The organism is Clostridium chauvoei (assembly GCF_002327185.1).
In the GTDB taxonomy this organism is placed as follows: domain Bacteria; phylum Bacillota; class Clostridia; order Clostridiales; family Clostridiaceae; genus Clostridium; species Clostridium chauvoei.
Genome location: NZ_CP018624.1, coordinates 2,825,904 through 2,872,664 on the forward strand (window position 1 = coordinate 2,825,904; position 46,761 = coordinate 2,872,664).

General features: G+C 28.6%; 50 protein-coding genes, 11 tRNA genes and 1 pseudogene (1 of these 62 cut by a window edge). 15 read left to right on the forward strand and 47 right to left on the reverse strand.

What is annotated here, in order from left to right; genetic code table 11:
- The 4 genes and pseudogenes from BTM21_RS13240 to BTM21_RS13255 all read left to right on the forward strand — a co-directional run.
- Positions 1-1,487, forward strand: the 3' portion of a protein-coding gene (locus BTM21_RS13240) for a hypothetical protein (RefSeq protein ID WP_131431675.1). It extends 1,090 nt beyond the left edge of the window; the window shows 1,487 of its 2,577 coding nt (coding positions 1,091-2,577); its start codon lies beyond the left edge, outside the window; its stop codon occupies positions 1,485-1,487.
- A gap of 567 nt (positions 1,488-2,054) precedes the next feature.
- Positions 2,055-2,543: pseudogene (locus BTM21_RS13245) on the forward strand (MarR family transcriptional regulator).
- A gap of 157 nt (positions 2,544-2,700) precedes the next feature.
- Positions 2,701-3,951, forward strand: coding sequence for an MFS transporter (locus BTM21_RS13250; protein ID WP_021876838.1), 1,251 nt, complete (start codon positions 2,701-2,703; stop codon positions 3,949-3,951).
- Between the two features lie 352 nt (positions 3,952-4,303).
- A complete protein-coding gene (locus BTM21_RS13255) occupies positions 4,304-4,996 on the forward strand; it encodes a YjjG family noncanonical pyrimidine nucleotidase (protein WP_021876839.1) in 693 nt (230 codons plus the stop codon).
- 585 nt (positions 4,997-5,581) lie between these two features.
- Here BTM21_RS13255 and rlmH read toward each other — a convergent pair.
- The 6 genes from rlmH to BTM21_RS13290 form a co-directional block, all read right to left on the reverse strand.
- Positions 5,582-6,061, reverse strand: a complete 480-nt coding sequence (gene rlmH, locus BTM21_RS13265) for a 23S rRNA (pseudouridine(1915)-N(3))-methyltransferase RlmH (RefSeq protein WP_021876840.1) — start codon at positions 6,059-6,061, stop codon at positions 5,582-5,584.
- Positions 6,062-6,106: 45 nt separating this feature from the next.
- On the reverse strand, positions 6,107-6,751 hold the full coding sequence (locus tag BTM21_RS13270; protein ID WP_079481732.1) for an Hsp20 family protein: 645 nt from the start codon (positions 6,749-6,751) through the stop codon (positions 6,107-6,109).
- A 109-nt stretch (positions 6,752-6,860) separates the two neighbouring features.
- Positions 6,861-7,502 (reverse strand): lactate utilization protein, encoded by a 642-nt coding sequence (locus tag BTM21_RS13275; protein WP_021876842.1) that lies wholly within the window; start codon positions 7,500-7,502, stop codon positions 6,861-6,863.
- Between the two features lie 83 nt (positions 7,503-7,585).
- A complete protein-coding gene (locus BTM21_RS13280) occupies positions 7,586-8,083 on the reverse strand; it encodes an SEC-C metal-binding domain-containing protein (protein WP_021876843.1) in 498 nt (165 codons plus the stop codon).
- 118 nt (positions 8,084-8,201) lie between these two features.
- A complete protein-coding gene (locus BTM21_RS13285; RefSeq protein ID WP_021876844.1) occupies positions 8,202-8,993 on the reverse strand; it encodes an MBL fold metallo-hydrolase in 792 nt (263 codons plus the stop codon).
- A gap of 24 nt (positions 8,994-9,017) precedes the next feature.
- Complete coding sequence (locus BTM21_RS13290) at positions 9,018-10,277, reverse strand: UDP-N-acetylglucosamine 1-carboxyvinyltransferase (protein ID WP_079481733.1); 1,260 nt, start codon at positions 10,275-10,277, stop codon at positions 9,018-9,020.
- Between the two features lie 359 nt (positions 10,278-10,636).
- Here BTM21_RS13290 and BTM21_RS13295 point away from each other — a divergent pair, with 359 nt between their 5' ends.
- The 4 genes from BTM21_RS13295 (at position 10,637) to BTM21_RS13310 (ending at position 13,552) form a co-directional block, all read left to right on the forward strand.
- The gene (locus BTM21_RS13295; RefSeq protein WP_021876846.1) at positions 10,637-11,173 is read left to right on the forward strand and encodes a hypothetical protein; all 537 of its coding nucleotides are present in this window, start codon (positions 10,637-10,639) and stop codon (positions 11,171-11,173) included.
- Positions 11,174-11,322: 149 nt separating this feature from the next.
- Positions 11,323-11,778, forward strand: a complete 456-nt coding sequence (locus BTM21_RS13300; RefSeq protein ID WP_021876847.1) for a dUTP diphosphatase — start codon at positions 11,323-11,325, stop codon at positions 11,776-11,778.
- Between the two features lie 80 nt (positions 11,779-11,858).
- The gene (locus BTM21_RS13305) at positions 11,859-12,290 is read left to right on the forward strand and encodes a DMT family transporter (RefSeq protein ID WP_021876848.1); all 432 of its coding nucleotides are present in this window, start codon (positions 11,859-11,861) and stop codon (positions 12,288-12,290) included.
- 65 nt (positions 12,291-12,355) lie between these two features.
- Complete coding sequence (locus BTM21_RS13310) at positions 12,356-13,552, forward strand: S8 family serine peptidase (protein ID WP_079481735.1); 1,197 nt, start codon at positions 12,356-12,358, stop codon at positions 13,550-13,552.
- Positions 13,553-13,584: 32 nt separating this feature from the next.
- Here the strand turns inward: BTM21_RS13310 and BTM21_RS14105 are convergent, their stop codons facing one another.
- Positions 13,585-14,781, reverse strand: coding sequence for a peptidoglycan DD-metalloendopeptidase family protein (locus BTM21_RS14105; RefSeq protein WP_161493116.1), 1,197 nt, complete (start codon positions 14,779-14,781; stop codon positions 13,585-13,587).
- Between the two features lie 167 nt (positions 14,782-14,948).
- Here BTM21_RS14105 and BTM21_RS13320 point away from each other — a divergent pair, with 167 nt between their 5' ends.
- Both BTM21_RS13320 and BTM21_RS13325 read left to right on the forward strand, forming a co-directional pair.
- Positions 14,949-15,944: a DnaD domain protein gene (locus tag BTM21_RS13320; protein ID WP_021876851.1), complete on the forward strand. Its 996-nt coding sequence runs from the start codon at positions 14,949-14,951 to the stop codon at positions 15,942-15,944.
- A complete protein-coding gene (locus BTM21_RS13325; protein ID WP_079481737.1) occupies positions 15,937-16,911 on the forward strand; it encodes an ATP-binding protein in 975 nt (324 codons plus the stop codon). Before BTM21_RS13320 ends, BTM21_RS13325 begins: the two co-directional genes overlap by 8 nt.
- Before the next feature lie 74 nt (positions 16,912-16,985).
- Here the strand turns inward: BTM21_RS13325 and BTM21_RS13330 are convergent.
- From BTM21_RS13330 to BTM21_RS13385, 12 genes are all read right to left on the reverse strand, one after another.
- Positions 16,986-17,060: transfer RNA gene (locus tag BTM21_RS13330), tRNA-Thr, on the reverse strand.
- Positions 17,061-17,065: 5 nt separating this feature from the next.
- A tRNA-Asp gene (locus BTM21_RS13335) sits at positions 17,066-17,142 on the reverse strand.
- A gap of 8 nt (positions 17,143-17,150) precedes the next feature.
- Positions 17,151-17,226 (reverse strand) — tRNA-Val (locus tag BTM21_RS13340).
- Between the two features lie 8 nt (positions 17,227-17,234).
- Positions 17,235-17,309: transfer RNA gene (locus tag BTM21_RS13345), tRNA-Glu, on the reverse strand.
- 50 nt (positions 17,310-17,359) lie between these two features.
- Positions 17,360-17,436 (reverse strand) — tRNA-Asp (locus BTM21_RS13350).
- A gap of 9 nt (positions 17,437-17,445) precedes the next feature.
- Positions 17,446-17,521: transfer RNA gene (locus BTM21_RS13355), tRNA-Val, on the reverse strand.
- A gap of 9 nt (positions 17,522-17,530) precedes the next feature.
- Positions 17,531-17,605: transfer RNA gene (locus BTM21_RS13360), tRNA-Glu, on the reverse strand.
- A 5-nt stretch (positions 17,606-17,610) separates the two neighbouring features.
- Positions 17,611-17,685, reverse strand: a tRNA-Thr gene (locus BTM21_RS13365).
- 48 nt (positions 17,686-17,733) lie between these two features.
- A tRNA-Asp gene (locus BTM21_RS13370) sits at positions 17,734-17,810 on the reverse strand.
- A gap of 9 nt (positions 17,811-17,819) precedes the next feature.
- Positions 17,820-17,895: transfer RNA gene (locus BTM21_RS13375), tRNA-Val, on the reverse strand.
- An 8-nt stretch (positions 17,896-17,903) separates the two neighbouring features.
- A tRNA-Glu gene (locus tag BTM21_RS13380) sits at positions 17,904-17,978 on the reverse strand.
- A gap of 140 nt (positions 17,979-18,118) precedes the next feature.
- Positions 18,119-18,700, reverse strand: a complete 582-nt coding sequence (locus BTM21_RS13385) for a hypothetical protein (RefSeq protein WP_021876853.1) — start codon at positions 18,698-18,700, stop codon at positions 18,119-18,121.
- Positions 18,701-18,793: 93 nt separating this feature from the next.
- On the opposite strand from BTM21_RS13385, the gene BTM21_RS13390 reads away from it, so the two are divergent.
- Positions 18,794-20,041 (forward strand): BaiN/RdsA family NAD(P)/FAD-dependent oxidoreductase, encoded by a 1,248-nt coding sequence (locus BTM21_RS13390; protein ID WP_021876854.1) that lies wholly within the window; start codon positions 18,794-18,796, stop codon positions 20,039-20,041.
- Between the two features lie 42 nt (positions 20,042-20,083).
- On the opposite strand, the gene BTM21_RS13395 is transcribed toward BTM21_RS13390, so the two are convergent.
- From BTM21_RS13395 to proC, 5 genes are all read right to left on the reverse strand, one after another.
- On the reverse strand, positions 20,084-20,833 hold the full coding sequence (locus BTM21_RS13395; protein WP_021876855.1) for an acyl-[acyl-carrier-protein] thioesterase: 750 nt from the start codon (positions 20,831-20,833) through the stop codon (positions 20,084-20,086).
- Positions 20,834-20,917: 84 nt separating this feature from the next.
- On the reverse strand, positions 20,918-21,100 hold the full coding sequence (locus BTM21_RS13400) for a DUF1858 domain-containing protein (RefSeq protein WP_021876856.1): 183 nt from the start codon (positions 21,098-21,100) through the stop codon (positions 20,918-20,920).
- Between the two features lie 151 nt (positions 21,101-21,251).
- Positions 21,252-21,446, reverse strand: a complete 195-nt coding sequence (locus BTM21_RS13405; RefSeq protein WP_021876857.1) for a hypothetical protein — start codon at positions 21,444-21,446, stop codon at positions 21,252-21,254.
- Positions 21,447-21,562: 116 nt separating this feature from the next.
- Positions 21,563-22,852 (reverse strand): adenylosuccinate synthase, encoded by a 1,290-nt coding sequence (locus BTM21_RS13410; RefSeq protein ID WP_021876858.1) that lies wholly within the window; start codon positions 22,850-22,852, stop codon positions 21,563-21,565.
- Between the two features lie 380 nt (positions 22,853-23,232).
- Complete coding sequence (proC, locus tag BTM21_RS13415; RefSeq protein WP_021876859.1) at positions 23,233-24,033, reverse strand: pyrroline-5-carboxylate reductase; 801 nt, start codon at positions 24,031-24,033, stop codon at positions 23,233-23,235.
- Between the two features lie 134 nt (positions 24,034-24,167).
- Between proC and BTM21_RS13420 the strand changes: the two genes are divergently transcribed.
- Positions 24,168-24,512: a hypothetical protein gene (locus BTM21_RS13420; RefSeq protein WP_021876860.1), complete on the forward strand. Its 345-nt coding sequence runs from the start codon at positions 24,168-24,170 to the stop codon at positions 24,510-24,512.
- 29 nt (positions 24,513-24,541) lie between these two features.
- Here the strand turns inward: BTM21_RS13420 and BTM21_RS13425 are convergent, their stop codons facing one another.
- The 11 genes from BTM21_RS13425 to BTM21_RS13475 all read right to left on the reverse strand — a co-directional run bounded on the left by BTM21_RS13425 (position 24,542) and on the right by BTM21_RS13475 (position 33,325).
- On the reverse strand, positions 24,542-25,879 hold the full coding sequence (locus tag BTM21_RS13425) for a replicative DNA helicase (RefSeq protein WP_079481738.1): 1,338 nt from the start codon (positions 25,877-25,879) through the stop codon (positions 24,542-24,544).
- Between the two features lie 112 nt (positions 25,880-25,991).
- Positions 25,992-27,893, reverse strand: a complete 1,902-nt coding sequence (gene lonC, locus BTM21_RS13430; RefSeq protein ID WP_021876862.1) for a Lon family ATP-dependent protease — start codon at positions 27,891-27,893, stop codon at positions 25,992-25,994.
- Between the two features lie 12 nt (positions 27,894-27,905).
- Positions 27,906-28,352 (reverse strand): 50S ribosomal protein L9, encoded by a 447-nt coding sequence (gene rplI, locus BTM21_RS13435; protein WP_021876863.1) that lies wholly within the window; start codon positions 28,350-28,352, stop codon positions 27,906-27,908.
- 1 nt (position 28,353) lies between these two features.
- Positions 28,354-30,300 (reverse strand): DHH family phosphoesterase, encoded by a 1,947-nt coding sequence (locus BTM21_RS13440; protein ID WP_021876864.1) that lies wholly within the window; start codon positions 30,298-30,300, stop codon positions 28,354-28,356.
- Positions 30,301-30,321: 21 nt separating this feature from the next.
- On the reverse strand, positions 30,322-30,639 hold the full coding sequence (locus tag BTM21_RS13445; protein ID WP_021876865.1) for a MazG-like family protein: 318 nt from the start codon (positions 30,637-30,639) through the stop codon (positions 30,322-30,324).
- Between the two features lie 173 nt (positions 30,640-30,812).
- A complete protein-coding gene (gene rpsR / locus BTM21_RS13450) occupies positions 30,813-31,055 on the reverse strand; it encodes a 30S ribosomal protein S18 (protein ID WP_079481739.1) in 243 nt (80 codons plus the stop codon).
- 30 nt (positions 31,056-31,085) lie between these two features.
- Positions 31,086-31,547: a single-stranded DNA-binding protein gene (locus BTM21_RS13455; RefSeq protein ID WP_021876867.1), complete on the reverse strand. Its 462-nt coding sequence runs from the start codon at positions 31,545-31,547 to the stop codon at positions 31,086-31,088.
- 13 nt (positions 31,548-31,560) lie between these two features.
- The gene (gene rpsF, locus BTM21_RS13460; protein ID WP_079481741.1) at positions 31,561-31,848 is read right to left on the reverse strand and encodes a 30S ribosomal protein S6; all 288 of its coding nucleotides are present in this window, start codon (positions 31,846-31,848) and stop codon (positions 31,561-31,563) included.
- Between the two features lie 108 nt (positions 31,849-31,956).
- Positions 31,957-32,142, reverse strand: coding sequence for a DUF951 domain-containing protein (locus tag BTM21_RS13465; protein ID WP_021876869.1), 186 nt, complete (start codon positions 32,140-32,142; stop codon positions 31,957-31,959).
- Positions 32,143-32,184: 42 nt separating this feature from the next.
- Positions 32,185-33,069: a mechanosensitive ion channel family protein gene (locus BTM21_RS13470; RefSeq protein WP_079481742.1), complete on the reverse strand. Its 885-nt coding sequence runs from the start codon at positions 33,067-33,069 to the stop codon at positions 32,185-32,187.
- 16 nt (positions 33,070-33,085) lie between these two features.
- Complete coding sequence (locus tag BTM21_RS13475) at positions 33,086-33,325, reverse strand: putative Se/S carrier protein (RefSeq protein ID WP_079481744.1); 240 nt, start codon at positions 33,323-33,325, stop codon at positions 33,086-33,088.
- Positions 33,326-33,497: 172 nt separating this feature from the next.
- Here BTM21_RS13475 and BTM21_RS13480 point away from each other — a divergent pair, with 172 nt between their 5' ends.
- From BTM21_RS13480 to yyaC, 3 genes are all read left to right on the forward strand, one after another.
- Complete coding sequence (locus tag BTM21_RS13480; protein WP_079481745.1) at positions 33,498-34,655, forward strand: aminotransferase class V-fold PLP-dependent enzyme; 1,158 nt, start codon at positions 33,498-33,500, stop codon at positions 34,653-34,655.
- A 5-nt stretch (positions 34,656-34,660) separates the two neighbouring features.
- Positions 34,661-35,755: a sporulation integral membrane protein YtvI gene (ytvI, locus tag BTM21_RS13485; RefSeq protein ID WP_161493117.1), complete on the forward strand. Its 1,095-nt coding sequence runs from the start codon at positions 34,661-34,663 to the stop codon at positions 35,753-35,755.
- A gap of 68 nt (positions 35,756-35,823) precedes the next feature.
- A complete protein-coding gene (yyaC, locus tag BTM21_RS13490) occupies positions 35,824-36,420 on the forward strand; it encodes a spore protease YyaC (protein WP_021876874.1) in 597 nt (198 codons plus the stop codon).
- 39 nt (positions 36,421-36,459) lie between these two features.
- On the opposite strand, the gene BTM21_RS13495 is transcribed toward yyaC, so the two are convergent.
- The 12 genes from BTM21_RS13495 to rpmH form a co-directional block, all read right to left on the reverse strand.
- Positions 36,460-36,957, reverse strand: a complete 498-nt coding sequence (locus tag BTM21_RS13495; protein WP_021876875.1) for a DUF4446 family protein — start codon at positions 36,955-36,957, stop codon at positions 36,460-36,462.
- Positions 36,958-37,044: 87 nt separating this feature from the next.
- Complete coding sequence (locus BTM21_RS13500; protein WP_021876876.1) at positions 37,045-37,896, reverse strand: ParB/RepB/Spo0J family partition protein; 852 nt, start codon at positions 37,894-37,896, stop codon at positions 37,045-37,047.
- Between the two features lie 12 nt (positions 37,897-37,908).
- Positions 37,909-38,670 (reverse strand): ParA family protein, encoded by a 762-nt coding sequence (locus tag BTM21_RS13505; RefSeq protein ID WP_021876877.1) that lies wholly within the window; start codon positions 38,668-38,670, stop codon positions 37,909-37,911.
- A 209-nt stretch (positions 38,671-38,879) separates the two neighbouring features.
- Positions 38,880-39,656, reverse strand: coding sequence for a nucleoid occlusion protein (gene noc, locus BTM21_RS13510; RefSeq protein ID WP_021876878.1), 777 nt, complete (start codon positions 39,654-39,656; stop codon positions 38,880-38,882).
- Between the two features lie 216 nt (positions 39,657-39,872).
- Positions 39,873-40,592, reverse strand: a complete 720-nt coding sequence (gene rsmG / locus BTM21_RS13515; RefSeq protein WP_079481748.1) for a 16S rRNA (guanine(527)-N(7))-methyltransferase RsmG — start codon at positions 40,590-40,592, stop codon at positions 39,873-39,875.
- Positions 40,593-40,609: 17 nt separating this feature from the next.
- Positions 40,610-42,490 (reverse strand): tRNA uridine-5-carboxymethylaminomethyl(34) synthesis enzyme MnmG, encoded by a 1,881-nt coding sequence (gene mnmG, locus BTM21_RS13520; RefSeq protein WP_021876880.1) that lies wholly within the window; start codon positions 42,488-42,490, stop codon positions 40,610-40,612.
- A gap of 13 nt (positions 42,491-42,503) precedes the next feature.
- Positions 42,504-43,883 (reverse strand): tRNA uridine-5-carboxymethylaminomethyl(34) synthesis GTPase MnmE, encoded by a 1,380-nt coding sequence (gene mnmE, locus BTM21_RS13525; RefSeq protein WP_021876881.1) that lies wholly within the window; start codon positions 43,881-43,883, stop codon positions 42,504-42,506.
- Between the two features lie 135 nt (positions 43,884-44,018).
- A complete protein-coding gene (jag, locus tag BTM21_RS13530) occupies positions 44,019-44,645 on the reverse strand; it encodes an RNA-binding cell elongation regulator Jag/EloR (protein ID WP_021876882.1) in 627 nt (208 codons plus the stop codon).
- Between the two features lie 38 nt (positions 44,646-44,683).
- A complete protein-coding gene (gene yidC, locus BTM21_RS13535) occupies positions 44,684-45,448 on the reverse strand; it encodes a membrane protein insertase YidC (protein ID WP_079481750.1) in 765 nt (254 codons plus the stop codon).
- 19 nt (positions 45,449-45,467) lie between these two features.
- Entirely contained in the window at positions 45,468-45,677 is a 210-nt protein-coding gene (gene yidD / locus BTM21_RS13540; RefSeq protein WP_021876884.1) for a membrane protein insertion efficiency factor YidD, read from the reverse strand.
- The gene (rnpA, locus tag BTM21_RS13545; RefSeq protein ID WP_021876885.1) at positions 45,677-46,027 is read right to left on the reverse strand and encodes a ribonuclease P protein component; all 351 of its coding nucleotides are present in this window, start codon (positions 46,025-46,027) and stop codon (positions 45,677-45,679) included. Before rnpA ends, yidD begins: the two co-directional genes overlap by 1 nt.
- A gap of 61 nt (positions 46,028-46,088) precedes the next feature.
- Positions 46,089-46,223, reverse strand: a complete 135-nt coding sequence (gene rpmH / locus BTM21_RS14175; RefSeq protein ID WP_079481751.1) for a 50S ribosomal protein L34 — start codon at positions 46,221-46,223, stop codon at positions 46,089-46,091.
- Positions 46,224-46,761 lie beyond the last annotated feature (538 nt).

The window sequence follows — 46,761 nt, forward strand, 5'->3', positions numbered from 1 at the left end:
CTACTGAAAAACTAGGTATATTTACATTTACTCCACATTTTACTCAAAAAGATAAAGTTACTCTGACTAATGTCGATGGAAAATGGACTGCTATGCCTACAGGAGAAAACTATGTAAAAGTTCCTGGTGTAGATGATACTGTACATATAGATGAAAAAGATGTACCAGTTCCTGTTACAGATACTACTGTTCTCATGGAGGAAAATGGATTAGTTTCTGAAAAAAGTAGTATATTTAAAGCTTCTTCCAATTTTGAACCTTTTAAGACTACACAAAAAATTTCAAGAGCAGACAAAAATAATGTGGAAGGATATGATAACCTTAAAGAAGTACTAAAAAATCAAATACTACCTCAAGGTGTTAATGCTCTTATAAAAACTTTCCCTCTTACATTCAAATATTTAGATAAATCGGATATTGGAATAGGAATAGGATTAAAATTATATAGTGGTTCATACTTATATGACAGTGATCCTCTTTCCAGTGCTCTTGCTTATATAAAGACGTCTTATTTATTTGAAAAAGTTAATGATAGAGTAGTAATAGATTTATATTATACGTTAGCAGTAAATTATGATATGTTTTCATTCATTGATAACTCCACAGGGGAGTTGACACCTAATAGCAGAAAAAACTTGGAAAGCACTCTGGCACATGAATTAATGCATGCAATGATGTTTGAATCATTAACAAGCGGCATGATAGGAATATCTCAAAGTAATCCAAGAAGCGACTCAACTAAAATATTTCCTAGCTGGTTTATAGAGGGAACAGCACAAGCAGCTGGTGGAGGTGCTAATACTGTCAGAAGGTCATTGCGTATTACAGCAGACTCAACAGAGTCTGATATAAAAGCTAAACTTCAAAAATTTTATCTGAATAAAGGAAATGTATATGCCGATTACGGAACAGGTTATTTGGCTGCCATGTATTTAGGATATTTAATGAATGGTGAAAATTCTGTGAAAAAAGAAGATATTTCTAATGGTTTAGATAAGTTCTTAAATGAAATTCGTGGTGGAAAGAGTTTAAATAAAGCTATTATAGAAAATACAAAATATTCAAGTATCAGCGATTTTGAGAATAATTTTGCAAATGATGCTGCAGGATTTACCAAAAAATTAATGACCGAAATTGGAAATGATGGTTTTGGAGCATTAATGGCCGACTCATATCAAGATACAGATATTTTGGATGATAATGCGATTGATATAAATGTTTTTAATTTAAATACCGAACATGACAGAGTTCTTAATATCTATCCTAAAGATTTCGTTGTTATGTCAGGAGGACAAAAAGAAACAGATGGAGTAGCAGGCCCAGGATATTCAAATACGGAAGATGATTTATCGAATCATGATGAAAATACCTCACTCGAAGAAGAAATTGATTCTGAAGATCCACTATTAGAAGATTTTCTATCAAACTCAAAAGATTCAGTTTGGATAATAAGTATACAAGGCGAAATACAAGAAACAAAATATTAAAATAAAAAGTAGGTAATGTTCATTCAATAAAAGCTACTTCTCAACTTATTGGGTGGTTTGATACAAAACCACAACCCCCCTGACATTATAAATCACTAGGAAAAAAGTCTACATCACAAGTTATACTAGTTATAGCTGAAATTGCTATAGTTCTAAAACATTTTGTAGAGCTGATGATTTAGTAATTTTAATAAAGTGTTAACTTCGTTAAAGTATCTATTTAAATGGGGGTTACAATAAATGTTGGAGGTAGCGTTAACCAAAAAGCGTTGATGTGAAAAACATAAAGCAAGTGAAAATAATTATGAAATATATATCTTATAAAGATATTAAAGCTTTTATTAATACACCTATCCCTAAAACTAAAAATATTCTAAGGATTGCTTAGTGTTTACATACTAAGCTTTTCTTATTTATATTAATTTTTATTACTTATGATACCTTATTCCAAACTACAAAAATAGACTTAGTCCGTAATAAAGGAAAACAGCCCTCTTCTAGTTTGTTGACGTGGAAGTAAAAAAACTTTATAATATTACTTATATTGTAAAGGAAAGGAGACACATCATGGGTAAAGGTGAAGAAGTCATAGGACGTTTCTGGGATGTTATGAATAAAATGATATGGCTTAATAATTATGTGATGAAAGAAAAACTAAAAGATTATAAGCCATCGGAAGTACACTGTATCGAATATATTGGAAAAAATGAATATTCTAATGTAACAAAACTTTCAGAGGCTTTTCGAATGACAACAGGTGGGATTACTAAAATCACCAAGAAACTTTTATAAAAGAATTTTATTGAAAGTTATAGGAAGCCAAATAACAAAAAAGAAATTTATTTTAGACTAACCAACCAGGGAAAAGAAATCTTTATAACTCATGAAAAGCTACATAAAGAATTTAAAAATCGAGATAAAGTTGTCTTTAACAATATATCAGAAGAAGAATTTGATATTATGCTCCATTTTGCTCAAATATATGATAAGCACTTAGATGAGGAAATAAGGAAACTAGATATTGATATTAAAAAAGGAAACTGTGATAAATTTTGAATCATAATGCAGCCAACGCTTAAAGATAGGCTGCAATTTTTTATTTTTAAAAATAACTTCCAAGGAAACAAATTTTGTTGACAAGGAAGAAAAATGATAATATAATAACATTGCTTCCAAGGAAATAATAATATATTTTGAAAGAAGGTTATTATTAATGAAAAGTAAATCAATTTTTTCTAAAGATTTTATTCTTGTAGCAATAGGACAGATTATTTCTTTATTTGGAAATCAGATTCTACTGTATTCACTTCCTCTTTATCTACTTCTTGAAACAGGTTCATCTACCCTATTTGGAACAATTTCAGCTTTCTCATTTATTCCAATGCTTATATTGTATCCAATTGGTGGTGTTATTGCTGATCGATTGAACAAACGAAATATTATAGTTATATTAGATTTTTGCACTGTAGTATTATCATTTATATTTTGTATATTAGTAGGAAAAATTAGTATTGTACCATTAATAGCAGTAACTATGATAATTTTATATGGTATACAAGGAGCATATCAGCCAACTGTAAAAGCAAGTATTCCTATTATCGTAGATACTGAATATCTTATGCAGGCAAATTCTATTATTGATGTTATTAGTTCTTTATCAGGTATGGTAGGACCAGTAATTGGAGGAATTCTATTTTCAATTGTAGGCTTACAGACAATTCTCTATGTAAGTATTATATGTTTTTTCGCCTCAGCAGTAATGGAGGTTTTTATACATATTCCATTTGAAAAAAAACAGACAAATGGAAATATATTTATTACTGGTATTAAGGATTTAAAAATTAGTTTTAACTTTATGTTAAAAAAACAACCCGTTTTATGGAAGATGTCAATATTTTATGCTTCAGTTAATTTGATTATGACATCTTTGGTTTTAATAGCTATTCCAGTTATTATTACTCACCATTTAGGTTTTTCAGTTGATATAGCAAATAGACTATATGGATATGCAGAAGAAATAATTGCTGCTGGTAGTGTATTAGGTGGTATACTTGTAGGTACATTATCAAAAAAGATAAAATCAAAATCCATTCCATTTTTTGTAATAAGCGGTTCTATATCCCTTATTTTATCAGGGATATCATTACAAATGATAAAAGAACCAATAATGTCTTATATTATTATGATTTTCGGATGTTGTCTTATGCTAATATTTCTAACAGTATTTACAGTACAACTTATTTCCTACATTCAAATTATTACTCCCCACAATTTAATTGGAAAAGTTATTTCATGCGTCATATGTATTTGTATGTGTACAAATCCCATTGGTCAGTTTATTTATGGTATTGTATATGATAATATCGGAAGTAACATTTATATTCCATTCTATATAGCTTCATCACTTATGATTATAATAAGTATTTTTTCTAGACATATCTTCCATGAAACTTCTATTCACTGAAAATATTGCAACCACTCGAAGTCAAGAGGTTAATGAAATGAAACAGATATTAATTCCAATAAAATACTCATAAAATTAAATCTATAATGATACTTGTAAATTTTATCTATAACTAATGATAGAAAGTCTTCTGTTTTTAAACATGGGAGTTTTCTAAGGCTTACTTATCCACGGTTTTCATAATATAAAATTCCTTTTGGTCAATATTGTTAATTTTAAAACTTCATTTATTAGTATATATTCTATTTCTAATATGTATTATACTTAATTCAAAATCTAATGAAAAATATAAAGAAAAACAACTAAAATTACTTGATAATTAAATTAATTATTTAAATTAGGAGGATATGTTATGAAATATGAAGTAATATTATTTGATGCAGATGAAACATTATATGATTTTAAAAAATCAGAAAGAGAAGCATTTAAAAATACAATGCTTAATTTTAAAATAAAATATGATGAAAGCTATCATTTAAAAACTTATCAAGAAATAAATACAGCTCTCTGGATGGAATTCGAACAAGGGCTTATTACACAAGAAAAATTAAAGGTAGAAAGATTTAAAAGATTATCAGATAGATTAGATTTAAGTTTTGATGAAAATATTTTTGCAAAATCATATATGGAACACTTGGCTAATGCATCATTTCTATATGATGATAGTATAGACCTTATAGAAAGTTTAAATAAGTTTTATAAGCTTGCCATAGTAACCAATGGCCTTACTTTTGTTCAAGATAAGAGAATCAGAAAATCTATTATATCAAAATACTTTGACACTATAGTAATATCCGAAGAAGTATTAATATCAAAACCAAACCCTAAAATTTTTGAACATACTTTAAAAAATATAAATCATACTGATAAAAGTAAAGTGTTAATAGTCGGAGATAGCTTAACTTCTGATATACAGTGTGGAATAAACTTTGGTATAGATACTTGTTGGTATAATCCTAATAATATTATAAATGAAACATCAATAAAACCTGACTATGAGATTTCTAATTTTAATGAACTTAAATCTTTACTGCTTAACCTGTAAAAATTTCTATAATTAGTAGTACAAAAGGTATAGAATTAAATTTAGCTCTATACCTTTTGAAATATTTGTAAAAATATCATTTGCTTATGGTACGGTTCTCCGTAACTACTCCAAGTGAGATTTTACCATTTTATTCTTGTGTATATATTCTACATAATTATGGTATAATTCTAAATTGTTATTTATATAATTAGATTAGTTTTAAAACATAATCTTTTTGTTCATTATTTAAAGATTTCAGTTAAATTTATTGGTCTTGATATTGAAATTAAAAGCAAACAAAAAGATGCTCCATCCTCGCAAGATTAGCATCCTTTTTGTTAACTTATTCCGTTAAATCCAATAGCCCTAAAACAAAATAAATGTTCTAAGACTTAGCTTAGTGTTGATGCACTAAGCTTTTCTTATTTATATAATATCAAATTTTTATAAAAAATAAACCTATATAATTTTTTTATTTTAACCTCAATAATATAAATTAGAATTTATCGCATACAATATTGAAAAATTATTTATTAAAGGAAACACACTACTCGTCTTCGCTCGTAGGTGTAAGTTCGCCTTGCAAATATAAAATTTGGAGTCTTACTTATGGTACGGTTCATTTTTCATTATTCTAAAGGCTCTATATATTTGTTCTAATAACATAACTCTAAATAATTGGTGTGGAAATGTCATTTTAGAAAAGCATAGTTTATAGTTAGCTCTTTTTATAACTTCTTGAGATAATCCTAAGCTCCCACCTATAATAAACGCTATGTTCGAATTTCCCATAACTCCACAGTTCTCTATAAAGTCTGATAATTCTTCTGATGTTATTTGTTTTCCTTTTAGATCCATTGCCACAACAAACATGTTATCTTTTATTTTTGAAAGTATTAATTGGCCTTCTTTATCTTTTATCTGTTGTTCTTCTTTTTCTGATGCATTATCTGGTGTTTTTTCGTCTGGTAATTCTATAATATCTAATTTACAATACCTACTTAGTCTTTTTGAATATTCATCTATAGCTTGTTTTAAGTATTTTTCTTTTAGTTTTCCTACTGAAATTAAGGTTATATTCATTCCATTTTCTCCTCTTGTGTTAATTCTAATTATATATTATCATAATTATTCTGCCTCGGTAAAACTATCTACATCTATTATTGTTGGTTCTTCTTCTTTTGGTTTTTTAGGTAAATATATTTTTAGTACGTTGTCTCTATAAGTTGCTCTTATCTTATTTTTATCTACATCTGGAACGTAAAAGCTTTTTTCTATATTTTGTCCTGGTTGAACAAATGCAACCATTGTATTTACTCCATTACTAAATACTTGGCTTTTCTTTACTTTTATTAGTACCCGTTCATTTTCGTAGTCTATATCTATACTATTTTTATCTATTCCTGGAAGATTTCCTTCTATTAAATATTTATCACTATAATTTGTTATTTTAAAATCTATTTCTCCTAATTCATCTATCTCATCAATCATTGACGATATTGCATCGCTATTTATAACGCTATCTACTATATTATCAATTAGCTCTGTATTATTAACTAATGTTGTAAATACTTGAGTAAAGACACTATTAAATGTATTTGCAAAACTTTCTCCAAGATCTAAGCTATTGTTTGCATTCCAGCCATTATTATAATTATTGTTTCCGTTATAATTATTATTATAATTATTGTTCATATTCCAGTTGTTGTAGTTATTATTATTCATCATACCATTTAACATTCCACCAAATAAGAATGGAAACATTTGAAACATATTAATCTCCTATATAAAATACTACTCACTATATATTTATTTTAAATGATGTTTTTTGACACAAAAAATACTAGGAGATACTATCGTAAAGTCCTAGTATTTTTATGTTTTAATATCCTATTTCTTCATTCATAAATATTACATGCATTCTATCTACTCTGCTTTGACTTCTTATTAATGTATATTGTCTACACATCTTTTCTTTACTATCACAATCCATACAATAGCCAACCTTGCTACAAGGTGTTTGTCTTTTTAGTCTTAAGCCATTTGCAGGTGCTGCAACGTCTCTTACTCTATTTATAGCTTCATTAATGCTTTTAACTATCTTATTTATTCCTACAACTACTATAACTTTTTCCGGTCCAAACATCATAGCTGCAACTCTATTTCCGTTTCCATCTACGTTATAAAGCTCTCCATCTTCTGTGATTGCATTACTGCTTGTAAAATATGCATCAGCTGAAAAAGCCCCTCTATATATCTTACCAACTTCTTCAGGTGTAATTCCCTCTTTTCCTCTATCTAAGAAATTGTATCTACCACTTCTTAAGTGATCTAAAACTCCACTTTCAGCTAATGACATTGAACCTCCACAAGAAACTGTAGCTCCTTCTTTTACTAATTCCTCTATTTTAGTTATTAGTTCTTCTTTGTCTTTAACTAAATATCCATTCATATTATTAGCTTTTAGAGCTTCAATTGTTCTTAGTATTCTTTGTTCATTAACCCATTTAACATTACTATCCATATATAATCACCCTCCATTTTTATCCTAGTTTAATTATATCAAAAAAAAGCCTGACTTATATCAGGCTTTTATGTTAAATCTTATTACTTTCCACAGCACTTTTTATATTTCTTGCCACTTCCGCAAGGACATTGATCATTTCTTCCTACTTTATTATCATTTCTTACTACAACAGAATCTCTGTATTGCTTTTGGATTTCTCTTCTCTTTTCTTTTGAGAATATAGCATCCCATTGTGCTAAATTATAAAGATATTCTGCTTTTGCATCTAACATATTAAAGTATAACTGTTCTAAATTTATGTCTAGTATAATTTCTTGAGTAGCAGTTACGTTTTCTAAATCATATGGTGTATTTAAACTATCATTGATTCCATCAATAAATCCCATAACAAACTCTGATGTTGTTCCGTATTTCTTTGCTAACGCTTCAATTGTTGTCTTCTCTTGGTTATTGTGGTTAGCTAATAAATCTTTGTATATAGCAGTTTCTATTTGTGTATATTCTGCCCAGAAAGCTTGCTCTCCTTTAGTCTTAACATATTCAACTACCATATCTGTCCATTGTTTATATAAACTCATAACTCTTTCTCCTTATCACTCATCTTAATTTGTTCTTAATTTATACTTGAATTATACTAACTAATTAAAGTTATTTCAAGTAACCATTAGTACTAATTATTATTTTTTAATTTTATTATTAGAACTCTATTATATTGCTTGGTTCATGTCTACTTGCCATAGATAATTTAATGTCTTCACCTTGGATTATGTTGTTCCCGTTTAAAACACTAAGAACCGTCTCAAATGCTAAATCTGGATGATTGTTTGTACCACTTAAATGTCCTAGAATTATATTTTTTCCTGGTTTATGACTTAATAAATCTACTATAGCTCTTCCACAATCTTCATTAGATAAATGACCAACTTCACTTAATATTCTTCTCTTTAGTGAATAGGGATATGGCCCAAATTTTAGCATACTTACATCATGATTACTCTCTAATAAGATAACATCCGAATCCTTTATGTTATCTTTTATCTCTTGAGTGTATATACCAAAATCAGTTGCTACACTTACATTTTTACCTTTTGAATGTATAGTATAGCCACATGGTGCTATGGCATCATGTGGTATATTAAATGATTTTATATCTAAGTCTTTTATTTCAATAGTTGATCTTCTATCAATTATTTTTATATTATGTTCTTTTATTTTACCTATATTATTTTCCATAGCTGTCCAGGTGTTTGCATTAGCATATATAGGAATATCATATTTTCTTGATACAACTCCAACACCCTTAATATGATCTGAATGTTCATGGGTTATAAAAATTCCATCTATAGCTTTAGGATCTTCACCTATTTTTTTTAATGCCTCATCGATCTTCTTACCTGGTAAACCAGCATCTATTAATATTCTAGCTTCCTCAGAAGCAATAAATATGCTATTACCACTGCTGCCGCTATATAATGAGCAAAATTTCATTTACTTATCCCCCACATATATTCTTTATTGAGCTTCTCTTGTTATATCTGCACCTAAATCTGTAAATTTGTATTCTATGTTAGGATATCCTCTATCTATATGTTCGATTTCTGTGATTTCAGTTTTTCCTTGTGCTATTAATCCAGCTATAACCATAGCTGCACCTGCTCTTAAGTCAGTTGCTCTAACACTTGCTCCATTTAATTTATCAACACCATTTATTATAGCTGTTCTTCCGTCAACTGCTATATTTGCACCCATCTTGTTTAATTCTTCAGTATGTTTATGTCTATTTTCCCATATACTTTCTACTATTAAACTCTTTCCTGGCACAATACTTAATAATGCTGACATAGGTTGTTGTACGTCTGTTGGGAATCCTGGGTATGGTGTTGTCTTAACGTTGATACCTTTTAATGGACCTTCAACACGCACTCTAATGCTATCATCGCCTTCTTCTACTATAGCACCCATTTCTGTAAGCTTAGCTGTTATAGACTCTAAATGCTTTGGTATAACATTTTTAATAGTAACATCACCCTTTGTAGCAACTGCTGCTATCATAAATGTACCAGCTTCAATTTGGTCTGGTATAACACTATAATTACATCCTACTAATTTTTCAACGCCTTTTATTCTAATAACGTCTGTTCCTGCACCCTTAATATCAGCACCCATTGAATTTAAGAAGTTAGCTACATCAACTACGTGAGGTTCTTTAGCTACATTTTCTAATATAGTCGTTCCTTCTGCTAAGGTTGCTGCTATCATAACATTTATTGTTGCTCCAACAGAAACTACATCAAAGAAAATACTAGTACCTTGTAATTTTTCTGCTTCTATTGTTACTGCACCGTTTTCAATTATTACTTCTGCACCTAAAGCTTCAAATCCTTTTATATGTTGATCTATTGGTCTAACACCTATAGGGCATCCTCCTGGTAATTCAACTCTTGCCTTACCAAATCTTGATAATAAAGCTCCTATAAAATAATAAGATGCTCTCATTCTTCTTACATCTTCTGTGCATGCATTTACACTGTGTACGTCCGTAGCATCTATCTCTAATGTATTGTTATCTATTTTATTTACGCCACATCCTAGGCTTTTAAGAATTCTTTCTAAACAATGTACATCTTCTATATCTGGTACATTATCGATAATACATTTCCCCTCGCTTGCCATTATAGCTGCGGGCAATATCGCAACCGCTGCATTTTTAGCTCCGTTAATCTCGACTGAACCCTTTAAAGCCCTGCCTCCGTGTATAACTAACTTTTCCATCCATTTCACCCTTATCATCATTTATATATATATTAATCTTGCCTATTATTCTGTCTATTATCCATATTTATGTTTAAAAGGTAATTTTAACTCTTTTTAAGTTTGAAAACTACCTTCCCCATTATAACATAAATTTTCATTAATTAAATAGAGTTTTTTATGGTAAATGTGCTTTTTACTCGTGTTCATTAATTTTATTATAGTTTTACGCCCAATATCCACTTTTTGTAAAAATTATTTCCTTATGTAAAAGTTTTAACTATTCTTACTTTTTAAATTTGATACTGTATGTTATAATCAATAATAAAGCTTGAATACTTGATTATAAGCAAGCTAACTTAACTTGAGAGGTTATTTTTATGAAATATTATTTAGTAGCATTATTTGATGAAGAATCTTATAAAAACTTGAATCCTATTCAAAGAAATCTTTCTAAAAAATTTAGAGCTAATAGGAATTCACCTACTCCCTATATACCTCTAGAAGTAATAGACAATCCAAACATAGATAAACTTGATTTAGTTGTAGATAAAATAATAAAACCTTATAAAAACTTTAAGGTTCAAATGTGCAATCAAGTTTCAATTTCTGAAAATAGTAAGACTGTTAATTTAAAGATAGAAGATAGAGGTTATATTAAAAGACTAAATAGATTAATGAGTGATACTTTAAAGATGCACGGCTTCAATCTAAAAAGTTATAACAACGAAATACCACTTCATATATCTATTGCTAATTTAAATTTTGTTCCTAAGGATATGAAAAAAACAGAAAGTGAAATAAATTTAAAATCTTCTTTAGAAACATTAAAAGTAAATAGAATTGAGCTTTGGAAAATTTCAAATAACAAAAGAGAAACATTAATTAAAAGTTATCCTTTAAAAACAAACTCATAGCTTTTATAAAACTGCTTAATACTAACATTGTATTAAGCAGTTTCTATTTACAAAAAATTAATTTTTTCTGTAGTCGTTTACCGTACTTTTCAATATTCAAAACTTTTTGTAAAATAGAATTATTAAGTCCTAGGAACAGGGGGATATTTATGGATGCTCAATCACTTTTTAACGCTCAATTAGAAAAAAGTAAAACAATTAGTATTAACGAAAACTTAAATCAATATAAATTATCAGCTAGAAAGAATTTAGACTTACATATTAAACTTGGATGTCTTGCTGATGAAACTAGATGCTACAAATATTGTTTAAATCATGACTTACCTATTAATAAAGATATAGTATTTGAAAAATATTTAGATTGCCTTGGACAAATTTTATCAATAGGATTAGATAGAAATTATTCTGATATCCAAAATATAAGAGTTAAGCCTAATGATTATTGTTTAAGTGATCAATTTTTAAATTTATATATTGATATAAATGATTTAATAATTTCACCATCTAAAGATCATTTCTTAACACTTCTTGAAGACTTTATAAGTCTTGGAATTACATTAGGTTATTCAGCAAATAGAATTAAAGATACTTTTATTAATATATAAATAAGAAAAAACCTTCTAAAATTAGAGGGTTTTTTTCATATTTATATATTAAAGTGGAATACTATCTTTGAGGTGATATAATGTTTGCAATAATTGCTGCTATAATCTCAGGTATTTCCATGAGCTTACAAGGAGTTTTTAATACTCGTTTAGAAGAAAAAATAGGAACCTGGGAAACTAATGCTTTCGTTCAAGCTACTGGTTTAGTTCTAACTTTAATAATTTTAATGTTTTTTGGAAAAGGTAGCTTTAAATCTATTAAAGATGTGAACAAACTCTACCTATTAGGTGGAATATTAGGCGTTATTATTATTTTTACTGTAATGAAAAGTATAGGTGCTATGGGTGCTACTTGTGGAATAGGTATTATTTTAGTAGCTCAATTAGCTTCTGCTGGTATAATAGACGCCTTTGGACTATTCGGTACTGATAAGGTTCCATTTGGTATGAAGGAATTTATAGGCATAGGCATAATGATTATAGGCATAGTAATATTTAAATGGAAATTATAACTTATCATTAACAAAATCTCTCCTATTAATATACTATATAATGTAATTAATTTTAGGAGTATTATATGTTTTCTTTAAATAAGAAGCTAGATATTAACCTAAAAAACTGTATGGCCTCTAAAGTCCACAAAGATCATAGGGTTATTATTAAATGTAGTAGATTCCAAGATTCAATAGTGAAAAAAATATCCTCCTATAGAGGAGAAGTACTTAGATGTATTAAACATTGTGATATAATATCAGCTCGATTGAACAATAAAGCTATAGAAAGGCTTTTAGAGTATCCTGAAGTTGAATATATCTGTTTTGATGAATATTTATTTTTATGTGGAATGAGTGTCCCAACAGCTAATAAAACTAGATTATCTAGCAAAAGTAACATAACAGGTAAAGGTATAGGAATCGGGGTTGTTGATAGCGGTGTTTATCCTCACCCTGATTTGATTACACCTTACAATAGAATATCTACATTTGTCGATTTGATATCTGAACTTAAATATCCGTATGATGATAATGGACATGGAACTTGTACTTGCGGTATACTAGCTGGAAGTGGTGAAAAGTCTAATAATATGTATAGAGGTGTTGCTCCAGAAGCTAACCTTTACTGCTATAAAGCCTTTGATAAGATGGGTAAAGGCTTTGCCTCTGATGTATTGTATGCCATAGAGTGCTTAATTGAAGAAAGTGAAAAACATAATATAAAAATTCTTTGTTTACCATTTGAACTTTTATACTACAATGCTTTTTTACAATCTTGCTTTGATAAAATATTTAAGTTAGCTACTAGCAAAAATATAACTCCAATTGTTCCAAGTGGTAGCAACAAAAATATTGAAGGCTCAATAACAGGAATTGCACTCTCAAAGGATTGTATAACAGTTGCAGGTGTTGATACTACAGGAGTAATTAAACCTTATAATTATTCCTCTGCTGGGAATCTAAGAAGAGGCTCTAAACCTGATGTAGCTGCTGCTTGTGTAGATATTGTATCTTTAAATTGTAATGTAAATTATATATCTGAAAAGAATGGAATTAAATTATATCCTAAAAAGTTAGATGCGTCTTATAGAAGTTATACTGGCACTTCATTAGCTACTGCTTATATATCTGGAATATGTGCTTTGCTTTATCAAAATGATCCTGGTTTAACCTTTAAAGATACGCTTTCATTACTAAAAGTATCTTGCGATCCATTTGATATGCCTAAAAATTATCAAGGTGAAGGAAAAGTAAATATTAATAAGCTTATAAAAAAATAAGGTGCCTTTATTAAGACGCCTTATTTTTTGCTTTAAAGAATATATCCATATGGATTAACAGGTTCTCCATTTACTCTTAACTCAAAATGTAAATGTGGTCCTGTACTAAAACCAGTACTACCTATAGCCCCTATTAAATCACCTGCTTTTACTTTATCACCAGGCTTAACATATATTTTACTTAAATGAGCATAATACGTAGTCATTCCACCTTCATGCTCTACCTTTATTAAGTTACCATATCCTCCATTATTATATTCTGCATATATAATAGTCCCCTCTATAGAAGCTTTTACTTCATCTCCCATATTTCCTGCTATATCAATTCCCTTATGAAAAGAATTCCAACGCTCTCCATACCCTGAAGTTATAACATCACTGCCTGTAGGTTTATTTAAGAAAGCTACCCCCTCATAATATGGGTTTTTACTCCCTTTATAAATAATTGTATTAATAGGTTCTTTTACTATGTCTTCTTTTAAAACCTTACTTTCTTCTTCTCCTACATTTTTATATGTAATTTCTTTCAAGACATTTTTAATGCCATCTTGCCCCTCTTCGATTCTACTTTCTCCAATATATAAATTTTCATCTGAAGCTGTAATAGTTTGTGGTTTTATACTTTCTTGTACAGTTTCTTTAGTTTTTATATTAATTGCAACTAAATTTTCGCCTTCTTTAGAAATGTTATATATTTCTTCCGCTAACTCCTCTTCTGTATCTAAAGATGATAAATCAGTAACTTCTTCTTGTAAATTTATATTACAGGATATATCTGCTGATACAATATCTCCTTTATCTATATTTAAATTATCTATTTGTTTATCTGCAGCTAATTTTAATATATTATTTACCATATCATTAGAAGCTATATACCCTATTTTTTCTCCATCTAAGTTTAATCGATAAGCTGATGTCTTTCCTGTTAAAGCTCCTAACATATTTTTCTTAATTTCATTTTTATTACTTAATACTACCTCTTCATTTACTTTATTATATTTAATAGGTTCATTGTTGTTATTTACTATATTTGAATCTATATTTACCTCTTGTAATAATTCATTATAAACCTGCTTAGTTTCCTCTTTGCTATTTACATATCCAATAACACTATCATTAAGATATGCTTCTAAAATATAATTATCGTTTGCTAATAACATTATAACTATTGGGATAATTAATAATATTATTTTTATCGTGACACCTACTGTGTCTTTTTTTGTATACATAATTTCTCCTTCCTTTTTATTGCTATTATTGAAAACACATTTAATAATGTTCCCTATAAATTTAATATTATTCATTTTACCTGTTAATTGTTTTATTGAGTGATATACCTCACTTTGATATAATTAACTTAATGTAAATAAATATAAAGAAAGGTAGAGGAGAAATTATGAGTACATTTATGCTTAAATCTAAGCCCTTAAAATTTACTCCTATTAGTAATGTATTTATTGAAAAGTATATGCCAAAAGCTAGAGGAGAGTTTATTAAAGTCTACTTGTTAATGCTTAAGCATAATATGAGTGGCGAAATAGGAATAAGTTCTTCAATTTTAGCTTCATCATTAAATCTTTTAGAATCTGACATTATAAATGCATTAAATTATTGGAATGATGAAGGTGTCATTAAGTTAATCCCCATTGATAAAATGGGTAATTTTGAAATAGATTTTATAGATTTATCTCTTGAACCTATAAATAACTCTAAAGAAATTAACCTTTTAGATGAATTATCTGATGAAACTAATAATGGAATGTTAAAGGATATCGAAAGATTAATTGGAAGACCTTTATCCCCTACAGAATTCACTACATATATAAGTTGGAAAAAAGATTATAATTTTTCATCTGAGTTAATACTCTTAATTATAGAATATTGTGTTTCTAGAGGTAAAAGTAATGCTAGGTATATAGAAAAAGTTGCTATTGCATGGCATGAAATGAATATTAAAACTGTAGAAGATGCTCAAAATTATATAAGAAAAACAGAAGATAAATGGGGTACATATAGAGAGATTCTTAAATTCCTTGGAATTAAAAATGCAGATATAATGAAACCTCAAGAAGATATGTTAGAAAAATGGACTACAACTTATAACTTCTCATTAGATGTAATAAAAAAGGCTTGTGACATATGCTCTCAAAGATTGAATAGAGCTGACTTTAAATATATCGATGGAATTCTATCAAGCTGGAATAGAGATAACTTAAAAACTATTCAAGATATAGAAGCCAAAGAAGCTAAATTTAAAAGTTCATCTGCTAAAAAATCTTTCGATAATACACCTAATACTAAATCTAATTTAAAATTTAATAACTTCAAACCAAGAGATTATGACTACGATTCTCTTGAAAAGAAACTATTAGGATGGGATAACGATGATTAAAGGATACCAAAAAGAATTAGCTAATATATATGAACAAATTAAAATTAAAGAACAAAATAATTTAAATGCACGAAGAAAAGAAATTTCTGATAAGCATCCTGAAATTATGGAATTAGAAAAATCAATTCAAAAGCAAAGCTTGAATTTATCTTTGTCCATACTTAAAGGACTTACTGAAGAAGAACTAAATAAAATTAAAGATACAATAACCGACTTAAGATTTAAAAAATACGAGCTATTAGTTTCAAAAGGTTATGATCCTGAATATTTATCTCTTCATTATCAATGTCATAAATGCAAGGATGAAGGATATATTGGAATAAAAAAATGCTCATGTTACAAAAATAAGTTAATTAAATTATATTATAAGGATTCTGATTTAGAAGATGCTGTTAAAACTCATAACTTTAATAAATTTGATATAAGTTTATATTCCAACCATAAAATTGGAGAAGATAAATTTTCTCCAAGAAGAAATATAGAAAATATTTTAGAGTTTATTCAAGGTGATTATGTTCCTAATTTTTCAAAGCACAATAATAACTTATTGTTTTATGGCAATTCAGGTACTGGTAAAACATACTTATCTTGGTGCATTGCAAAAGAATTACTTGATGAAGGATTTTTAGTTGTTTATAAAACTTCTGATGAACTTATTAAATGTCTTAGAGATATTAGATTTAATAACAACTATGAATTAGAAGAATTACTGCTTAATTGTGATTTATTAATTATTGATGATTTAGGAGCAGAACAAATTACAGAGTTCTCTGCTACAGAGTTATTCACTTTAATTAATAGAAAATTACTTAAAAATAAAAAAATGCTTATATCTACTAATTTAAGTCTTCCTATGATAACTAAAATCTATAGTGAAAGAATTTATTCTAGACTTGTCGGTAACTTTAAGCTTTACAAATTTTATGCAGAAGACATTAGAATACAATTAAATTTAAAAAGACGATGATTATTTCATCGTCTTAGTTTTTTATATTTAATTTCAAACAATAAAAAAAGCTTTGGAAAAATCCAAAGCTTTTGTGGAGCTGGCAATAGGAATCGAACCTACAACCTGCTGATTACAAGTCAGCTGCTCTACCGTTGAGCCATGCCAGCAAAATTGGCGACTTAGAAGGGACTCGAACCCTCGACCCCTGGCGTGACAGGCCAGTACTCTAACCAACTGAGCTACTAAGCCATTTAATTTGGTGGGCACAACAGGGATCGAACCTGTGACCCTCTGCTTGTAAGGCAGATGCTCTCCCAGCTGAGCTATGCGCCCAAAATAAATGGTGACTCCTAGGGGAATCGAACCCCTGTTACCACCGTGAAAGGGTGGTGTCTTAACCGCTTGACCAAGGAGCCATATTAAGTTGTTTTTTGTTTTTAATATTTAAGCTTTTGTAAAATTAAAATGGCGACTTAGAAGGGACTCGAACCCTCGACCCCTGGCGTGACAGGCCAGTACTCTAACCAACTGAGCTACTAAGCCATTTAATTTTGGTGGGCACAACAGGGATCGAACCTGTGACCCTCTGCTTGTAAGGCAGATGCTCTCCCAGCTGAGCTATGCGCCCAAAATAAAATGGTGACTCCTAGGGGAATCGAACCCCTGTTACCACCGTGAAAGGGTGGTGTCTTAACCGCTTGACCAAGGAGCCATATATGGAGCTGGCAATAGGAATCGAACCTACAACCTGCTGATTACAAGTCAGCTGCTCTACCGTTGAGCCATGCCAGCATATAGCTTAAAATATTAAATTTTATGTTATGTTTTTTAAAATTAAAATGGCGACTTAGAAGGGACTCGAACCCTCGACCCCTGGCGTGACAGGCCAGTACTCTAACCAACTGAGCTACTAAGCCATTTAATTTTGGTGGGCACAACAGGGATCGAACCTGTGACCCTCTGCTTGTAAGGCAGATGCTCTCCCAGCTGAGCTATGCGCCCAAAATAAATGGTGACTCCTAGGGGAATCGAACCCCTGTTACCACCGTGAAAGGGTGGTGTCTTAACCGCTTGACCAAGGAGCCATATTAAGTTTTGCTCTTTTCTTTCAGGAGGCTTTCTCCTGCCGAGCACATTAACTATAATACATAAATTTTAATATAGTGTCAACACTTTTTTTAAACTTTTTTATTTATTTAATTTTATACTAGGTTTTTACTAGATTTTATTCTAGTAATTTCACCATCTTATCTCTTGATTCTAGGCACTTTAAGCCTTGTCCATACCTAGAAAGTTGCTTTTCTTTTTCTTTAATTTCTTTTTCGATTTTTTTAATTTCAAAGGTACATAATTCGAAAAATTTTTCTTTATTAATTTCTTCTATAGATATATTATACCCAACTTTTTTAAAATTTTCTCCACTTGCAATAATATTTATAGGTATGTGATTATTAATGATACAAAGTATTTCTTTATCCCATATTCCTCTTTTATTTACTTTATATTTATCTTTTAGTAAATTAAGTGCTTCAAATTCTTCATTGAATTGCTCTTGAATATTATCTACTAATATTTTATATAAGTTTATTGATATTCCTCTATTTAACTTTATCTTTAATAAATCTCTATATTTAATTAAAAATTTATCTACATCTGATTCAGTAATAAATTCTATATCTTTGTTTAAAAATATATTTATACCTTTAGAATTAGGATAGTTAACTACTGATTGATCATAATTCATTCTTCTAACTTTAAATTCTTTTTCAAAATCACTACTATCCTTATTTATAACTCTTACTTTCATATATTTCACCTCTATAAATAGTATTCCATAGTTTTATAACTTATATTACTATGATAAAATTTATTTAAATATACATTAAGGAGACTAAATATTATGATACATCATGATTTAATTATAGTTGGTGGTGGAGCTTCTGGATTAACTGCAGCTATTGCCGCAAAAGATTTTGGTATAGATGTAGCTATTTTAGAAGCTACCGATAGAATAGGTAAAAAGATTCTAACTACAGGTAATGGTAGATGCAATATTTCAAATAGCACAATATCTTTTCCCTTCTTATCTTATCATAGTGAAAACTCTAACTTTTTTGTTGAATCACTATCTAAATTTACAGTAGAAGATGCTAAATCATTTTTCCTATCTTTAGGTTTACCTATTGTTGAGTTAAATAACGGAAAAATGTACCCACAATCGTTACAAGCTTCTTCTGTTGTGGATATTTTTAGATTTGCTTTAGAGGAGAGAGAAATTCCTTTATACACAAACTGCAAATTAAAATCTATCCACAGGAAAAAAAGTTTTAAGTTATCCACAAGTAACGAAGAGTATAATTTATTCACATGTAATAAATTAATTCTTGCCTGTGGAGGAAAATCAGCAGTTAAAACTGGTTCTGATGGCTCTGGACATTCATTAGCAAAATCCTTAGGCCATAAAATTATTGATCCTATTCCTGGAATAGTTCAATTAAAGTTAGAACATCCTAATTTAAAAGCATTGTCAGGTATAAAATTTGATGGATATGCCACACTATTAATTAACGATAAACCTGCAAGAAAAGAATTTGGAGAGATTCTTTTCACTGATTATGGAATTTCTGGACCTCCAATTCTCCAAATATCAGGTCACGCATCTAAAGCTCTTAATCAAGGAAAAAAAGTTGAAATTCTTGTAGATATGATGCCTAATTCTTCTTTAGAAGATATAGAAAATTTCATTGAAGGTCATTTGGCTGTATTTTCTCATAGACCTATAATAGATGCATTAATAGGAGTAGTTAATAAAAAGCTAATTCCTACTTTATTAAAAGAAGCTAGAATTACCAATCTTCATTGTCCTTGTTATGATTTAGAATGGAAAGATAGAAAAAAACTAATAAATCTTTTAAAACAATGGAGATTTAAATGTATTGGAACAAATGGATTTAATCAAGCTCAAGTAACAATCGGTGGAGTTGATACTAAAGAAATAGATTCAAAAACCCTTGAATCTAAACTTATAAAAGATTTATATTTCTGTGGTGAAATATTAGATGTAGATGGAGATTGTGGTGGATTTAATCTACAATGGGCTTGGAGTTCTGGATACTGCGTTGCTAAAAATATAGCTAACTCTAAATAAAAAAATCGTAGCTAATAAAAAAAATTTATTAGCTACGATTTTTTAAATATGTTCCCAAATTCCTATTAATTTTGTAAGTTCTACTCCATCCTTATTTTCAATTCTATGAATAGATGTCAGTGTCCCATTATCTTCTTCTCTTATCGATGATAATGCACATATTTCTTCTCCATAGGTACATTCTTTTTCAAAAGTTACTTTTATATTTTCTAACCTAAAATCTCTTACTACTTCTACTGGTAATGATTCTATAGCCCATTCCACATATTTAGCATTATTAACATGTCTATTAAAATCTATATCACTATATCTAATTTTAAAATCTTTTTTATAAGTGACCTCTTCTAGCTTCTCTAATCTTTCTATCTTAAATGTATCTTTAATATCAGAGTCTAAACCATAAATTTTATACTGATCTTCTGGTATTCTCATGGTTTTTCTCTTTTCCATATTTATTAAGAAAAATATCGCTTGTGCTTCTACAACTTTATTTCCAGCTTCATCATAAATATTATACTCTCTTATAGCATAAAACTTTTTAAACCCTATAGCTTCTGTCGTAGCCTTAAGTTTTTCTCCATACTTAGGATATCTATTGACCTTTACATCATATTGATAAAATACCCAAGCCATATTTTTATCTATTAGATACTGTATTCCTCCCCCTAACTTTTCTGATTGTTCAGTTCCTACATCTGCTAAAATGTTTATTATTGAAGTCATTGTACAGTCTAAATTATAGTCAGCCTCGTAAAAATGTACTTCATATTCTTTTGAATACTTTTTTCCCATAGTCCCCCTCCTACTAATTTCTTTTAAATTTAAATAAAAGGCTCCGTAGTTAAATCTTACTACAGAGCTGATAATTTTTCTTTATTACTTGTTTAGAGCTTCTATTAGAGCATCTATGCTTAATCCATGAACCATTGCAGCTTCTTCTAATGTTTCAGCTTGTGCTGATGGACATCCAACACATCCCATCCCAAAACTCATTAATATTTCGGCTGCATCTGCTTTTTCTCTTATAACTTCTCCGATTGTCATCTCCTTAGTTATCACAAGTACCACCTATCCTTCTAATTAATTTATTATTATGTTTAAATAATATGCACAATTTAATTCTTATAGTTAAATTATATACACAACTTTTTTTAAAGTCAATTTTATAGATTCCCCTTAAATTAATGCTCTTTTAACATAACTCTAAATTTTAATAGTATCTGTTGAAATTTAATTGTCTAATTAATTCTTCTCTATCTATACCATATTCAGAACTTATTTCTTCTATTGTTTTATCATTATTTGTAGTAATTACTCCACATCCTACTCTAAAACTCATTAATATAGATTGTGCCATATGATTTTTAGAAATTACCTCTCTTAATGTTGTATCTTTTGTTATCATAATATCACCTCTGCTATAAATTTCTATTAATAGTATTAGGTATTAATTATTTCATTATTCCTAATAAAAAAAGAATTATCTTAAATAGTAAGCTATTTAAGATAATTCTTTTATTTTTATAATTCTGAAGTTACTCTTATTGTTTGATCTCTTCTTGGACCAACTCCAATAATAGAAATTTTAGTTTCTGTAAGTTCTTCTATTCTCTTTAAGTATTTCTTTGCATTTTCAGGTAATTCTTCGTAGCTTCTTGCATCAGCTACTTCTTCACCCCAACCTTCAAATTCTTCATAAATAGGTTCGCATTTAGCTAAATCTTCTAAACTTGCTGGGAAATAGTCTATAACTTTATCTTCAAACTTATATCCTACACATACCTTTAGTTTTTCAAGTCCTGCTAATGTATCTATTTTAGTAACACATAATGAAGTTAAACCTGATACTCTTACTGTAGTCTTTAATATAACAGTATCTAACCATCCACATCTTCTTGATCTTCCAGTAGTTACTCCATATTCATGACCTTTTTCTCTTATCCAATCTCCAGTAGCATCATTTAATTCTGTTGGGAATGGACCTTTACCAACTCTTGTTGTATATGCCTTAGCTATACCAACTGCATTTGTAATCATAGTTGGCCCTACACCTACACCATTAGCAACTCCACCTGCAGTAGTATTAGATGATGTAACATAAGGATATGTTCCATAATCTATATCAAGTAACATTCCTTGAGCTCCTTCAAATAATACTGTCTTATCTTTCTTTATTTCATCATATACTCTAACTGAAGTATCTTGTACAAAAGGTCTTAACTTTTCTGCAAATCCTAAATATTGATTAAGGATTTCATCATAGTTTAAAGCTTCTCCACCAAGAACTTTAGTTATATAATCATTTTTCATTTCTATGTTTTCTTTTAACTTTTGAGCAAAAACATCTTTGTGCATAAGATCACAGATTCTTATTCCACATCTTTCAAATTTATCTGTGTAACAAGGACCTATTCCCTTACCAGTTGTTCCTATATCATTTTTGCCTCTTGCTTGTTCCTTTAATTTATCTAAAACTTTATGATATGGCATTATAAGATGAGCTCTATCACTAACGATAAGTTTTTCTGGTGTAACCTTAACACCTTCACCTTCTAAGTAGCCTATTTCTGTGAATAAAGCTTCTGGATCTACTACAACACCATTTCCTATAACATTAAGCTTATCATCATATAATACTCCTGAAGGAATTAAGTGAAGCTTATATTGCTTTTCTCCAACTTCAACTGTATGACCTGCATTATTTCCACCTTGGAATCTAACAACAACTTGTGCTTCCTCCGCTAAGTAATCTGTCATTTTTCCTTTTCCTTCATCGCCCCATTGAGCGCCTAAAACAATAAATGCTGACATTAATATTGCCTCCTTATGAAAAGACTATTTTTTAGCCTTGCATCAATAAAATTTGGATTTTTATTTACTACCCACATATCATAGTAACAAAATACATTAAAATTTTCAACTAATTTGCGAATATTTTTTTACATTGTTTAATAATAATTCGTATAATATTTATATAGTCATCTATATTTTAGGTAAACTATTATTATTTATACTATTTTATATAAAAAAGTAGTATTATTATGAACATTTACAAATATACATTAAAATTTAATAAATATTTAATAAAAAAAGCTAAAATTATATCAATATAAAAAGTAAAATTTATAAATAATAATAAAAAACTAAGCTATATTTAAAATTAAATACAACTTAGTTTAATTTAAGTAAATTTACATATTTTTAGATTTCTCTGCACACTTTTCCATGCCTTTAATAACTGCATTTCTAAATCCTTGATTTTCAAGTTCTATTACTGCATCTATTGTTGTTCCACCAGGTGAGCAAACCATATCTTTTAGTTCTCCTGGATGCTTTTTAGTTTCTAAAACCATTTTTGCAGATCCTAAAACACTTTGTGCTGCCATGTTATATGCTTTAGTTCTTGGTATTCCTAATTTAACTGCAGCATCTGCCATAGCTTCTATAAACATAAATACATAAGCAGGTGATGATCCACATAATGCTACAAAACCATGAAAATCTTTCTCTGCTAGTATTTCACAATCCCCAAAACTTTTATATAAATTACATATATATTCTAACTCTTCTTCTGTTACAAATTTATTAGGACATATAGCAGACATTGCCTCACCTACTAAAGCTGGTGTATTAGGCATAGTCTTTACTATTTTTAGTTCTCTTCCAATCCAACCTTCTATTTGTGATAAATCTATTCCAGCTGCTATTGTTACTATAATAACATTATCTTTTAGATAATCTTTAATTTCTTTAATAACATCTTTATACACATTAGGTTTAACTGCTAAAAATAGTATATCTGATATTTTAGCTACCTCTAGATTATCTAATGTACACTCTATTCCTATTTCTTCTTTTATCTTTTCTTTAGATTCTTTACTTCTTGTTGATACTATAATGTCTTCTTTTTTTATAGATTTAGAATTTAAAAGTCCCATTACCATTGACTTTCCCATATTCCCACAACCTATAAATCCTATTTTCTTATTCATTATTATCCCCCTATCTTTTTATGATTTTCTATTTTTATCTTGTTTAATTATAATTTATATATCTCACCATCACCCTCATAGCATAGCTTGTTCTACACTCCATAAACTATATGTACAAGTAAGGAGGTATGACGATGGACGATAAAAATATTTATAATAAATTTTTAAATAATAAAAATAAATTTATTTCAGACTTAATTGATGATAACTCCTTAAATACAAATCCTATAATTAATATAACCCAAAATAAAAATTACTATGATATATTAATATCTTTAAATGGATTAAAAAAAGAAAATTTACTATTAAATTATATAAATAATTTTCTTATTTTAAATTTAAATTTAAAGAGTAAAAATAATAAATCATTGCAATATAAAAGGTTATTTTATTTAAAAAATATTGATATTTGTAATATAACTAATAAGGTATCAGCTAATTTAATTTATTTAAAAGTTCCTAAACTTATAAACTACTAAAAAATAAAAGCTATGCAAATGCTTAGCTTTTATTCTTTATAAACTAATTCTAAATTAGCAAATTTACTATGTGATCCAATCCATGCCATTTTTACAGTTCCAACTGGACCGTTTCTTTGTTTTGCTATTATACATTCACCTATATTCTTCTCTTCTGTTTCTTTGTTATAGTATTCATCTCTATATAAGAACATAACAACGTCAGCATCCTGCTCAATTGATCCAGATTCTCTTAAATCTGATAACATAGGTCTATGATCAGCTCTTTGTTCTGGAGCACGAGATAACTGTGATAATGCTATTACAGGACATTCCATTTCCTTAGCTAATGCTTTTATAGATCTTGAAATTTCTGATACTTCTTGTTGTCTACTTTCGCTCCCTGAGCTTCCTGACATAAGCTGTAAATAGTCAATAAGAATTAAATCTATTCCATGTTCCATTTTGATTTTTCTACACTTAGATCTCATTTCCATTACACTTAATCCTGCAGTATCATCTATAATTATTTTAGCTTTAGATAATGGTCCTGTTGCTCTAGCTATTCTCTCCCAATCATCATCATCTAAATTACCAGTTCTAAGCTTTAACATATCTACACTTGCTTCTGAACATAATAACTTATAAGCTAATTGCTCCTTAGACATTTCTAATGAAAATATAACTACACTTTTACCTTCTTTTAAAGCTGCATTTTCGGCTATATTTAAAGAAAATGTTGTCTTTCCCATTGATGGTCTAGCCGCTATAAGTACCATATCACCTTTTTGAAATCCTGAAGTTTTAGCATCTAAATCTCTAATACCAGATCCAACACCTGTAATACTTCCCTTATTATTAAATAGTTTTTCTATTTCTAGAAATCCTCTCTCTAAAACGGTTGAAAGTGATTCATAATCATTTGCTCCATTTTTCTCTGCTATATCAAAAACTTTCTTTTGTGCTAAATCTAGTACATCATCTACTTTATCTTGACTGTTATAACTTTCTTCAATAATCTCAGTTGAAGATTTTATTAGCTTTCTTAATAAGGATTTCTCTTCAACAATTTTTATATATGAACTTAGATTTGCTGTAGTAGGAACCGAAGCACTTAATTCTGATATATAAGTTACTCCACCTGCTTTTTCTAACATATCTGTTGATTTTAGATGTTCTAATAAGGTTACAAGATCTACAGCCATATCTTGTGCAAACATATCTCTTATAGCTTTATATAAAGCTTTATGACCATCTCTATAAAAATCATCCTCTTTTAGCTTTTCTAAAACTTTAGCTATAGCACTTTTATCTATTATCATAGATCCAATAACAGATTGTTCAGCTTCTATGCTTTGTGGCAAACTTCGCATAACCGGTGCATCCATATGTAACCTCCTCTCTCGTATTAATAAAGTTATTATATCAAAATAACTCTATTTTATAAAACATTATTGTAAAAATAAAATTAGACTTTCCATTAGGAAAGTCTAACCTATATTATTTTTTAAATACTATATCCATAAGTTCTTCTATTTCACTTATAGTTACTACTTCTATATCATGTAAACCTAATGGAATTTCTTTCTCATTATCTTTAGGTACTGCTACAAGCTTAATACCTTTTCTTCTTGCACCATATATTTTTTCAAATATACCTCCAACTGGCTTTACCTTACCTCTTAAGGATATTTCCCCGGTAATAGCTACATCCTGTCTTATTGGCTTATCAAGAAGTGCACTTATTATACATACAGTAATAGCAGCTCCTGCTGAAGGTCCATCTATTCTACCTCCACCAACTACATTTACATGTATATCATAATCTTTTATATCTTTGTTTGTTATTCTTCTAATCACAGATGCTGCATTGAATACAGAGTCTTTTGCCATCGATCCTGCTGTTTCATTAAACTTAATTACTCCAGTACCTTTTTTATGTGCTGGGAATATAGATGCTTCAATCTCTAAAGTTGATCCCATAAATCCACTTACACCTAAACCATATACGTGGCCAACTTCATATTTATCTATATCTTCAATAATTTCATAAGGTGAATATCTACCTACTGAAATTACTTCTTCAACATCTTTCATTCTTATAATATGATTTTCTTCTGTAGCATCTTCTCCTGCTGTATATAATGAATAACCATATGCATCTGCTAATATATTAACTGCTTTTCTTCCTTCAATAGTATATTTGCTTATAAACTTAGCTATACCATCTTCTAGTTTTACATTTAATTTTTCTGAAGCATTATATATTATATTTTCTATATCTTCCGCTGATAAAGGTTCAAAATATACTTCTGTACATCTTGATCTTAATGCAGGATTTATTTTTCCCGGCTCTCTAGTTGTAGCTCCAATTAAAACAAAATCTGCTGGTGCCCCTTTTTCAAATAAATATCTAATATATTCTGGTGTATTTTCATCGTCAGGATCATAATATGATGATGAATATTCAACTCTTTTATCTTCAAGAACTTTTAATAATTTGTTTTGAAGTATTTCATCTAATTCACCAATTTCATCTATAAATAATACTCCACCATGAGCTTCAGTTACCAATCCAGTTTTAGGTTCTGGAACTCCAACTTCTGCTAAATCCTTCTTACTACCTTGATATATAGGATCATGTACTGAACCTAATAGAGGATTTGTTATTTCTCTTGGATCCCATCTTAATGTAGTTCCATCAACTTCAACAAATTTAGAATCTCCATCAAAAGGAGTAAATCTTAACTTTTTAGCATATTCTAAAGCTAATCTAGCTGCTGAAGTTTTACCAACCCCTGGAGGTCCATATAAAAGTATATGTTGTGGATATGGAGATGACATCTTTGAAATAAGAGATTTAACAGCTCTTTGTTGCCCTACAACTTCATCAAAGTTTTCAGGTCTTAATAAGCTCATAACATTCTTATTTATATTTTTTGCATCTAATTGTTGAAGTCTCTCTAGCTTTTTAGTTGTCTTAGTGCTTTCAGGTCCCTTTTGTTTCTTTATTATAGAAACCCTCATATCATCCATAAACTTATCTTGTCTCTCTGCTAAAGCCTTTTCTACTTGTGACTCAACTTTATTTTGCACATATTTTTTAGCTATATTTTCTGATATGAAATATATAGTATCTTCTAATATATCTCTTACAGTATCTTCATTTGGTATAGTCTTTGTTCCTTTACCTTCTGAAGCTATCATATTTAATGCATAAGCTCTTTCATAAGGACTTGGAGAGCTTACATATTTTTGAAGCTTAAATCTAACAGTCCTTGCTCTTATAGCACCTTCATCTAATATGTTACTTAGTATTTGATTTAATACATTAATCTGTGCATCTAATGATAATTCACTATCTAGTAAACCATCTAACTTTTCTTCGCCGTATGACTTCAAATCTAATCCTCCTTATGCTTCTGGCACAATAATTACTCTCATTTTAGTTGTTACTTCTGGATATAACTTTAATTCTATTTCATATCCTCCTGCTACCTTTATTGTATCCATAACTATCTTCTTTTTATCTATTGATAAGTTAAATTTTTTATTTATTAATGTAGCTACGTCTTTACTAGTTATTGCTCCGAATAATCTTCCATTTTCTCCGCCCTTAGCTTTTAAAGTTACTTCTTTTCCCTTTAATTCTGCAGCTAATTTTTGAGCAGCTTCTAATTCAGCTAATTTCTTTTTTCTTTCATTTTCTTTTTTTGTATTTAAAATGTGTAAATTTCCACCGTTAGCTTCTTCTACTAATTTTCTTGGAAATAAGAAATTTCTTGCGTATCCATCTGATACCTCTATAACATCGCCTTTTTTACCTAACTTTTTAACATCTTGTAATAAAATTACTTTCATGTTATTCACCTACCCTTAAGTTTTTTATTATTGATTGTTTTAATATTTCTTTTGCTTGTTCTATTGAAACATTTATTAGTTGAGCCCCTGCCATATTCATATGACCTCCTCCACCAATAGATTCTAATATAACTTGAACAGTAATATCACCTATAGATCTACCACTTATTATAATATCTTCATTTATTTTTCCAAGAACAAAACAAACATTTATTCCTGATATATTTAAAAGTTCATCTGCAGCTCTAGCTATCATAAAGCTTTCATTCAATCTATTTGGTGCAACAGCAATTGCTACTCCATCTTTGACTTCTGCTGATTTGATTGTATCTGCTATTAGCAAGTAATCATCTAAATCATCAGTAAACATTTTTTTAACTTCTATTGTATCTGCTCCTAGAGCTCTTAAAAATGATGCTGCGTCGAAGGTTCTAACTCCTGCTTTAAATGAAAATCCTTTTGTATCCATAAATATACCAGCTAATAAACCTTCTGCTTCTAACCTTGATATATTAGGTCTTTGAACCATATATTGTATAAGCTCTGTCACCATTTCTGATGTAGATGATGCATATACTTCAATATAACTAAGTATTGCCCCTTCTATTATATCAGGACTTCTTCTATGATGATCTATTATTATTTTTCTATTGGCTTGTTCTGCTAAGCTTAAATCTTGAATGTACCCCTTATTGTGAACATCTACTATTATTAATAATGACTTTTCATTCATTTGCTCTTTAGCTTCTTCTGGAGTAATTAGTATCTCATCATATTTATCGTCATTTTTAATTTTAGATAAATAATATTCTATAGAATTATTTTCTTTATTCATTATAATATTACAACTTTTCCCTAATTGTTTTACTACTGCTGATAATCCTATAGCTGAACCAAAGCAATCCATATCTGGGCTAGAGTGTCCTATAATAAATACATTACTACTTTCATATATTAATTCTTTTAATGCATGTGCTATAACTCTTGCTCTAACTCTAGTTCTTTTTTCTATTTCTCTACTATTTCCACCAAAAAAGGTTATATTCTCATTGCTTTTGACAGCAACTTGATCTCCACCTCTACCTAAAGATAATTCTTTAGCAGTAACTGCAAAATTATAGTTTTCTTGCGGAGAAGTTCCACCTCTACCAACACCTATACTAAGAGTTACCTCTAAAGTATTTCCTCTATCTATTTTAGAGATCTCATCTAAAATATTAAATTTAGAATTTATTTCTTCGTTTACATACTTATCCTGAACAGAAAGTACATACTTATTAGAGTCATATTTTGTTATCATTGCTTTAAGTTTTTGAGCATACGTATTTATAGCTTTTTCTACTTCTGCAACCAACATAGGTCTGTCGCTTTCGCTTGTTGTTTCTAACGCCTCTGATAAATTATCTACCTCTATTAACATTATACTTTCTTTAGTATTCTCTATATTTCTTAGATTACTTATATCATTAAAATAAACAATATATATTTCTTCTTCATCATCTTCTAGTTTAATATGGCTAGCATATACTCTATACAAAGAATCTAATATCTTTATCCTTTGATGTAAGTCTTTATCACAAGCTAATAATCTTGCTAAATTTAATCCTCTAGCTATACTAACTACATTTAATCCAACAGGCTCTTCTTCTGTAAACTTATGAAATTTAGAATTCCCCCAGATTATTTTCCCTGTTTTATCTATTATAGCTACTGGAAATATTAAATTAAATATATTTTGATTTATTGAATTATTTATACTAACATTTAATTCTTCTATAGAGTTTTGATGTTTATTTTTAATAAGATACTCTGTTACATTAAATATAATAAAAATAATAAGTAATATTGAACCTAGTAGCGCGCTCTTTATATAATAGAAACCTATACACGCTCCTATAAACATTAGAGGTATTATCATTGGCTTAATGCTCTCTAGCTTTTTTTTCATAAAAGCCTCCTATATCATTAATTAATGATTTTTCTTTAAATGTCCTTGAAGCTTACTTAAACTTCTACCATCTTTTTCATACTCATGTCCTTCTGCTATGCCTGCTTTTAATTTTCTTTTAATATCGTCATCTACATCATCACACGAATATCCTAGTTTTTGTCCCAAAACATACAATATTAATATAGCACCTGATATACAATTTAATACGGCATCTTGAGCTACATTACTACCTTTAGTTAATAAATGATAGAACTCTCCAATTATACATAAAAGGTTAGCTTTTAGATTTTCTATCATTTTCATATTAGCCATTATATTTAGGTCCTCTCTCTTCACTCTTTTCACCCCTGTTCACATACCCTTGTATATATATTTTAATTATAAACGATTATTAATGCAACAAATTCTATACCCTAATTACAAATTATGTAAACACTTTTTAATATTTATTTTTGTTTAATAAATATTTTTATAGCAAAAAACCCCTGACAAGTCAGGGGTTATAATTATTACTCAGTTGTAAATGGTAATAATGCTATGTTTCTTGATCTCTTTATAGCACTTGTTAATTGTCTTTGGTGCTTAGCGCAAGTTCCAGAAATTCTTCTTGGTAATATCTTACCTCTTTCTGTAACGAACTTTCTTAACTTAGCTATATCTTTGTAATCTATAGCTTCAGCTTTTTCTACGCAGAAAGCACATACTTTTCTCTTAGATCTTCTCATTTTTCCAGATCTTTTTACATCTCTCATGCTTAGTTCCTCCTTATAAAATTTAGACATTTAGAAAGGCATATCTCCATCATCTACAGGAGTCATGTCTTCATCAAAACTCATTCCTCCAAATATATCATTTGAGGAATTTGAATAACCAGAATTGTTATTTGAAGATCCATATCCACCATTTGATGAACCTTGGTCTCTTCCACCACCAGCGTTTCCTGAACCGATAAATTCAAATGAATCTACAACTACATCAGTTGTATATCTTTTAGTTCCATCTTTAGCATCATAACTACCAGTTCTAATGCTTCCAGTAACAGCTAATTGTCTTCCTTTAGTAAGATATTGTGCTATTGTTTCACCTGTTTTACCAAAAGCTATACAATTGATAAAATCAGTTTCTTCTTTTTTGAATGGTCTATTTACAGCTAAAGAAAATCTTGTAACAGCAGTACCGCTACCAGCCGCAAAATTTAACTCTGGATCTCTAGTGAGTCTTCCAATAAGTATAACCTTATTCATTCAATATCACCTCTTACGCTTCTTGTTTAACAATGATGTGTCTTATAACACCATCAGTAATTCTGAATATTCTGTCTAACTCTTTTGGTAGGTCAGCATCAGCATTGAAGTTGATTAACGTATAGAATCCTTCGTTAACTTTTGAGATTTCGTAAGCAAGCTTTCTTCTACCCCAAACATCAACGTTTTCTATAGTTCCTCCACCATTTTCTATTACACCCTTAAACTTTTCGATGTTAGCTTTACAAGCTTCTTCATCTAATGATGGGTGTAGTATAAATATAGTTTCGTACTTTCTCATCATTTTCACCTCCTCCCCTCGGACAATGGCTGTGTCTTCCACAGCAGGGATTACAATTTTATATTTTATCAGTTTAATTTTTGTTTTGCAAGTTTTTTATTTGAATTACTATATATTAACTATTTTTTTTGCATCTTTTTGAAATTTACTTCTTGGAAGCATTATTATTCTTCCGCATCCCGTACACTTTATTTTTATATCTGCACCTAATCTAATAACTTCAAAAGACTTACTTCCACAAGGATGTTGTTTTTTCATTTCAACAATATCTCCTAATTCAAACGTATCTACCATATTTTATCCCTCCATTTATAATTCTTATATATATAGTCAACTTTATTTATTATCTTTCTTTATTATTTGAGTTTTAGGATATGGAATCTCTATACCAGCTTCATCTAAAGCTTCTTTAATATTTTTTCTTAATTCTCTTTCCATTTTCCATTGGCTTAAAGGTTTTGCCCTACCAATTACTCTAATATTAACACCTGATGCATTTAAAGATGTAACTCCTAAAACTTCTATATTTCCCCTTATTTCAGCTCTATTTTCTTCTTTAAATTTCTCACAAACCTTTGTTATTAATTTTATAGTTTCTTCAACATTTTCTTCATATGCAATTTCTACATCTACAAGGAATCTTATATCCCCTCTTGAATGGTTTGTTACTTCTAATATAGACCCATTAGTTATAATATGTAAATCTCCAGTAAAATCTCTCAAAACAGTTGTTCTTATCCCAATATTTTCTACTATACCTGTATATTGATTTATAGTTATATGATCACCAACACCATATTGATCTTCAAACAATATAAAGAATCCATTAATTAAATCTTTTACTAGACTTTGTGCTCCTATACCTATTGCAAAACCTCCAACACCAAGAACAGCTGCTGAAATTCCTGAAAAAACATTAGCTACTATTATTGCTATTCCAGTAAAATATACTCCATATTTAAGAGCACTTTTTAAAACAGCTCCTATTGTTATAGCTTTTTGCTCATTCATTGAAAAACTAAGTTTACTTTTTATTTGACGTTTCATAAACTTATCTATAGCTTTATTTCCTATCTTTATGGTTAAGTACATTATGATTAATATAGAAATGATTTTAAGTCCTTTACTTAAAATCATTTCTATTTCATCCCACATTAATTCTAATTTTACTCCACCTTCAACTTGTTTCTTTAGAGTAAATACCATTAAATAATTACGCATAATACCACCTTTAATATTAATTAATTTCCTTATATCCACATTCTGACTTTAAATATATATTCTTGTAATTTGTTATTTTTTCATTAATTATTCTATTTACGCTATCTTTATCTTCAATTCTTACACACAAACCACAACTTTGAGTTATTGAGGTTGGTGTTGGCATCATTTTAAATATCATACCTTCCTTTTGTAAATTTTTTTCTGCCATCATTGCGTCTAATGTATTCTTAAATACTATAATGTAATACTTCATCTTTTTCCTCCTAATATAATTTATCCGTATAATATTAATTATATTATACTTATTTTTCTTTTTAAATCACTATATAAATAGTTTGATTAATAATTCTTAAAAATTAATGCAATTATTATTTTAATAATTTATAATTATCTTATTATAAACTATTAAAATAAAAGGAGTAGAAATGAGTATATATCTTGATAATGCTAGCACTACTTTTCCTAAGCCTAAAGTAGTTGCAGATGCAATTTATAATTTTATTACCACTGTAGGTGGTAATTCTGGTCGTTCAAACCACTCTAATTCATTAGAGACTAATAGAATATTATTTGAGTGTCGTTCTGCTCTAGCTGAGTTTTTTAATTATAACTCTCTTGAAAATGTTATTTTTACAAATAATATTACTACTTCCTTAAATATTTTAATTCAAGGAAGCTTATCTAATGGTGATCATATAATTACCTCATCTATGGAACATAATTCTGTTATTAGACCTCTTTACTATATGAAGGAACATCACAATATAGAATTAGATATAGTAAAAGCTAATAACCAAGGTTTTATAACAGCTTCTAATATAGAAAAACTTATAAAGCCAAATACAAAGTTTATTATAATAAGTCAAGCTTCAAATGTTACAGGCAGTATTCAACCTATAAAGGATATTGGACTTTTATGTAAAAAGCATAATATATTTTTTATACTTGATACAGCGCAAGGAGCTGGAACTTTAAAAACTGATTTTACTGAACTTAACTTAAGTGCACTAGCTTTTACTGGCCATAAAAGCTTATTAGGTCCTCAAGGTATAGGTGGTTTTATAATTAGTAACGAATTAAACGAATTATGTAAACCTCTATATTTCGGTGGTACTGGTAGTCTGTCCCACGATTTAAATCAGCCTGATTTTTTACCAGATAAATTCGAATCTGGAACTCTAAATACTCCTGGAATTATAGGTTTATTAGAGGCTATAAAATTTATAAATTCAGAAGGGTTAAATACAATATATGAATATAATAAATTTATTCACACTTACTTCATAAAAAATCTATTAAATATTGATAGAATTAAATATTATGGAGATCTAGTAGGTGATAAATCTACTACTTGTTTATCCTTTAATATAGATGGAATTGATACTGCTGAAGTTTCTTATATATTAGATAATGAATTTGGGATTAAAAATAGATCTGGATTACACTGTTCACCTTTAGCCCATAAATCTATAGGTACTTATCCAACTGGAACTATAAGACTAAGTACTAGTTATTTTACTCAAAAAGAAGATATTGATTTTGCGTTATCTGCAATAAATAAAATTTCTAAAAAGGGGTGTTGATGTCTTTGGATAACGATAATAATTTAATTGATGAAAATTATAATTTACAGGATAAGCTTTCTAAGCTGATTCTTTTCTTTGCAATTTATACTATGTTCTTTGTACTTTTTACAAGCACTATAAGATTTACCTTACCATTTGTATTAGCCGCTATATTTGCTTTGATATTAAAAAAACCTACTAAATATTTAATTAAAAAATTAAAAATGAAGTCCTGGTTAGCATCCTTGATTTCTACAGTTATATTTTTCTCGTTGTTTATAGTTACATTAGTCCTTATTATAAGCTCACTAACAAGTGAACTTATTTCAGTAGCAAAGACACTTCAAGAATTCTTATCAAGTAATTCACCAACATATTTTTCTGAATTAGGAGGATTCTTTGAAAAAATAGTAGCTAATTTAGATCTTATAGATCCTTCAGTATGGAGCAATATAGTTTCTACAGCTACAGAATCTCTTAATAAATTTTTACAAGTAGGTATATCAGGTGTTACTTCATTAGTTACATCATTATTTTCCTTCTTTGGTTATGTACCATATATAGGTATGGTTATAGCATTTACTTTATTATCAACTTACTTTTTTACTGAAAAAATCACAACAACAACTACAGATAAAATTAGCAATATTATTCCTAGCAATAGCAAAAAAATATTAAATGCAACTAAACACGGTAAAAAGATGTTAACTAATTATATACTAGCTTATATGTTTTTAATCTTTTTAAGTATGTTTATTACATTTATAGGCTTTTTAATATTTAAAGTTGACTATGCACTACTATTAAGTATACTAGCTGGATTATTAGATTTACTTCCTATAGTTGGTATGGCGTGTATATATATTCCTTTAATTTTATATTTTTTATATCAAGGAAATCTTTTTGTAGCTATTGGTTTAATCGTTCTATATGTCTTAGTATTTGTATCTAGACAATTACTTGAACCTAAAATAATGAGTTCTTCTCTTGGAATAAGTCCAATTTCAACTCTTGCAGCTATGTTTATTGGATTGCAATTAAATGGACTTATGGGAATGATTTTCTGTATGTTTTTAGTAGTTTGTTATACAGTTCTAAAAAAAGTAGAAATCTTATAGTAATTAAATTTAATAATTGAATATCTACCTCCTTTATTGGCAATAATTTCAATAAAGGAGGTTTTTTAATGAAAAAATGTTTTTCATTAAACTCTTATTCTCCTAACGCTTATGTGGAAGTTAGAGATTACTTATGTAATAAACTTACTAAATTAATTAAAGAAAATAGAGATATAATATTTATTTGTGTTGGCACTGATAGATCTACTGGTGATTCTCTTGGTCCTTTAGTAGGCTATAAATTAAAATTTGTTTCACGCAAAAATATTCATATTTATGGTTCACTAGAAAACCCAATTCATTCAAATAACGTTAAAGAAACTCTAAAAAAGATAAACGATAATTTTACCAATCCTTATATAATAGGAATAGATGCATGTCTTGGAGATATTCATAATATAGGAAAAGTTTTTATACAAAATAGACCTTTACAACCCGGCCTTGCAATGAATAAAGATCTACCAGCAATTGGCGATATGAGTATTACAGGCGTAGTTAATATTGCTGGCAATTTAGAATTTATGGTTTTACAAAATACTAGATTATGTACCGTAATGTCTCTAGCTGATTGTATCTCTAATGGAATTTTCCACTTCATACTAAAGTCTCTAGGTAATAACACTAAATATTTAAACAACTCATTAGATAGCATTAAATATTTATAACAAAAAAGGTATGAAATTATACTTTCATACCTTTTAATTTTATTTATTTATAGCTTCATTTAAAACATGAAGTTCTTCTTCTGATAACTCGTATCTTGAAATTCCCTTATCTATAGGTTTTGCATATGTAGTACTTTCTTGTCTTGAATAAATACCTGTTAACATAACTCCATCATTGTTAGAGTCTAATATTGCTATTGAGAAACTTAAATCACTTCCTATATCTTCAAAAGCCCTGTATCTCATTATAGCTACTTTATTAACACACTCTTTCATTTCCTCTTTAATAACTTCGCATCTATTTAATGATTCTTCTGAATTTGCAACTGCTTTATCTATATCATCAAGCTTAGATGTTATAAGAGCTTCTAAATTTTTATTATTTACGCCTCTCATCATTCTTTTATATTTCTTTTCCACCTTATTAAGTGATTGCATAAATACTAATACAATGATAAATAGTAGAAATACAATTATAGCTAACCCTATAATTAAAAATGCTGAGTACTCATTTATCATACTTATTATATTTTCCATCTTTATCTTCCTTTCTTATAATGTTTCACGTGAAACATAAATCACTTTTATCTTTTGTTTCCTTATTAATGTTTCACGTGAAACATTTTATAAGTTTATAATCTCTAAAATTCTTTGTAAATCTTCATCTGAATAATACTCTATTTCTATTTTACCTTTATTATTCTTATTACTAATATTAACTTTTGTTCCTAAGAAATCTTGCAATCTTTGAGTTACATCTTTATAGTATGGATTATTATCTATTTTTCTTTCGATATTTTTCTTTGGCTTACTTAATAATTTTATTAGTTTTTCTAGTTCTCTAACTGATAATTTCTCATCAATTACTTTTTGAGCAACTTCACATTGTAAGTTTTCATCTGTTATTACTAATAAAACTCTACCATGACCTTCTGTAATTACTCCATCTATAAGATATTGTTGAACTGTTTCACATAAATTCATTAACCTCATAGTATTGCTAATTGCTACTCTTGATTTTCCTATTCTTTTACTTAACTCTTCTTGTGTTAATTGAAATTCATTTAATAACTTTTTATATGCAATAGCTTCTTCTATAGGATTTAAATCTTGTCTTTGTATATTCTCTATTAAAGATATTTCCAGAATATCTTTTTCAGTTAAATTCATTATTATTGCTGGTATTTCTTTTAATCCAACTAACTTTGCAGCTCTCCATCTTCTTTCACCCGCAACAATAATATAATTATTATTATCTTTTTTAAGTATTATTGGTTGTATAATTCCATGATGCTTTATTGATTCTGCTAATTCAGCTATCTTATCATCATCAAAAAACTTTCTTGGTTGTTCATTATTGCTCTTAATAAGATTTATAGGAATTAATGATTTTCCCGATTCTAGATTTTCATTATTCGCCATATCTTCTGGTATTAAAGCTCCTAGACCTTTTCCTAATGCAAACTTCTTGCTCATAATTTCACCTTCTTATTGTTTTTTTAAGAATTCGTTTGTTAAATCTTTATATGCATTTGCACCTTTACACTTCTCATCATATAACATTATTGGTAGTCCAAAACTTGGAGCCTCTGCTAATCTAATATTTCTTGGTATAGTCGTTTCATACACCTTATCATTAAAGAAGTTTTTAACTTCCTCATATACTTCATTACTTAAATTAGTTCTATAATCATACATAGTCATAATTACACCTTCAACATCTAAATCCTTATTTAAGGATTTCTTTACTAATTGAAGTGTATTCATCAATTGACCTACGCCTTCTAAAGCATAGAATTCACATTGTATAGGAATTAATACTGATTGTACTGATGTTAATGCATTTATTGTAAGTACTCCTAATGAAGGTGGGCAATCTATAAAAATAAAGTCGTATTGGTCTTCTACTTCTTTAATTTTATTCATTAATATAGTCTCCCTATTTTCCTTACTTATCATTTCTACTTCTGCTCCAGCTAATTCCATTGTAGATGGTGCAATAAATAAATTCTGAACTAATTCACTTCTTAATATTACATCATTAAGTGATGTATCTGATGTTAAAACATCATACATTGATAATTCTAAATTCCTCTTATCTAAACCTAATCCACTTGTAGTATTTCCTTGTGGATCAATATCTATAGTTAAAACTCTATATCCTTCCATAGCTAAATATGCACATAAATTAATATTTGTAGTTGTCTTTCCAACTCCACCCTTTTGATTAAATACACAAATTTTTTTCATATAAAAGCTCTAATTTAGAGCTTCACCCCCTTCCCATATAATAATATTATATAGATTTTTATGTAATATTAAAAGATTAACTAAGTAAAAAAATATTTAAATATAACTATTTTCTACGTTTTTTTCTAATTTTAATTATTATATGAATATAAAAAAAGAAATTATATTCAAAAAATGAATATAATTTCTTTAAGTATTTCTATATACTATTATTTTTTAGGTATAGATACCGTTATTTGTATACATTCTTCTGAGTCCTTAAAATTGTACTCAGCTGGTATATTAAATTTATCGAAAACTTGTCTTATAGTATTAACATATAGCTTTGCTGGAAATATACTTTTAACCTTCTTTTTACTCTTGTCATTTAATTGTTCTCCAGCTAATTTAAGTAACTCCTTATTTATAAGTTCCTCTGTTTTCTTTACATTTAAACCGTTCTTAACTACTTTTTCTACAACTTTTAATTGTAGTTCCTCATTTGGTAAAGATAATAAAGCCCTAGCATGTCTTTCAGTCAGTTTGTTATCTATACAAATCTTTCTAACATTATCACTCAACTTTAATAGTCTTAATTTATTTGCTATAGTTGATTGTTTCTTTCCCATTCTTTTAGCTAAATCATCTTGTGTAAATTTGTGATCATGTATAAGATTATAATAAGCTTCTGCTTCTTCAATAAAATTCAGATCTTCTCTTTGAAGGTTTTCTAAAAGAGCTATTTCCGCTGATTCAGTATCAGTAATTTCTATTATATTGCAAGGAACCAATTCTAATGAAGCAATTCTAGCTGCTCTCCATCGTCTTTCTCCTGCAACTAGTTCAAAACTATCTCCTCTTTTCCTAACTGTTAAAGGCTGAATAATTCCATGCTCTTTTATTGATTGAGATAATTCTATTAATGCTTCTTCATTAAAAAACTTTCTTGGTTGATAAGTATTAGGAAAAATCTTATCAATACTTATATTTATAATTTCTCTACTCATATGCGCACCCAACCATCCCTCATTATTTGTAAATCACCCATTATTCCATGATTTAACAATTCTATTTTCTTCTCTCATTTTCCTTCTTTTTTTTCATTAAATTATAAAACAAATTAGCTATAAAAATTCTATTTTTTTACATTTTGTATTTGGTATCTTCTTTTTTATTCATTCATCGACAAGTTTATTTTTTTGTATATATTTAATAAAAACTCATTATTTAATAGGCTTTTTATTTACTGTACCTGCTTTTCTTGGATAAATTTTAGGACATTGCTTTATTTTCTTAACTTCTACTATGTTATGTCTTAAATCCGTATCTTCGATTTCTACTTCTATTATTTCCTTAAGCTCTCCACCTAAAGTTTTTATAGCTTTATCAGCATCTTTAAGTTCTTCATCTATTGAAGGACCCTTTAAAGCAACAAAGTAGCCACCTTTCTTTACATAAGGCATACAAAATTCTGATAAAACAGCCATATTAGCAACAGCTCTTGAAGTTGCAATATCAAATTTTTCTCTTAATTCAGGTTTTCTAGCTCCATCTTCTGCTCTTGAATGTATGGTTGTAATATTCTTTAAACCAAGTTCATTAATTACAGTATTTAAGAAGTTTATTCTTTTATTTAATGAATCTAGTAATGTTACCTTAACATTTGGATTCATTATTGCTATAGGCAACCCAGGAAACCCAGCACCTGTTCCAACATCTATGATAGTACTAGCATTTCTTATCTGTTCTGATTTAAAAGCTTTTATACAATCTATAAAATGCTTTTTAATTATTTCTTCATCCTCTGTTATTGCTGTTAAATTTATTTTTTCATTCCACTCTTGAAGTAATCTCATATATTTTATAAATTGCTCATACTTCTCTTCAGATAGCTCTAGATTAGCTTCTATTGCTGCTTCCTTCATTAAATCAAAAAATTTCATATTTTCCTCCATAGAAATTATTGTTTTTTCTTATATTGATGCTCTAAATATATTAATAAAACTGATATATCAGCTGGGGATACCCCTGATATTCTTGATGCCTGACCTATACTTACAGGTCTTATATTTGAAAGCTTTTGAATAGCTTCTGTTCTTAATCCTTTTACATCTTTATAATCTATATCTTCTGGTAATAGTTTTTTCTCAAATTTTCTGAATTGATTTACTTGTTCTAACTGACTTTCTATATACCCTTGATATTTTGCAATTATATTAATCTGTTCTCCTATATTTTCTGGATATTCTGGTCTATCAGGATCTAAACTCGCTAAACTAAAATAATCCACTTCTGGTCTCTTTATTAACTCATAAAATCTAATTGGCTTTTTAAGCTCAGTTGATCCAACAGATACTAAGTATTCATTAACTTCTTTTTTATTTGTAATTTGAAGTTCTTTTATTCTGTTCATTTCATTTTCAATATCTGATTTTCTTTTTAAAAACTTAGCATATCTATCTTCTGAAACAAGTCCTACTTTATATCCTATTTCAGTTAATCTAAAATCAGCATTATCTTGTCTTAATAACAATCTATATTCAGCTCTAGATGTCATCATTCTGTAAGGTTCATTAGTTCCTTTTGTAACTAAATCATCAATTAAAACTCCTACGTATCCATCTGAACGAGTTAATATCATTGGTTCTTCACCTTTAAGCTTTAATGCTGCATTTATACCTGCAACTATACCTTGAGATGCTGCTTCTTCATATCCTGAGCTTCCATTTAATTGACCAGCTCCATAAAGACCTTCAATACCTTTAAACTCTAGCGTTGGTTTTAATTGTAATGGATCTATTGAATCATATTCTATAGCATATGCTGTTCTCATTATTTCAACATTCTCAAGTCCAGGTATAGTTTTAAGCATCTTAATTTGAACATCTTCAGGTAATGATGATGACATACCTCCAACATACATCTCTAATGTATCTTCGCCTTCTGGCTCAACAAATATTTGATGTCTTGATTTATCTGGAAACCTCATAACTTTATCTTCTATTGAAGGACAATATCTTGGTCCAACACCTTCAATTAAACCATTATACATTGGTGACCTTGATATATTATCTTCTATAATTTTATGGGTATCTTCTGATGTATATGTTAACCAACAAGATACTTGATCTCTATTAATATCTTCACTCATAAATGAAAAAGGTACTATTTTTTCATCTCCTGGTTGCTCTATCATCTTAGAAAAATCTACTGATTTCATATTTATTCTAGCTGGAGTACCTGTTTTAAATCTTCTTAATGATACTCCTAAATCAATCAATGATTGTGATAATTCATTAGCAGCTGCTAATCCATTAGGACCACTATTGTAAGTCACATCACCAATTATTATTCTTGCTCTTAAATATGTTCCTGTTGTTAAGATAACAGCCTTACAACCAAAATAAGCACCATTCTTAGTGTGAACTCCAACTATTTTACCTTCTTCAACCTCTAAACCTATAACTTCTAATTGTCTAACTTGTAAATTTTCTTCATTTTCTAAGGCTTTTTTCATTCGCTCTTGGTATTTCTTTTTATCCGCTTGTGCTCTTAATGAATGTACAGCTGGTCCTTTTGATGTATTTAGCATCCTTGATTGTATAAAAGTATTGTCTATATTTATACCCATCTCTCCGCCTAAAGCATCTATTTCTCTAACTAAATGACCCTTAGCTGTTCCTCCTATATTAGGGTTACAAGGCATCATAGCTATTGAATCAAGATTTATAGTACACATTAATGTTTTAAATCCCATTCTAGCTGATGCTAATGCTGCTTCACATCCAGCATGACCGGCACCAACAACGATTATATCGTAATCTCCCGCATTATATTTCATTATTTCACTTCTCCTATTTTCCACAACAAAATTCTCTAAATATTTTATTTACTAAATCTTCTTCTAATTCTGATCCTGTTATTTCACCTAATGCTTTTAAAGCTGCTGTTACATATATTGATATTAAGTCAAGGAATTCATTATTTTTAACTCTAATATATGCATTTTGTGAATTATCCTTAGCTCTAATTAAAGCTTGCTTATGTCTTGAATTTGATATAATTAAACTTTCACTGTCTATTTTACCATTAAAGAACATATCTTTAATCTTGTTTTTTAATCCATCAATTCCAATTTGTTCTTTAGCTGAAATATTAATTATATTTTCAAATCCATCTAATATATTTGTATTTAACTTATTTTCTAAATCCATTTTATTTAGGATTACTATTGATTTCTTATCTTTAATAGCATCTATTATTTCATTATCTTCATCATCTAAAGCTCTTGATGAATCTAGTACTAATAATACTAAATCTGCTTCTTTAATTTTCTCTTTTGATCTTTCAACTCCGATTTTTTCAACAACATCCTCTGTTTCTCTTATACCTGCTGTATCAATTATTTTTATTGGAATACCATCTAAATTTATATATTCTTCAATTACATCTCTAGTCGTTCCCGCTATATCTGTAACAATAGCTCTTTTCTCTTTTAAAAGAGCATTTAATAAAGAAGATTTACCTACATTTGGCTTACCTACTATTGCTAAACTAAGACCATCTCTTATTATTTTCCCCTCTTCAGCATTCTTAAGTAATCTATCCATATTTAGTATTGCTTCATTTAAACTTTCTTCTACTTTAATTGGTATAGTAGGATCTATTTCTTCATCATCTTCTGTAAAATCTACAGCATACTCTATTAATGCTAAAACATTTAATAAGTATTCATTAAGCTTATTTATTTCCTGGGAAAGTGACCCTGAACTTTGCATTAAAGCAGATTTCATAGCTAATTCCGTTTTAGCCGTTATTAAATCCATAACCGCCTCTGCTTGTGACAAATCTATTCTTCCATTTAAGAAAGCTCTTTTTGTAAATTCGCCTGGTTCTGCTAATCTTGCACCAGCCTTTATGACAGTTTCTAAAACCTTGTTAGTTGAAGTTACTCCACCATGACAATTTATTTCAATAGTATCTTCTGCCGTAAAGCTTCTTGGTCCTTTCATATAACTTATTATTACTTCATCAATTAATTCTTCAGTTTCGAAATCTATGATATGCCCATACCTCATAGTATAAGTTTTCATTTCTTTTATATCTACACCGCTCTTAGATTTAAATATCTTTGAAACTATTTCTAATGCCTTATCTCCCGAAACTCTTATAATTGCTATACCACCTTCTCCTAAGGCAGTAGCAATAGCACAAATTGTATCAAACTCTTTCATTATTTTTCCTCCTTAGAAATTACTCCCCTTCCCTATATTATAACCCATTTTAACTAATATTCATTTTACAAAAATATTTAAATTTAGTCAAAAGTTCATCAAATAAAAAGAAAGCCAATTACGGCTTTCTTTTTATTATCTATTCTTAATATCTACTACTACTCTTCTATATGGTTCTTCACCTTCACTATAAGTGCAAACAAGATCATTATCCTGTAGAGTTGAGTGAATTATTCTTCTTTCATATGGATTCATTGGCTCTAATTTAAAAGTTCTTTTAGTTTTTACTACTTTATAAGCCGTTTTATTAGCAACTCTTTTTAATGTTTCTTCTCTTTTTTGTCTATAGTTTTCAGTGTCTAAAACTACTTTTTTATAAGGTATATCATGACCTTTATTAACAACTAAGGAAACTAAATATTGTAGTGAGTCTAACGTTTCACCTCTATAACCTATTATTAGTCCCATCTTAGGACCTATTAAATCGATGTGAATTGCATCTCTCTCTTCTTTAATATTAATTTCAGCCTTTACAGCCATTGAATCTAATACCTTTTTTAAAAAGTCATGTGCATCTCCCACATAATCTCTTTTAACTTTTACTAGAATCTTAGCTGGTTTAGCTCCTATAATACCTAAAAGACCTTTAGTCCCTTCTTCAATAACTTCAACTTCAACTTTATCTTCTGTTACATTTAATTGACTTAATGCATTTTGTAAAGCCTCGTTTACATTCTTTCCTGTTATTTCTAATGTTTTCATACCCTATTCACCCACCTATAACTGCTACTTAAAGCATATTAATTTCTTTTTTTAGTTTTTGGTGTTGCTTTTTTTGCATTTAAAGAAGTTGTTTGAATTTCTTTTTCCATCTTTGCTTCTTGCTTTTTCTTATATGGTAAATAATTTAGGAAATAAGTTTGTGCTAGTTGAATAACTCCACCTATTATCCAGTATATTACAAGTATAGCACTAAAGTTAAGTGACATGAATCCCATCATACCAGACATAACTAAATTCATTGTTGCCATATTCATTGGGCTATCTGGATTTTGAGGCATTGATTTACTTAATAAAACAGATGGTAAATAAGTACTTAAAAATGCAAGTATCGGTAATATATATCTTGGATCTTTTGCAAATATATCAGGTATCCATAGGAATGAAGTATCCATCCCAGCCCCTGGTGTTATTCTCATAAATACATAATATAATGCGAATAATATTGGTAATGGTAATAATGTTGGTAAGCAGCCACCAAACATACTTACGTTGTTTTCTTTCATTAATTTTGAATATTCTAATTGCATCTTTTGTGGATCATTTGCATATTTCTTTTGTAACTTTTGTAATTCTGGTTGAATTTCTTGAAGTCTTGCATTTGATCTAGTTGACTTAACATTTAGTGGTAGTATAAGTAATCTTATTATTAATGTAAAAATAAAAATTGCTAATACGTAAGATACTCCACTTGGTTGCATATTAAATAATTGTAATATAAATTCGTGCAACCCATTGAAAATTTTTGCTAAAAAATCCGCCACCGGCGATAAAACTGACATCATAATTTATGTCTTACCTCCCTTATTTAACTGGATCATATCCACCTTTTGAAAATGGATTACATCTTAAGATTCTTTTTATAGATAAAACTCCACCCTTAATAGCCCCATACTTAGTTATTGCGTCAATGGCGTATTGTGAACAAGTTGGTATGTACTTGCAGCAGGGTTGCTTTGTAGGTGAAATATACTTTCTATATAAATCTATAGCCTTAAGCATTATTTCTTTCATTATTTATATAATCCTGCCTTTAAAAAAAGTTTTTTCATTGCTTCTTCAACTTCAAAATAACTTCTATCCTTTACTGCATTTCTTGCAATAAATACAAAATCATATCCTTGTTTTAAATCTTCACAATTCAATCTGTAGCTTTCAGTTATCAATCGTTTACTCCTACTACGGACCACACTATTTCCTACTTTTTTACTTACTGAAACCCCTATTTTATTGTAAAATTCACCTTTTTGATCTATATTTCTTCTATTGTTAAATATATATAGAACTAAAAGACCATTTGCTAATGACTTTCCTCTTTTATATACAGTTCTAAATTCATTATTTTTTCTTATTCTATAAATCATGAGAACTTTCATCCTCCTTTTTTTCCTGCATTTGCAGAAAAAAGGCCACTTATTGCGGCCCTTATGCTGTTAATTTTTTTCTTCCTTTTTGTCTTCTTCTCTTAAGAACGTTTCTTCCACCTGGAGTACTCATTCTCTTTCTGAAACCATGTTCTTTTTTTCTTTGTCTCTTTTTTGGTTGGTATGTCATGAACATTTCATTACACCCCCTTTAAACTTTTATATATATAGTAAATAACTATATTATTCGTATTTTAAATTTACTTTATTATTATATATATATCATCATTCCATGTCAATACACTATAATTACCATTAACCTGTTGATAAATAAAAATAACAACTTATATTTTTGTGGATAACTTCTTGAACACCCTATTTAACTTATGTTATTATTAATATTGACTGTGAATAATATTATTAATAAACAAACTTATCCACAACTGTGGATTAAATTGTGTATAACTTGTTTATTTTTTCTTTAAACTTAACTTATTTTTACTATTTTGTAGCAAAAATAAGCATTTTAGGGTATGTTAATAATGTTTAGAACTTATTATCAACCTATTGTGGATAACTTTTATTTAAATTTGTTATCACCATAATTATTAACATGTGAATATTTTAATACTATTTATCAACAACTATAATAACCTGTTAATAATTATGTTGATATATTGTTATTATATTGTTATTATATTATTTCAAATTTATTTTTTAATGGAGGATATGCA

Excerpts from the sequence above, each read along its gene's own strand:
- BTM21_RS13250 (WP_021876838.1), top strand. The coding sequence starts at position 2,701 with ATGAAAAGTAAATCAATTTTTTCTAAAGATTTTATTCTTGTAGCAATA.
- BTM21_RS13295 (WP_021876846.1), top strand. The coding sequence starts at position 10,637 with ATGAAATATTATTTAGTAGCATTATTTGATGAAGAATCTTATAAAAAC.
- BTM21_RS13275 (WP_021876842.1), bottom strand. The coding sequence starts at position 7,502 with ATGGATAGTAATGTTAAATGGGTTAATGAACAAAGAATACTAAGAACA.
- yyaC (WP_021876874.1), top strand. The coding sequence starts at position 35,824 with ATGAAAAAATGTTTTTCATTAAACTCTTATTCTCCTAACGCTTATGTG.
- BTM21_RS13470 (WP_079481742.1), bottom strand. The coding sequence starts at position 33,069 with ATGCGTAATTATTTAATGGTATTTACTCTAAAGAAACAAGTTGAAGGT.
- rpmH (WP_079481751.1), bottom strand. The coding sequence starts at position 46,223 with ATGTTCATGACATACCAACCAAAAAAGAGACAAAGAAAAAAAGAACAT.
- noc (WP_021876878.1), bottom strand. The coding sequence starts at position 39,656 with ATGAGTAGAGAAATTATAAATATAAGTATTGATAAGATTTTTCCTAAT.
- mnmE (WP_021876881.1), bottom strand. The coding sequence starts at position 43,883 with ATGAAAGAGTTTGATACAATTTGTGCTATTGCTACTGCCTTAGGAGAA.
- BTM21_RS13390 (WP_021876854.1), top strand. The coding sequence starts at position 18,794 with ATGATACATCATGATTTAATTATAGTTGGTGGTGGAGCTTCTGGATTA.
- yidC (WP_079481750.1), bottom strand. The coding sequence starts at position 45,448 with ATGATGTCAGTTTTATCGCCGGTGGCGGATTTTTTAGCAAAAATTTTC.
- BTM21_RS13325 (WP_079481737.1), top strand. The coding sequence starts at position 15,937 with ATGATTAAAGGATACCAAAAAGAATTAGCTAATATATATGAACAAATT.
- rsmG (WP_079481748.1), bottom strand. The coding sequence starts at position 40,592 with ATGAAATTTTTTGATTTAATGAAGGAAGCAGCAATAGAAGCTAATCTA.
- BTM21_RS13270 (WP_079481732.1), bottom strand. The coding sequence starts at position 6,751 with ATGTTTCAAATGTTTCCATTCTTATTTGGTGGAATGTTAAATGGTATG.
- rlmH (WP_021876840.1), bottom strand. The coding sequence starts at position 6,061 with ATGAATATAACCTTAATTTCAGTAGGAAAACTAAAAGAAAAATACTTA.
- BTM21_RS14105 (WP_161493116.1), bottom strand. The coding sequence starts at position 14,781 with ATGTATACAAAAAAAGACACAGTAGGTGTCACGATAAAAATAATATTA.
- rnpA (WP_021876885.1), bottom strand. The coding sequence starts at position 46,027 with ATGATTTATAGAATAAGAAAAAATAATGAATTTAGAACTGTATATAAA.
- rpsF (WP_079481741.1), bottom strand. The coding sequence starts at position 31,848 with ATGAGAAAGTACGAAACTATATTTATACTACACCCATCATTAGATGAA.
- BTM21_RS13410 (WP_021876858.1), bottom strand. The coding sequence starts at position 22,852 with ATGTCAGCATTTATTGTTTTAGGCGCTCAATGGGGCGATGAAGGAAAA.
- BTM21_RS13280 (WP_021876843.1), bottom strand. The coding sequence starts at position 8,083 with ATGAGTTTATATAAACAATGGACAGATATGGTAGTTGAATATGTTAAG.
- BTM21_RS13405 (WP_021876857.1), bottom strand. The coding sequence starts at position 21,446 with ATGATAACAAAAGATACAACATTAAGAGAGGTAATTTCTAAAAATCAT.
- BTM21_RS13395 (WP_021876855.1), bottom strand. The coding sequence starts at position 20,833 with ATGGGAAAAAAGTATTCAAAAGAATATGAAGTACATTTTTACGAGGCT.
- BTM21_RS13475 (WP_079481744.1), bottom strand. The coding sequence starts at position 33,325 with ATGAAGTATTACATTATAGTATTTAAGAATACATTAGACGCAATGATG.
- proC (WP_021876859.1), bottom strand. The coding sequence starts at position 24,033 with ATGAATAAGAAAATAGGATTTATAGGTTGTGGGAATATGGGAAAGTCA.
- rpsR (WP_079481739.1), bottom strand. The coding sequence starts at position 31,055 with ATGAGAGATGTAAAAAGATCTGGAAAAATGAGAAGATCTAAGAGAAAA.
- rplI (WP_021876863.1), bottom strand. The coding sequence starts at position 28,352 with ATGAAAGTAATTTTATTACAAGATGTTAAAAAGTTAGGTAAAAAAGGC.
- BTM21_RS13320 (WP_021876851.1), top strand. The coding sequence starts at position 14,949 with ATGAGTACATTTATGCTTAAATCTAAGCCCTTAAAATTTACTCCTATT.
- BTM21_RS13305 (WP_021876848.1), top strand. The coding sequence starts at position 11,859 with ATGTTTGCAATAATTGCTGCTATAATCTCAGGTATTTCCATGAGCTTA.
- BTM21_RS13425 (WP_079481738.1), bottom strand. The coding sequence starts at position 25,879 with ATGGATGCACCGGTTATGCGAAGTTTGCCACAAAGCATAGAAGCTGAA.
- BTM21_RS13440 (WP_021876864.1), bottom strand. The coding sequence starts at position 30,300 with ATGAAAAAAAAGCTAGAGAGCATTAAGCCAATGATAATACCTCTAATG.
- BTM21_RS13290 (WP_079481733.1), bottom strand. The coding sequence starts at position 10,277 with ATGGAAAAGTTAGTTATACACGGAGGCAGGGCTTTAAAGGGTTCAGTC.
- BTM21_RS13465 (WP_021876869.1), bottom strand. The coding sequence starts at position 32,142 with ATGGTAGATACGTTTGAATTAGGAGATATTGTTGAAATGAAAAAACAA.
- yidD (WP_021876884.1), bottom strand. The coding sequence starts at position 45,677 with ATGAAAGAAATAATGCTTAAGGCTATAGATTTATATAGAAAGTATATT.
- jag (WP_021876882.1), bottom strand. The coding sequence starts at position 44,645 with ATGAAAACATTAGAAATAACAGGAAAGAATGTAAACGAGGCTTTACAA.
- BTM21_RS13480 (WP_079481745.1), top strand. The coding sequence starts at position 33,498 with ATGAGTATATATCTTGATAATGCTAGCACTACTTTTCCTAAGCCTAAA.
- BTM21_RS13455 (WP_021876867.1), bottom strand. The coding sequence starts at position 31,547 with ATGAATAAGGTTATACTTATTGGAAGACTCACTAGAGATCCAGAGTTA.
- BTM21_RS13505 (WP_021876877.1), bottom strand. The coding sequence starts at position 38,670 with ATGAAAAAAATTTGTGTATTTAATCAAAAGGGTGGAGTTGGAAAGACA.
- BTM21_RS13300 (WP_021876847.1), top strand. The coding sequence starts at position 11,323 with ATGGATGCTCAATCACTTTTTAACGCTCAATTAGAAAAAAGTAAAACA.
- BTM21_RS13495 (WP_021876875.1), bottom strand. The coding sequence starts at position 36,957 with ATGGAAAATATAATAAGTATGATAAATGAGTACTCAGCATTTTTAATT.
- BTM21_RS13420 (WP_021876860.1), top strand. The coding sequence starts at position 24,168 with ATGGACGATAAAAATATTTATAATAAATTTTTAAATAATAAAAATAAA.
- mnmG (WP_021876880.1), bottom strand. The coding sequence starts at position 42,490 with ATGAAATATAATGCGGGAGATTACGATATAATCGTTGTTGGTGCCGGT.
- BTM21_RS13500 (WP_021876876.1), bottom strand. The coding sequence starts at position 37,896 with ATGAGCAAGAAGTTTGCATTAGGAAAAGGTCTAGGAGCTTTAATACCA.
- BTM21_RS13310 (WP_079481735.1), top strand. The coding sequence starts at position 12,356 with ATGTTTTCTTTAAATAAGAAGCTAGATATTAACCTAAAAAACTGTATG.
- BTM21_RS13255 (WP_021876839.1), top strand. The coding sequence starts at position 4,304 with ATGAAATATGAAGTAATATTATTTGATGCAGATGAAACATTATATGAT.
- BTM21_RS13285 (WP_021876844.1), bottom strand. The coding sequence starts at position 8,993 with ATGAAATTTTGCTCATTATATAGCGGCAGCAGTGGTAATAGCATATTT.
- BTM21_RS13385 (WP_021876853.1), bottom strand. The coding sequence starts at position 18,700 with ATGAAAGTAAGAGTTATAAATAAGGATAGTAGTGATTTTGAAAAAGAA.